48 protein-coding genes, 1 tRNA gene, 1 pseudogene and 1 CRISPR repeat array (1 of these 51 running past the window's edge) are annotated in these 57,671 nt (G+C 56.5%); of the genes and pseudogenes, 44 read left to right on the top strand and 6 right to left on the bottom strand.

What is annotated here, in order from left to right; translation table 11 throughout:
- The 20 genes and pseudogenes from rpsM to ACWGKN_RS18105 form a co-directional block, all read left to right on the top strand.
- A protein-coding gene (gene rpsM, locus ACWGKN_RS18200) for a 30S ribosomal protein S13 (protein ID WP_424256311.1) crosses the window boundary here: on the top strand, positions 1–364 show its 3' portion. It extends 5 nt beyond the left edge of the window; 364 of the gene's 369 nt are visible here — the last part of the coding sequence; the start codon falls outside the window, past its left edge; it ends in the stop codon at positions 362–364.
- 21 nt (positions 365–385) lie between these two features.
- A complete protein-coding gene (gene rpsK / locus ACWGKN_RS18195; protein WP_424256310.1) occupies positions 386–784 on the top strand; it encodes a 30S ribosomal protein S11 in 399 nt (132 codons plus the stop codon).
- Positions 785–833: 49 nt separating this feature from the next.
- The gene (gene rpsD, locus ACWGKN_RS18190) at positions 834–1,463 is read left to right on the top strand and encodes a 30S ribosomal protein S4 (RefSeq protein ID WP_424256309.1); all 630 of its coding nucleotides are present in this window, start codon (positions 834–836) and stop codon (positions 1,461–1,463) included.
- Between the two features lie 142 nt (positions 1,464–1,605).
- Complete coding sequence (locus ACWGKN_RS18185; protein ID WP_452095760.1) at positions 1,606–2,649, top strand: DNA-directed RNA polymerase subunit alpha; 1,044 nt, start codon at positions 1,606–1,608, stop codon at positions 2,647–2,649.
- Positions 2,650–2,726: 77 nt separating this feature from the next.
- Positions 2,727–3,113, top strand: a pseudogene (rplQ, locus tag ACWGKN_RS18180) (50S ribosomal protein L17); the annotation flags it as partial.
- 90 nt (positions 3,114–3,203) lie between these two features.
- Entirely contained in the window at positions 3,204–3,968 is a 765-nt protein-coding gene (locus tag ACWGKN_RS18175) for a YkgJ family cysteine cluster protein (protein WP_452095759.1), read from the top strand.
- Between the two features lie 219 nt (positions 3,969–4,187).
- Positions 4,188–4,964, top strand: a complete 777-nt coding sequence (rpsB, locus tag ACWGKN_RS18170) for a 30S ribosomal protein S2 (protein ID WP_035232206.1) — start codon at positions 4,188–4,190, stop codon at positions 4,962–4,964.
- 177 nt (positions 4,965–5,141) lie between these two features.
- Entirely contained in the window at positions 5,142–5,738 is a 597-nt protein-coding gene (gene tsf, locus ACWGKN_RS18165; RefSeq protein ID WP_035232204.1) for a translation elongation factor Ts, read from the top strand.
- Positions 5,739–5,822: 84 nt separating this feature from the next.
- Positions 5,823–6,560 (top strand): UMP kinase, encoded by a 738-nt coding sequence (gene pyrH / locus ACWGKN_RS18160; RefSeq protein WP_424253223.1) that lies wholly within the window; start codon positions 5,823–5,825, stop codon positions 6,558–6,560.
- A 12-nt stretch (positions 6,561–6,572) separates the two neighbouring features.
- Entirely contained in the window at positions 6,573–7,127 is a 555-nt protein-coding gene (gene frr, locus ACWGKN_RS18155; protein WP_035232202.1) for a ribosome recycling factor, read from the top strand.
- Between the two features lie 67 nt (positions 7,128–7,194).
- On the top strand, positions 7,195–7,944 hold the full coding sequence (locus tag ACWGKN_RS18150) for an isoprenyl transferase (RefSeq protein WP_035232200.1): 750 nt from the start codon (positions 7,195–7,197) through the stop codon (positions 7,942–7,944).
- Positions 7,944–8,744: a phosphatidate cytidylyltransferase gene (locus ACWGKN_RS18145; protein ID WP_452095758.1), complete on the top strand. Its 801-nt coding sequence runs from the start codon at positions 7,944–7,946 to the stop codon at positions 8,742–8,744. Before ACWGKN_RS18150 ends, ACWGKN_RS18145 begins: the two co-directional genes overlap by 1 nt.
- A complete protein-coding gene (locus tag ACWGKN_RS18140) occupies positions 8,744–9,910 on the top strand; it encodes a 1-deoxy-D-xylulose-5-phosphate reductoisomerase (protein WP_035232196.1) in 1,167 nt (388 codons plus the stop codon). Before ACWGKN_RS18145 ends, ACWGKN_RS18140 begins: the two co-directional genes overlap by 1 nt.
- Before the next feature lie 60 nt (positions 9,911–9,970).
- Positions 9,971–11,044, top strand: coding sequence for an RIP metalloprotease RseP (gene rseP, locus ACWGKN_RS18135; protein WP_035232193.1), 1,074 nt, complete (start codon positions 9,971–9,973; stop codon positions 11,042–11,044).
- The gene (gene tsaB, locus ACWGKN_RS18130; RefSeq protein WP_424253228.1) at positions 11,041–11,796 is read left to right on the top strand and encodes a tRNA (adenosine(37)-N6)-threonylcarbamoyltransferase complex dimerization subunit type 1 TsaB; all 756 of its coding nucleotides are present in this window, start codon (positions 11,041–11,043) and stop codon (positions 11,794–11,796) included. The genes rseP and tsaB overlap by 4 nt, the downstream gene beginning before the upstream one ends.
- Entirely contained in the window at positions 11,793–12,875 is a 1,083-nt protein-coding gene (gene ispG / locus ACWGKN_RS18125; protein WP_424253230.1) for a flavodoxin-dependent (E)-4-hydroxy-3-methylbut-2-enyl-diphosphate synthase, read from the top strand. Before tsaB ends, ispG begins: the two co-directional genes overlap by 4 nt.
- Before the next feature lie 91 nt (positions 12,876–12,966).
- Positions 12,967–14,679, top strand: coding sequence for a proline--tRNA ligase (locus ACWGKN_RS18120; RefSeq protein WP_035232186.1), 1,713 nt, complete (start codon positions 12,967–12,969; stop codon positions 14,677–14,679).
- Between the two features lie 32 nt (positions 14,680–14,711).
- Positions 14,712–16,880, top strand: coding sequence for a RelA/SpoT family protein (locus ACWGKN_RS18115; RefSeq protein WP_052160232.1), 2,169 nt, complete (start codon positions 14,712–14,714; stop codon positions 16,878–16,880).
- Positions 16,881–16,887: 7 nt separating this feature from the next.
- The gene (locus ACWGKN_RS18110; RefSeq protein ID WP_052160231.1) at positions 16,888–17,331 is read left to right on the top strand and encodes a Smr/MutS family protein; all 444 of its coding nucleotides are present in this window, start codon (positions 16,888–16,890) and stop codon (positions 17,329–17,331) included.
- 237 nt (positions 17,332–17,568) lie between these two features.
- Positions 17,569–18,294: an FKBP-type peptidyl-prolyl cis-trans isomerase gene (locus tag ACWGKN_RS18105; RefSeq protein ID WP_035232184.1), complete on the top strand. Its 726-nt coding sequence runs from the start codon at positions 17,569–17,571 to the stop codon at positions 18,292–18,294.
- Between the two features lie 124 nt (positions 18,295–18,418).
- Here ACWGKN_RS18105 and ACWGKN_RS18100 read toward each other — a convergent pair whose 3' ends face one another.
- From ACWGKN_RS18100 to ACWGKN_RS18090, 3 genes are read right to left on the bottom strand one after another with little or no spacing between them, the layout of a single operon-like run.
- Entirely contained in the window at positions 18,419–19,084 is a 666-nt protein-coding gene (locus ACWGKN_RS18100; RefSeq protein WP_035232182.1) for an ATPase, read from the bottom strand.
- On the bottom strand, positions 19,071–19,838 hold the full coding sequence (locus ACWGKN_RS18095; protein WP_035232181.1) for a hypothetical protein: 768 nt from the start codon (positions 19,836–19,838) through the stop codon (positions 19,071–19,073). Before ACWGKN_RS18095 ends, ACWGKN_RS18100 begins: the two co-directional genes overlap by 14 nt.
- Positions 19,838–20,926 carry an LptF/LptG family permease gene (locus tag ACWGKN_RS18090; RefSeq protein WP_035232179.1) on the bottom strand — a complete coding sequence of 363 codons (1,089 nt, stop codon included), beginning with the start codon at positions 20,924–20,926 and terminating at the stop codon, positions 19,838–19,840. Before ACWGKN_RS18090 ends, ACWGKN_RS18095 begins: the two co-directional genes overlap by 1 nt.
- Positions 20,927–21,632: 706 nt before the next feature.
- Between ACWGKN_RS18090 and ACWGKN_RS18085 the strand changes: the two genes are divergently transcribed.
- The 5 genes from ACWGKN_RS18085 (at position 21,633) to ACWGKN_RS18065 (ending at position 25,906) form a co-directional block, all read left to right on the top strand.
- The gene (locus tag ACWGKN_RS18085; protein WP_052160230.1) at positions 21,633–22,655 is read left to right on the top strand and encodes a DHH family phosphoesterase; all 1,023 of its coding nucleotides are present in this window, start codon (positions 21,633–21,635) and stop codon (positions 22,653–22,655) included.
- Between the two features lie 139 nt (positions 22,656–22,794).
- On the top strand, positions 22,795–24,024 hold the full coding sequence (locus tag ACWGKN_RS18080) for a glucose-1-phosphate adenylyltransferase family protein (RefSeq protein ID WP_452095757.1): 1,230 nt from the start codon (positions 22,795–22,797) through the stop codon (positions 24,022–24,024).
- Entirely contained in the window at positions 24,021–25,307 is a 1,287-nt protein-coding gene (locus ACWGKN_RS18075) for a glucose-1-phosphate adenylyltransferase family protein (RefSeq protein ID WP_035232174.1), read from the top strand. Before ACWGKN_RS18080 ends, ACWGKN_RS18075 begins: the two co-directional genes overlap by 4 nt.
- Positions 25,308–25,382: 75 nt before the next feature.
- A tRNA-Arg gene (locus ACWGKN_RS18070) sits at positions 25,383–25,458 on the top strand.
- A 241-nt stretch (positions 25,459–25,699) separates the two neighbouring features.
- Positions 25,700–25,906, top strand: a complete 207-nt coding sequence (locus tag ACWGKN_RS18065; protein WP_452095756.1) for a hypothetical protein — start codon at positions 25,700–25,702, stop codon at positions 25,904–25,906.
- Positions 25,907–26,144: 238 nt separating this feature from the next.
- Here the strand turns inward: ACWGKN_RS18065 and ACWGKN_RS18060 are convergent, their stop codons facing one another.
- Positions 26,145–27,374: an ISAzo13 family transposase gene (locus tag ACWGKN_RS18060; RefSeq protein ID WP_452095755.1), complete on the bottom strand. Its 1,230-nt coding sequence runs from the start codon at positions 27,372–27,374 to the stop codon at positions 26,145–26,147.
- 40 nt (positions 27,375–27,414) lie between these two features.
- Here ACWGKN_RS18060 and ACWGKN_RS18055 point away from each other — a divergent pair, with 40 nt between their 5' ends.
- The gene (locus ACWGKN_RS18055; protein ID WP_424253510.1) at positions 27,415–27,870 is read left to right on the top strand and encodes an amidohydrolase family protein; all 456 of its coding nucleotides are present in this window, start codon (positions 27,415–27,417) and stop codon (positions 27,868–27,870) included.
- A gap of 195 nt (positions 27,871–28,065) precedes the next feature.
- Positions 28,066–29,970 (top strand): GNAT family N-acetyltransferase, encoded by a 1,905-nt coding sequence (locus tag ACWGKN_RS18050; RefSeq protein ID WP_052159997.1) that lies wholly within the window; start codon positions 28,066–28,068, stop codon positions 29,968–29,970.
- A 319-nt stretch (positions 29,971–30,289) separates the two neighbouring features.
- On the opposite strand, the gene ACWGKN_RS18045 is transcribed toward ACWGKN_RS18050, so the two are convergent.
- Positions 30,290–30,532 (bottom strand): hypothetical protein, encoded by a 243-nt coding sequence (locus ACWGKN_RS18045; protein ID WP_452095754.1) that lies wholly within the window; start codon positions 30,530–30,532, stop codon positions 30,290–30,292.
- A 585-nt stretch (positions 30,533–31,117) separates the two neighbouring features.
- Positions 31,118–31,375 carry a hypothetical protein gene (locus tag ACWGKN_RS18040; RefSeq protein WP_452095753.1) on the bottom strand — a complete coding sequence of 86 codons (258 nt, stop codon included), beginning with the start codon at positions 31,373–31,375 and terminating at the stop codon, positions 31,118–31,120.
- Positions 31,376–31,593: 218 nt separating this feature from the next.
- Between ACWGKN_RS18040 and ACWGKN_RS18035 the strand changes: the two genes are divergently transcribed.
- From ACWGKN_RS18035 to cas2, 17 genes are all read left to right on the top strand, one after another.
- The gene (locus ACWGKN_RS18035) at positions 31,594–32,706 is read left to right on the top strand and encodes a hypothetical protein (protein ID WP_035230003.1); all 1,113 of its coding nucleotides are present in this window, start codon (positions 31,594–31,596) and stop codon (positions 32,704–32,706) included.
- A gap of 26 nt (positions 32,707–32,732) precedes the next feature.
- The gene (locus ACWGKN_RS18030) at positions 32,733–33,887 is read left to right on the top strand and encodes a hypothetical protein (RefSeq protein WP_452095752.1); all 1,155 of its coding nucleotides are present in this window, start codon (positions 32,733–32,735) and stop codon (positions 33,885–33,887) included.
- Between the two features lie 12 nt (positions 33,888–33,899).
- Entirely contained in the window at positions 33,900–35,972 is a 2,073-nt protein-coding gene (locus ACWGKN_RS18025; RefSeq protein WP_452095751.1) for a hypothetical protein, read from the top strand.
- Positions 35,973–36,068: 96 nt separating this feature from the next.
- Positions 36,069–36,458, top strand: a complete 390-nt coding sequence (gene csx20 / locus ACWGKN_RS18020; RefSeq protein WP_452095750.1) for a CRISPR-associated protein Csx20 — start codon at positions 36,069–36,071, stop codon at positions 36,456–36,458.
- Positions 36,459–36,896: 438 nt separating this feature from the next.
- Entirely contained in the window at positions 36,897–37,397 is a 501-nt protein-coding gene (gene cas6, locus ACWGKN_RS18015) for a CRISPR system precrRNA processing endoribonuclease RAMP protein Cas6 (protein ID WP_452095749.1), read from the top strand.
- A 46-nt stretch (positions 37,398–37,443) separates the two neighbouring features.
- Positions 37,444–38,775 carry a TIGR02221 family CRISPR-associated protein gene (csx2, locus tag ACWGKN_RS18010; protein WP_452095748.1) on the top strand — a complete coding sequence of 444 codons (1,332 nt, stop codon included), beginning with the start codon at positions 37,444–37,446 and terminating at the stop codon, positions 38,773–38,775.
- Between the two features lie 16 nt (positions 38,776–38,791).
- Positions 38,792–39,841, top strand: a complete 1,050-nt coding sequence (locus ACWGKN_RS18005; protein ID WP_424253079.1) for an RAMP superfamily CRISPR-associated protein — start codon at positions 38,792–38,794, stop codon at positions 39,839–39,841.
- Entirely contained in the window at positions 39,838–42,675 is a 2,838-nt protein-coding gene (gene cas10, locus ACWGKN_RS18000) for a type III-B CRISPR-associated protein Cas10/Cmr2 (protein ID WP_452095747.1), read from the top strand. The genes ACWGKN_RS18005 and cas10 overlap by 4 nt, the downstream gene beginning before the upstream one ends.
- On the top strand, positions 42,672–43,640 hold the full coding sequence (locus ACWGKN_RS17995; protein WP_452095746.1) for a type III-B CRISPR module-associated Cmr3 family protein: 969 nt from the start codon (positions 42,672–42,674) through the stop codon (positions 43,638–43,640). The genes cas10 and ACWGKN_RS17995 overlap by 4 nt, the downstream gene beginning before the upstream one ends.
- A gap of 11 nt (positions 43,641–43,651) precedes the next feature.
- Positions 43,652–44,515 carry a type III-B CRISPR module RAMP protein Cmr4 gene (gene cmr4, locus ACWGKN_RS17990; RefSeq protein ID WP_452095745.1) on the top strand — a complete coding sequence of 288 codons (864 nt, stop codon included), beginning with the start codon at positions 43,652–43,654 and terminating at the stop codon, positions 44,513–44,515.
- 14 nt (positions 44,516–44,529) lie between these two features.
- On the top strand, positions 44,530–44,913 hold the full coding sequence (gene cmr5 / locus ACWGKN_RS17985; protein WP_424253087.1) for a type III-B CRISPR module-associated protein Cmr5: 384 nt from the start codon (positions 44,530–44,532) through the stop codon (positions 44,911–44,913).
- Complete coding sequence (gene cmr6, locus ACWGKN_RS17980; RefSeq protein WP_452095744.1) at positions 44,910–46,436, top strand: type III-B CRISPR module RAMP protein Cmr6; 1,527 nt, start codon at positions 44,910–44,912, stop codon at positions 46,434–46,436. Before cmr5 ends, cmr6 begins: the two co-directional genes overlap by 4 nt.
- 90 nt (positions 46,437–46,526) lie before the next feature.
- The gene (locus ACWGKN_RS17975; RefSeq protein ID WP_424253091.1) at positions 46,527–46,685 is read left to right on the top strand and encodes a hypothetical protein; all 159 of its coding nucleotides are present in this window, start codon (positions 46,527–46,529) and stop codon (positions 46,683–46,685) included.
- Positions 46,686–46,990: 305 nt separating this feature from the next.
- Positions 46,991–48,454, top strand: coding sequence for a tetratricopeptide repeat protein (locus ACWGKN_RS17970; RefSeq protein ID WP_035230031.1), 1,464 nt, complete (start codon positions 46,991–46,993; stop codon positions 48,452–48,454).
- Positions 48,455–48,463: 9 nt separating this feature from the next.
- On the top strand, positions 48,464–50,089 hold the full coding sequence (locus ACWGKN_RS17965; RefSeq protein WP_052159996.1) for a CRISPR-associated primase-polymerase type A1: 1,626 nt from the start codon (positions 48,464–48,466) through the stop codon (positions 50,087–50,089).
- A gap of 11 nt (positions 50,090–50,100) precedes the next feature.
- Positions 50,101–51,123: a CRISPR-associated endonuclease Cas1 gene (gene cas1, locus ACWGKN_RS17960; protein ID WP_035230033.1), complete on the top strand. Its 1,023-nt coding sequence runs from the start codon at positions 50,101–50,103 to the stop codon at positions 51,121–51,123.
- Positions 51,124–51,140: 17 nt separating this feature from the next.
- The gene (cas2, locus tag ACWGKN_RS17955; protein WP_424253094.1) at positions 51,141–51,422 is read left to right on the top strand and encodes a CRISPR-associated endonuclease Cas2; all 282 of its coding nucleotides are present in this window, start codon (positions 51,141–51,143) and stop codon (positions 51,420–51,422) included.
- A gap of 174 nt (positions 51,423–51,596) precedes the next feature.
- A CRISPR array of direct repeats spans positions 51,597–57,658; the repeat unit is 36 nt; unit sequence CCCGGAACGAATGCCCCGATCAGAGGGGATTGAGAC.
- Positions 57,659–57,671: the final 13 nt, after the last annotated feature.

Raw genomic sequence — 57,671 nt, 5'->3', positions numbered from 1 at the left:
TCGGATAGCAGGAATTGACCTTCCAAAAAACAAACATATTGATCGTGCATTGACATACATTCACGGTATTGGTCTAGCCTCAGCGAGGACAATCCTCGATAAAGTCGACCTTCCCTACACGATGAACAGTGATGATCTGGATGCCGATGATGTCAATCGGATCCGCAAGGTCATCGAGAATGAGTTTGTTGTGGAAGGTGACCTTCGTCGAGAAGTCTCAATGGACATTAAGAGACTCACAGATATTGGCTGCTACAGAGGAAGAAGACATCGGGCAGGGTTGCCGTGCCGTGGGCAAAGAACCAAAACCAATGCCAGGACCAGAAAAGGTCCACGTCGCGGTGCTGCAGCTCGCCGAAAATAATAACAATCGGATGGTATAAAAATGGCAGGAGCAAAACGTGCTGAGGCACGAGTGAAAAAAAAGGTTAAGAAAAATATCCCAGAGGGCGTAGTATTTATATATTCTACGTTCAATAACACTATCGTAACAATAACAGATAAACTGGGTAACGTCATATCCTGGTGCAGCGCTGGAGTATTGGGTTTCAAGGGGTCAAGAAAGAGTACTCCTTTTGCAGCTCAGAACGCTGTTGCGGATGCAGCAAAAAAAGCATCCGACTTCGGGATGCGAAAAGTTGAAGTCAAAGTGAAAGGTCCTGGACCAGGAAGAGAAGCCGCGTTACGTGCGCTTGTGAATACCGGGTTTGAAGTGAGTCGTATATATGACGTAACCCCAGTGCCGCACAACGGTTGCAAACCTCCCAAACGCCGCCGTGTTTGATCGGGATCTGCTTTATATATAGCGAATTTTTAATTAATGGAGGCCAAAATTGGCTAGAAATATAGGCCCAGCATGCCGGATTTGCAGGCGTGAAAATTTGAAACTGTACCTTAAGGGTGATAGGTGCTACTCAGACAAATGCGCCTTTGAAAGGAGAGCGTTTGGTCCTGGTCAACATGGTCAGTCAAAATTCAAGAAACTTTCCGATTATGCTGTTCAGTTACGTGAAAAACAGAAAGTAAAGAGCATGTATGGCATGGTTGAAGGTCAGTTTCGCCTTACCTTTGAACGTGCTGAAAGGCAGAAAGGCGTTACTGGCGAGAACCTTCTGGTTCTGTTGGAAAGAAGACTTGATAGTGCGATTTTCAGGCTTGGCATGGCATCATCAAGAAATCAGGCCAGGCAGCTGGTAAGGCACAAACACGTTCTCGTCAACGGGAGGAAGGTCAACATTCCTTCGTTTATGGTTTCCGTTGGAGACGAAATAACTTTGAAGGAAAAAAGCAAAACCAACAGTCTGATTGTGGAAAATCTCGAGGCGGTAGCGAGGAGAGGTGTACCCAGTTGGCTCGAACTTGATAAAGACAATGTAAAGGCCAAAGTCAAAACTCTTCCGAACCGCGAAGAATTGACATTGCCTATTCAAGAACATCTGATCGTCGAGTTGTACTCTAAATAGCCAAGAAACAAGAAGCATTAATCCAAAATTTTAAATGCTTCTTGGACTTTTTATCTTCGACCACGAGAAGCCGGGAGATTGCCGGTTTCTCGTGATTTTTTACATTTAATTCTGCGTAACAACTACGCAAGAAGGGAAATATATGACCCAGGCCACCGACGAAAAACTCCCATTCTACCGGAATTGGCATGAGCTTATAAAGCCTGAAAAGCTTGAAGTAGACAAATCAAAACATACCGAAACATATGGGAAGTTTATTTGCCAACCACTCGAGCGAGGTTTTGCATCTACCATCGGCAACTCTTTGAGGAGAATTCTGCTTTCATCTATTCAGGGTGCTGCTATCACAACGGTAAAAATCGAAGGCGCGTTGCACGAATTTACTTCGATGAAGGACGTGATGGAAGATGTTAGTGAGATTATACTGAATATCAAACAGATACGAATCAAGCTCAATACACTTGACTCGCAGAAGGTATATATCGACAAGACCGGTCCGGGAAAAGTTGTAGCAGGGGATATAACTGGGTCCAGTGCTGTAGAAATAATGAATCCTGATCAGGTCATATGCACCGTAACTGGAGAATCCACCTTCCATGCTGAATTGACTGTTGAATGGGGGAAGGGATATCAACCCGCTGAAAAACAGGAAAAGGAGAATCTGGCAGTTGGGCAGATTCCCATTGACGCAATATTCACTCCTGTAAAGAAAATTCAGTATGTCGTTTCTCAGGCAAGGGTTGGACAGCAGACGGACTACGATAAACTCACCATTGAGATCGAAACTGACGGCAGTGTTCGTCCTGAAAACGCACTGGCCTACGCGGCAAAGATACTGAAGGATCAGTTAACCATTTTTATCAATTTCGATGAGGAGAAGGCGGAACCTGATATCAATGTCATTGTTGGCCCGCCAGTGCCGTTGAATCCTTATCTTGATAAGCCGGTCGAGGATCTTGAGCTTTCAGTAAGATCTGCGAATTGCTTGAAAAATGCAGAAATCAATTTCATTGGAGATCTGGCTCAGAAAACCGACCAGGAAATGCTCAAAACCAAAAATTTTGGCAGAAAATCCCTCAACGAAATCAAAGCATTGCTTGCAGAAATGGATCTAACTCTTGGTATGAAATTTGAGAACTGGACTCCACCTCCAGTACGCGAAAGGAAAGAGGATCAGGGGCAGTAAGCATTCAGTTTCGATATTTTTTTTAAATATTCAATTACTCCTGGTTAAATCCTGGAAAGAAGCGGAAGGAAAGGGATATGAGACATAATAACTCGGGTAGAAAACTTGGACGTACCAGTTCGCATCGAGAGGCTATGTTCAGGAACATGGTTACGTCGCTGTTTGAGCATGAGCGGATCACCACAACCAAAGAAAAAGCCAAGGAATTAAGGCCGATTGCTGAAAAGATGATCACACTTGCCAAGCGAGGGGATCAGCATGCACGGCGACAGGCACTTGGATTTATCCGGAGTAAAGGGGTTGTTGAAAAGCTTTTTACAACCATTCAATCGCAATTTGCCGATCGCGCCGGTGGATACACTCGTATACTTTTGACCGGAGTGCGACAAGGTGATGCCGCGCAAATGGCGATAATCGAACTTGTTGGATATCAGGAAAAAACAGAGAAAACTGAGAAAGAAAACTAGTTTTTTCAAGTCGTTTTGTGAGATAAGGCTGCCTGAAGACTCTTTCAGTCAGCCTTTTTTTATTGATTATTCCTGTTGTGGACTAAAATGGCCGATCAGAAATTGTTCCCTGAAGGAATGCAGCCACTTGGCGAAAGCCGTTTTACATTTTCCTGCTTTCCCGGAATACAGTGTTTTACCAACTGCTGCAAGAATGTCGATATGATACTCTATCCTTATGATATCATTCGCCTGAAAAACGTACTGGGTATTGAATCATCGGTCTTTCTGCAGAAATATGCCCGGGTAGTCCACGGGGATAATCCTCATTTTCCCACTGTCATGCTTCAGGTCAATGTCGATTCTGATAGAGCCTGTCCATTTCTGTCCTCAGGTGGTTGTGCCGTATATCACGATCGGCCCTCGGCATGCCGTATGTATCCACTCGAGCGCGCTGTGGACAGGAGACCTGACAAGCGTGGAGTCAAAGAATACTATTTTCTGGCCAAACATCCTTATTGCCTGGGGCATCAAGAGGAAAACAGCTATACAGTGCGGGAGTGGATTCGAGATCAGCGGCTGCATGAGTATAATGTCATGAATGAACTCTGGACGGAGATCGACACCATGTTTTCCGGAAATCCATGGCAGGGTGAAGGCCCCGCTGGATCGAGGCAGCAACTTGCATTCATGACCTGCTATGATATTGATCGTTTTCGCAAAATGGTTGAAGAAAAAAAGATGGTCGAGCAGTTCGTAATTCCCAAGGAGTCCAGGAAAAATATAGCTGTAAATGATGTCGAACTGATGAAATTCGGATTTGAGTGGTTGAAATTCTTCCTCACAGGAAGATCGTCACTCATGAAGAGATAGAATTCTGTAGAAATCAAACTGAATTTCAAGAGTTGTCATTTCAGACGGCGTGTGGTATAGAGTCGGGTTGTTTTCAAAGCGTTTTTTGACCGTCTACCTTTTTTAACACACACATCTTCGTGATACGTACTGGTGTCATTGTCGCAGGAGAAAAATCGATATGCTCTCCCGGCCGTGATCAAGAGAAGATGGAGGCCAAACCAGGAACATGGAGGAATTATGGCAAGTGCAACAGTAAGAGACATGCTGCAGGCAGGACTTCACTTCGGGCATCAGACCAGGCGCTGGAATCCAAAAATGAAGCCCTATATTTACGGGCCACGAAACGGAATCTATATCATCAACCTCGATCTGACAAAGAAACTCTTTGACCGGGCATGCAGTTTTGTAACCCAGGAAGTGAAGAGGGGAGGAACGATTCTTTTTGTCGGTACCAAGCGCCAAGCCCAGTCGATCGTCAGTGAAGAAGCGCAACGGTGCGGGATGTTTTATATCGATCACCGCTGGCTTGGTGGGATGTTGACAAATTTTCAGACAATCAAGCGCAGTATCGAGCGATTGAAGACAATCGAGGCGATGCAGGCAGATGGATCGATCAATAAATTCCCCAAAAAAGAAATTTTGCTCATGGAGAAAGAGCGGATCAAACTGGAACGTAACGTTGGCGGGATCAAGGATATGAGGAATCTGCCGAGCGTCATTTTCGTAATCGATCCACGAAAAGAATCAATTGCCATTACAGAGGCCAAAAAACTGAATATCCCGGTAGTTGCCGTCGCAGACACAAACTGCGATCCGGACGGTATTGATTATCTTATCCCCGGAAATGACGATGCAATACGTTCGATCAGGCTTGTCAGTTCGTATGTTGCTGAGGCGATACTTCGCGGCCAGGCCGAGCGGGAAGGGGACAATGCCTCAGAGGAGGCTATGGCGGCAGCCGTCAACGACAGTGGGGTCGATTTCATCGAAGACAACGCCTCGGATGAACAGTGATCAACACTTTCTCCTTGACGGGAGATCCGCTGAAGTTCTGATATAACTAAAAAGGGGCGTCCTGCGACAGCCCCTTTTTATTGTCTGATAGAGAGGAATGATGCGCTCACGCTCGTTTCTACTGCCAAGAATCGAAAAAAATAAGACGCGAAAGCGTTGCTATTGAGGAGGTTTGCCATGAATATAACAAGCCAGATGGTGAAGGATCTGCGCGATAAGACTGCCGCAGGTATGATGGATTGCAAGAAGGCGCTGACCGAGACGAATGGCGACATGGAGAAGGCAGTGGACCTGCTCCGCCAGAAAGGTCTTGCCGTGGCCGCGAAAAGAGCCGGACGGGCGACGAGCGAGGGCGTCATAGAGACGTATATCCACGCCGGAGGAAAGCTCGGGGTCATGATCGAGCTTGGCTGTGAGACCGATTTTGTCGCCAAGACCGATGCATTCCGTGAATTTGCCCGCGATGTGGCGATGCATATTGCCGCCACCAATCCGGTTTCGATTTCCCGCGATGAGGTGCCGGAATCCGTTTTGACCCGGGAAAAGGATATCTATATTCAGCAGGCTATCGATTCGGGTAAGCCGGCTAATATCGCCGAGAAAATGGTGGTCGGCAAAATCGAGAAATTCCTTGCCGAAGTCTGCCTCCTCGAGCAGCAGTATGTCAAGAATCCGGATCTCAGCATTCAGGATCTGCTCAACGAAGTTGTCGGTAAGATGGGGGAGAATATCTCGATCAAGCGCTTTGCCCGTTTTCAGGTAGGTGTCGAGTAATCCGCGCCTTCCGTCATTCGCTTATCATTTCTTGAAGCATGCTCTCATCTCCGGGAGACGATCACTACAGGCAAGGAGCCCCGCATGCCGTTACAGTATAAGAGAATCCTGCTCAAATTGAGCGGTGAAGCCTTGATGGGTGAAGATGCTTTCGGCATCAACACCACGGTTCTTGAGTTCGTGGCGGCTGAAGTTAAAGAGATTGTCAGGATGGGGGTCGAGCCCGGACTTGTCATCGGTGCCGGCAACATCTTTCGTGGTGTTGCCGGAGCCAGCAAAGGGATGGATAGAACCACCGCCGACAATATGGGGATGCTCGCCACCGTCATGAACAGTCTGGCGATGCAGGATGCGCTTGAACGCATGGATGTCATCACCCGCGTCATGTCGGCCATCCCCATGCAGTCCGTCTGTGAACCGTATATCCGGAGAAGGGCCACCCGGCATCTGGAAAAGGGCAGGGTCGTGATCTTTGCAGCCGGTACCGGAAACCCGTATTTTACAACCGATTCCGCCGGTGTGTTGCGAGCTCTCGAGATCGATGCCGATATCATCATCAAGGCGACGAAGGTCGATGGGGTCTATGACAAGGATCCGGTGCGCGAACCGGATGCGATCAAATTTGACCATCTTACCTATTCAGAGGTTCTCGGCAGAGGCCTCACGGTCATGGATGCCGCTGGAATCGCGCTGGCAATGGACGACGATAAACCCATCATGGTTCTGAACATGAATGTCCCAGGCAATATCCGGAAGGCCGTGTGCGGGGAAATGGTCGGGACCTTGATCAGTTCACGAAAATCTCCGAAAATCCTGGGGTAACGGGAGGGCGGTATGCACGAAGCAATTTTTGAAATGGCCGAGAAGATGGAAAAGAGCGTCGAGGCACTCAGGGCCGAGCTGTCCAAGGTCCGTACCGGACGTGCTTCTCTCGGCCTTCTCGATGGGATCACCGTAGCGGTCTATGGCAGTCAGATGCCGTTGAATCAGGTTGGCTCCCTGACGATCCCGGAAAGCAGAACCATCGCCATTCAGCCATGGGATCCGCAGACGCTTCCGGCGATTGAAAAGGCGATACTCAAATCGGATATCGGTCTGACCCCCGCAAGCGACGGCAAGGTTATCCGGTTGAACATTCCGCAACTGACCGAAGAGCGTCGCAGGGACATCGTCAAGCAAGTGAAGAAAGTCGCCGAGGAATATCGTGTGGCCGTGCGCAATATTCGCCGGGATACTCTGGATGTCCTGAAGAAGTTGAAGAAGGACAAGGAAATTTCAGAGGACGATCTTTTTAAACTGCAGGATGAGGCCCAGCACGAAACCGACAGTACCATCAAGAAGATAGACGAGGTTACCGCCTCGAAAGAAAAGGAAATTATGGAGGTCTGATCGTTCAGACGATTCCAGCCTCTGGAACCTATCCTGTACCACTACCTGGCGGGGTACGAACATATCTATGCCCAAGGATTCAGCCGTCGATCTCACGCGTCTGCCCCGGCATGTTGCGATCATCATGGATGGCAATGGCAGGTGGGCGGAGAAGAGGCACGAACCCCGCCTGTTCGGTCATAAGGCCGGTGCGAAGTCGGTCCGTGATATTGTCGAGGCAGCACGGGAACTCGGTATTCAGGTCCTGACCCTGTACGCTTTTTCGTCCGAAAACTGGAATCGACCTGTACAGGAGGTTTCCGGACTGATGACGATTCTCAAGAAATTTCTGGTTTCCGAGCTTTCCCGGATGCAGCAAAACGGCATCCGTCTCTCATGCATCGGTGAGATGGAAAAACTTCCACGAGGGGTCAGAGAGACTCTGCTGGACTCCATTTCCAAGACTTCCTCCAATACGGAGATGATACTCAACCTGGCCTTGAGTTATGGGTCCAGGGACGAGATCACCAGGGCTGTCCGGCTGCTGGCCGAGGAATGTGCCACAGGTCGGATGAAGACTTCGGAGATCACCATCGATCAGGTCAATTCCTCTCTGTATACCGCTGGCTTGCCCGACCCCGACTTGTTGATCCGGACCGGTGGAGAGGCCCGATTATCGAATTTTCTGCTGTGGCAGCTTTCCTACGCCGAGATATATTTTACCGATGTGATGTGGCCCGATTTTCGAAAGGAGATATTCCTGAAGGCGATCGCCAATTTCCAGAAACGAGAACGAAGGTACGGGCGCACAGGAGCCCAACTCCAAAAGAGTCATTGATGAAACGAGTCGTTCCCGGAATCCTGATTGCTCTCTGCTGGTTTTTTCTCCTCTTCAAAGGTTCATCAACCCTGTTTTCGGCGGTCATTGCCGTCGTGGCCATCTGGGCCACCGATGAATATGTGCGGATGGCCGGTGCCCAGAGGTTTCCTCCCCTGCAGCGAATCCTGCTTGATCTCATCCTCCCCTTGCCACTCTTTGCGACGATGATTACCGGGGATGTCGGCACCGGAGCGCTCTACGGGCTGCTCCTCGCCTTCGCCCTCCTGACCATTTTCATTTTCGTAATCTATTCAGATCCTACCGACAGTTATAATCTGTTCTGTCGACTGGCATTCGGCTCCATGTATCTCGGGGTGTTGAGTGCCTTTATCCTCGGTCTGCGCCTCCTCCCCGAAGGCGGCGGCTGGCTCCTCGTTCTGACTGCCATCACGGCGGGATCGGATACCGGCGCCTATTACATCGGCCGAGCCTATGGCAAGAGCAAGCTCTGTCCAGTCATCAGCCCCAACAAGACACGGGCGGGAGTTGCCGGGGGATTTGCCTTTGGTGTACCGGCAGCGCTGCTTTTCGCCGGGGTATTTCTCGCCGACCCTCCGTGGCTCTTCATAACCATCTCGGCCATCCTTCTCACCGGAGCCGGTATAGCCGGTGACCTCACCGAGTCGATCATCAAGCGGGGCACCGGGGTTAAAGATTCCGGCCATTGTCTGGGCGGACACGGCGGAATTCTCGATCGCATCGATTCACTGCTTTTTTGTGGTCCGGTCCTCTATTTCCTCCTGGTCATCGTCCGATAATGAGACGTATTTCCCTGCTCGGATCGACCGGTTCAATTGGTGTCAATGTCCTCGACATCGTTCGCCGTTTTCCCGATCGCTTCAAGATCGTAGGTCTCGCCGCCGGATGCAATGTCGATTCCCTCACGGCCCAGGTCGTAGAGTTTGCTCCTGATTGCATCTCCGTCTGTGATGAGCGGCACGCGAAACTTCTCCAGGATAGACTGCCATCTATCTGGCATAACCGGATTTTCCGGGGCGACGAGGGTAACCGGATAGTCGCTGCCCATGATACGGCAGATATAACCGTCTCGGCGATTGTCGGCGCGGCCGGATTGCAACCGACCCTAGCGGCGATCAGGGCCGGAAAGGATGTCGGCCTGGCCAACAAGGAGACCCTGGTCATGGCCGGCAGGATCGTCATGGATGCGGTCGCGGCACAGGGTGTGCGGATGCTGCCGGTGGATTCCGAACACAGCGCCATCTTTCAGGCCCTTCAGGCCGGACGGCGGGAGGATGTGAAAAAGATCATCCTGACCGCCTCGGGGGGGCCGTTCCGAGGCAAAAAGCCTGAGGAATTGCGGCAGGTAACGAGGGAGGATGCCCTCAACCATCCGAAATGGAAGATGGGGCGGAAGATCTCCATCGATTCGGCGACATTGATGAACAAAGGACTTGAGGTCATTGAAGCCAAATGGCTGTTTGGTGCCCCGGCCGACGGCATCGAGGTCCTGGTCCATCCGCAGTCGATCGTCCATTCCCTGGTGGAGTTCCAGGATGGATCGGTGATTGCCCAACTCGGCATACCCGACATGCGTATTCCGATAACCTACGCCCTGTCCTATCCCGAACGCCTGGCGTTGCCCCTGCCCTCACTGAATCTCGCCGAATGCGCCACGCTGGATTTTTACCAGCCTGACCATCGTTCCTTCCCGGCTCTGGAACTGGCCTTCGACGCCCTCCGGTCCGGAGGAGTTCAGCCCGCAGTGCTGAATGCCGCAAATGAGATTGCCGTCGAGGCATTTCTGCAGGGCCGTATTGATTTTACTTCCATCGTCGATATAGTATCTGCGACAATGGACCGGATACAGGGTGGCAGTGAAGAAAATCTTGATGATATCCTCGAGGCTGATGCCGAGGCACGCCGCAGGGCTTCCGCGCTATCCGGTCTGGCTGTACGCCGCTGATCTTCCTCATTCCTTGTTACTGCAGCCATCACATGATCCCCTTGAGGGGTAAAAATATATATGAATACAATAGCTTCCTTTGTCCTGGTCCTGGGTGTCCTGATCTTCGTTCATGAACTTGGCCACTTCATCTTTGCCAAGCTTTTCGGGGTCAGGGTCCTCAAATTTTCCCTCGGTTTCGGTCCCAAACTTCTCGGCAGGGTGGTCGGTGGAACGGAGTACGTCATTTCGGCGTTCCCCCTCGGCGGATTTGTCAAGATGTTTGGCGAAAACCCTGACGAGCAGCAGATTGACGAGGCTGACCGGAGGGTTTCCTTTTCGCACAAATCGGTAGCGGCGAGATTCTGCATCGTCCTCGCCGGGCCGCTGTTCAACCTGTTGTTTGCCGTTGTGCTGTTCTTCGGCCTGTTCGTCGCCATTGGCGTGCCACAGCCTGTCGACACTACCCTGGTCGGGAAGGTCAACGAGGATTCACCGGCTTTTGCCGCCGGTCTCAAGGCCGGTGACGAGATACTCGGTATCGACGGCAGCCCGACCATCCATTGGGAAGACGTTCTTAATGGAGTCAAGCGAAGCGAGGGGCGGTCGCTGACGATGGCCGTCCGGCGGGGCCAGGAGGAGCTCACGCTGTCGGTCGTGCCGCAGCGGGATAGCGTCAAGAACGTCTTCGGCGAGGAGGTCGAGCAGCGGTACATGATCGGCATCGTCAAGGACGACAAGGTCGAGTACCACCGGGTCGGCCCGGTGCAGGCCTTGGTCGATGCCTGCCGCCAGACCTGGATGTATGTTTCGCTGACGGCCCTGGGTTTCATCAAGATCATCCAACGAGTGGTGCCGGCGTCGGAACTCGGCGGGCCCATCCTCATCGCCCAGATCGCCGGTGAGCAGATGAAGGCCGGCTGGATCAATCTGGTCTATTTCATGGGGCTGCTCAGCGTCAACCTCGGCATCCTCAATCTCCTGCCGATCCCGGTGCTTGATGGCGGCCATCTGGTCTTCCTCTCCATCGAGGGGGTCATGCGCCGGCCGGTGCACGAGCGGGCCCAGATCATCGCCCAGCAGGTCGGCATCGCCCTCCTCGGCGCCCTGATGATCTTTGTCTTCTACAACGACATCATCAGGATCCTGCAGTGAGTCAGACGGATCGCCCGCTGATACTGGCCATCGATACGGCCACGCCGTGCTGCTCGGTGGCGATTACCGAAGGCGGTCAGGAAGGAGGCAGAGTCCTCGCCGGCATGACCCTGTGCGGGACCGTGACCCACTCGCGACGACTTCTGACCAGAATCGACCAGCTGCTCGAAGAGACGGCCGTCACCTGGATGGGGCTCGACGCGATTGCGGTGAGTATCGGACCCGGCAGTTTCACCGGGCTGCGGATCGGCATGGCGACGGCGAAAGGGCTGGCCTTCGCCGGCAACAGGCCGCTCCTCGGCGTCTCGACCCTCACGGGCCTGGCCTCCTCCTGCAGCACCGGCAAGGAGATCTGTGCGGTTCTCGATGCCCGCAAACAACAGGTGTATGCCGCCTTTTTTCGCCGCTCGCCCTTCGGGAAGCTTGAGCAGATGACGCAAACGGTCGTTGTCGCCCCGGAACAGCTGGCCGCCGGTATCCGCGAGCCAGTCTACATGGTGGGCGATGCGGTGGCCGTCTATGGAGAGTACTGGCGCGAGGTCCTCGGGGATCGCTATGAAGCGGCTCCCGCTCAGCTGCATCTGCCGTCGGCGGCATCGCTGGGCCTGATCGCCGCCGATCAACTGCAGCGTGGCGACCTGCTCGACCCTGGATCGGCCGTACCCCTGTATGTCCGGGCCTCCGAGGCGGAGCTCAACCTGGCGGCGACGGGATCCGGTCGTCTGCCGCAGCGCGAAACGATTCAGCCATGATCAGTCGACGTCAGACAAGAGAGATCGCCATCGGCGCGGTCGGAATCGGCAACGGGCACCCGGTGTCGGTCCAGTCGATGACCAATACCTTCACCACCGATGTCGAGGCCACGGTGGCCCAGATTCATCGGCTCGAGGCCGCCGGCTGCGACCTGATCCGGGTGGCGGTGCCGGATATGGAGGCGGCGGCGGCGCTGCAGTCGATCCGTGATGCCATTGCCATCCCGCTCATCGCCGACATCCATTTCGATTCCCGCCTGGCCGTGGCGGCAATGGAGCACGGTGCCCAGGGCATCCGCATAAATCCCGGCAACCTTGGCGGCAAGGACAAGATTGCCCGGGTCGTGGCGGCGGCGAAACAGCATCATGTGCCGATCCGGGTCGGGGTCAACAGCGGGTCGATCGAAAAGGATCTGCTCAAGGCCCACGGCTATCCGACGGCGGACAACCCGAAGGCCCTGATCGCCAGCGCCCTCCGCAATGTCCGGATGATCGAGGATCTCGGCTATGACGCGATGAAGATCTCGATCAAGTCCTCCGATGTGCTGACGACGATCAACGGCTACCGGCAGCTGTCGCAGGTGACCGATTATCCGCTTCATCTCGGGGTGACCGAGGCCGGCGGCCTGATCGCCGGCACCGTCAAATCGAGCGTGGCCCTCGGCATCCTGCTCAGCCAGGGGATCGGCGACACCTTCCGGGTATCGCTGACCCGCGACCCGGTCGAGGAGGTGCGGGTCGGCTTTGAGCTGCTCCGGTCCCTGAAAATCCGGGAGCGGGGGCCGGAACTGATCTCCTGCCCGACCTGCGGCAGGACCCGGATCGATCTTTTCGGTCTGGCGGAAAAGGTCGAGCAGTATGTCCGGACCATGACCGTCCCGCTCAAGGTCGCGGTGATGGGATGCGTGGTCAACGGTCCGGGGGAGGCGCGTGAGGCCGATATCGGCATCGCCGGCGGCCACGGGGTCGGCATTATCTTCAAGAAGGGGGAAATATTCAGGAAGGTTGCCGAGAACGATCTGCTCGATGTCTTCCTGGCCGAATTGAAAAAGATGGAGGATGAAGGGCAAAAAAGCTGAAAATATGCTACATTGCTATCGATTCTCCACTTGCTGCCGGGTAGCCGAATTGGGCCGCACAATACAACTTTCCAATTAATGTATCTAACCTATGCGCTATTCACAGCTGTTTTTGCCGACATTGAAGGAAACCCCGGCCGAGGCCGAAGTCGTCAGTCATCGTCTGATGCTGCGGGCAGGATTCATCCGCAAGCTCAGTGCCGGGGTCTATACCTATCTGCCCTATGGCCTCGCCGCGTTGCGCCGCGTCGAGCAGATCGTCCGCGAGGAGATGAACCGGGCCGGGGCCCAGGAGCTGCTGATGCCGATGGTGCAGCCGGCCGACCTGTGGAAGGAGACCGGCCGCTACGACAAATATGGTCCGGAGCTGCTGCGGTTTGTCGATCGGCACGAACGGGAATCCTGCCTGGGACCGACCCACGAGGAGGTCATCACCGATATCGTTCGCCGGGAACTCCATTCCTATCGTGACCTGCCGGTCAATTTCTACCAGATCCAGACCAAATTCCGGGACGAGATCCGGCCACGGTTCGGCCTGATGCGCGGCCGGGAGTTCGTCATGAAGGATGCCTACTCCTTCGATGTCAGCGACGAGCAGGCCGGGGTCAGCTATATGAAGATGTACGAGGCCTACCGGCGTATCTTCACCCGCTGCGGACTTACCTTCCGCGCCGTGCAGGCCGACTCGGGGGCGATAGGCGGAAATTTTTCCCACGAATTCATGGTGTTGGCCAAGACCGGCGAGGACACGATCGTTGTCTGCACCGCCTGCGAGTACGCCGCCAATATGGAAAAGGCCGAGGTCCGGATGCCGGCGACGATCGAGGTCGAGGCGATGCTCGACATCGAAAAGGTCGAGACCCCCGGCAAGCGCAAGGTCGAATCGGTCTGCGAGTTTCTCGGCGTCGAGCCGTCGCGGCTGATCAAGACGATGATCTACCTCGCCGACGGCCGACCGGTGGCGGTGCTGGTCCGCGGTGATCGCGAAGTCGAGGAGGTCAAGCTGAAGAACCTGCTTCAGGTTGCCGATGTCGAGCTGGCCGACGACAAGCAGGCCTTTGACGCCACCGGCGTGCCGACCGGCTATATCGGTCCGGTCGGCCTGGCCATCCGGGTCGTGGCCGACCAGGAAGTGGCCCTGATGCGCAATGCCGTGACCGGCGCCAACCAGAAGAACTATCACCTCAAAAACGTCAATCCCGGGCGGGATTTCCAGGCCGAGGCCTTCACCGATCTGCGCCAGATCACCACCGACGATCCCTGCCCCGTCTGCGGCGGCAGGCTGGAGTTGACCGAAGGCATCGAGGTCGGCCATATCTTCAAGCTGGGGACCTCCTATTCCGAGAAGATGCAGGCGATGTTTCAGGACAGTGACGGCACCGAGAAGCCGTTTGTCATGGGCTGTTACGGCATCGGCGTCAGCCGGGTCGTCGCCGCCGCGATCGAACAGAACCACGACGATGACGGCATCGTCTTCCCGGTGCCGCTGGCGCCATTCACGGCGATCATCCTCGACCTCGATCCGCGGGACGAAAAGATCGATGCTGCAGCCCAGGGACTGTACAGGGGACTGGTCGAGAAGGGGATCGACGTGCTGCTCGACGACCGGGATGAGCGGCCCGGCGCCAAGTTCAAGGATGCCGATCTCCTCGGCATCCCCTTCCGCATCACCGTCGGCAAGAAATATCTGCAGGACGGGATCGTCGAGTTGCGGGAGCGAAAGGGCGGAGAGGTCGAAGAACTGGCTCCGGCGCAACTGCTGACGGTGCTTCCGCCCAGGATTGCCGAAGCGATCAACCGATAACCCGGAAGGTGACCGTCTCTATGCCAGGGTCAATGATCAATCCTCAGGGTCTCAAGATCCTGACCGCCAACTATCTCCAGGACGCCGATCTGTCACTGATCGATCAGGCCTGGGATGAGGTGGTCAGGGTTCATGGCGGCAAGAAGCATTTCTCGGGCGAACCGTACCTGCTGCACGCCCTGGATGTCGCATCGATGCTGGCCTCGATGCACCTCGACCTCGACACGATCCTGGCCGGACTGCTGCACGGGGTGTTGAAGGAGGGGGTGACCGTCAAGGAACTGGAGGAAAAATTCGGTAATGATGTGGCGGCCATCGTCAATGGTTCGACCCGGATCACCGAGGTCCAGTATGATACCAAGCTGGCGAGCCAGGCCGAGAACGTCCGCAAGCTGCTGCTGGCCATTGCCGCCGACATCCGGGTCCTCCTGGTGAAACTGGTCGATCGTCTGCAGGATATGTTCCTGCTCGATGCCGTTGACCGGGAAACGCAGGTGGAGACGGCCCGGGAGACGATGGACCTGTACGCTCCCCTGGCCAGCCGCATCGGCATCGACTGGATGAAAAGGGAGCTGGAGGACCTCGCCTTCAAGTACCTGTATCCGCAGGAGCATGCCGACCTCGCAGGCCGACTCGAAAATTCCCTGGACGAGCGGCAGCGGTATGTCAACGAGGTCATCGGCATCCTCCACGACAAACTGGCCGAGAGCGATATCACGGCGATGAGGATCATCGGCAGACCGAAGCACCTCTATTCGATCTACAAGAAACTGATGGTCCAGAACATCCCGCTCGAAAGGGTCTATGACAAGGTGGCCTTCCGCATCATCGTTGAGACGGTCAGCCAATGCTACGAAGCCCTGGGGGTCATTCATGCCAACTGGGCCCCGGTCCCGGGGAGGATCAAGGATTTCATCTCCTCGCCCAAGGCCAACAACTACCAGTCGATGCACACCACGGTGGTCGGGCCGAGCGGCCATTTCATCGAGATCCAGATCCGTACCGAAGAGATGGACCGGGTGGCCCAGGAGGGCGTTGCCGCCCATTGGGCCTACAAGGAAGGACAGAAGGTCAGCTCGAGCGATGCCCGCCTCTTCCGTGAACTGAAGAAGCTGGTCAAGTCGCTGCACGAGGTCGAAGATCCGCGCGAATTCCTCGACAGCGTCAGGGGGGAACTCTACGAGCCGGATATTTTCGCCCTCACCCCCGGTGGACAGGTCAAGGAGCTGTCGATCGGCAGCTGCCCCATCGATTTCGCCTACGCCGTGCATACCGAGGTCGGCGATCACTGCGTCGGCGCCAAGGTCAACGGGCGCCTGGTCCCGCTCAAGCATCATCTGCAGACGGGAGATATCGTCGAGATCATCACCTCGCCGAACCAGCGCCCGCGCCGCGGCTGGCTCGACCTCGTCAAGACCAGCAGGGCCAGATCGCGGATCCGTAACTGGTTGCGCAAGGAAGAGAAGGAAAAGGCGCTGAAACTCGGCCGTGAGATCTGCGAGCGTGAGTTGCGGAACAACAATACGACCTTCCGCAAGATTATCAAAAGCGGGCATATCCGGCTTCTCCTGAAGACGCTGCACTGTAATACGCTCGATGACATGCTGATCAAGGTCGGCAGCGGCGTAATCACCGTGGGCACCCTGGTGAGGGCCCTGCAGCCACCGGAACTGCAGCAGGAGAAGGACATGGCGGCGGCCGAACTGCCGCCGGCGGTACTGGCGGCGCAGATGGTCAGCCAGCAGTCATCGGAGAAGGGGCCGGGTAAACCGGGGATCAGCATCGACGGTATCGACGGCATGCTGGTCAAGATCAGCCAGTGCTGCAGTCCGGTGCCGGGAGATCCCATCGTCGGCTTCATTACCACAGGGCGTGGCGTCTCGGTCCATAAGGCCGATTGCGGCAATCTCCTGAGCACCGATCCATTGCGGTGGATCAAGGTCTCCTGGGACGGCATCGAGGACAAGCATTACAAGGTCGGGATCCATATCAGCGCCGAGAACAGCCGTGGGATCTTCGCCGAGGTCAGCTCGGCGATCAGCGCCGACAACGCCAATATCCTGGAGGTGGCGGCCCATGTGACTCCGGCCGATATCGCCGATCTGACCATCTCCATCGAGGTCGCCAACCTCGATCACCTCCATTCGCTGATGCAGCATCTGCGGCAGATGGAGCATGTTATCACCGTGCGGAGGCTCTAGGCGGGAGGTGACGGTCTGTGAAGTCTGCGGCAACGAGATTGAAATTGGCAGTCTGTCCTGCAGATTCTGCGGCAGCCGGCAGGAAGAGGAATCAAAGCCGGGCAGGACGCCGTTTCTGAAAAAGGCAGTCAACCTCAAGCACGGCCATCCCACTGTCGAGACCGCCCTCCGCCGGTTGGCGGTGGAGATCGAGCAGGCCAGGAACGAGGGGGTCAGCGTGCTGATCCTGGTCCATGGATACGGGGCGAGCGGCAAGGGCGGAATCATCCGCGAGGAATGCCGGAAGTATTTAGAGCATCTGCGGCGGGAAAAGGAGATCAACGACTTCGTCCCCGGTGATGGCGGCGGCAAATCCGGACCGGTGAAGGCACTGTTCCGCCGCTATCCCCACCTTCGTCAAGATCGGGAACTTGCAGTCCCCAATCCTGGGATTACCACGGTGCTTCTGTAAGTGTTTTCCCTCCTGGCCGCTCTTCTTCCCCCATTCAGCTATCATATCCGGGAGAATAATTCGGCCGCAGGTATTGACAGATGTATTTTTGCTGCAAATACAGTATAGGGAGTGGGTCGGCTTTGCATGAGTGATTTTTCGGGCAGTATCCCGGAAAAACGTCATGGAAGGGGAAGAAAAAAGAGAGGTGCCGCGAGTGGTGCCTGCATATCTGTCCGAAGACAAAAGGAGTGAGGAATGAGAAAAATCATACTACTGATCGCGGTCAGTCTGCTGTGTGGGGGTCCGATGTCCGCCGTCGCCGCAGAGCAGGCCAAGGAAGCAGGGAAGCTCTCAACATTTCAGGAGAAATTGAGCTACAGCATGGGCTTGGACGTTGGCACTTATTTCAAGGGCATGGGTGACGATATCTCCATCGATATCCTGATGAAGGGAATCCAGGATGCCTATGGCGGCTCAAACAATCTGCTGACGCAAGAGGAGATTGCCGCGGTTCAGAAAGAGTATGCTGAAAAAATGCAGGCCCGTCAGGCCGAAAAAATGAAAGAACTGCAGGAGAAGAATAAGAAGGCCGGTCTTGCCTTTCTGGAAGAGAACAAGAAGAAAAAGGGAGTTACCGTCACCAAAAGCGGTCTGCAGTATGAGGTGCTGAAGCAGGGAGACGGACCCAAACCGAAGGCGACCGACACCGTCAAGGTCGATTATGTCGGCACCCTGGCAAACGGTGAGGAGTTCGACAATTCGATCAAGAAGGGAGAGCCGGCGGTGTTCTCTGTGGGCCAGGTCATCCCCGGCTGGAGCGAGGCCCTGCAACTGATGAACGTCGGGTCGAAGTATAAGATAGTCATCCCCGCCGACTTGGCGTATGGCGACAACGGTGCTCCTCCAGTCATCGAGCCTGGGGCGGTTCTGGTCTTTGAGGTCGATCTGCGCTCCATCGAAAAACCGGCGGCAAAGAAATAAGCCTCTGTTTCGCACGATAACAGCCAAAGGCCTGCGGGATATTCCTGCAGGCCTTTTTTGTTTGCACACCAGGCATGGCTGGCAATCCCAGCCTGCACACTCTCGATCGGCAATCACCCGGTTATTAATGAGGGTGTTCGCCGATGAGGGCAAGTGCTCCCTTGAGTCCTTCAAGAAGGACAAAACGGCCGAGCGGCACCAGGTTGCAGGGGAAGGAACGGATAAAGAGGGGGTTGGCGCAGAGACCGCCGGAAAGATAGAGCCGGTCGGGTTTGCCGGCAAAATTGTAGGCATTGAGGGCGATCCCTTTGACGAACCTGGCAACCGCCTCGGATTCGCTCTGGCCGTTGATCACCGCATCGAAGATGTGGCTCATGCCAAGGACGCCGCAGGTCACCGAGAACGACAAGGCCGGTACGGCGAGTGAGGCAAAGTCGAGGTCGTAGTATTTCTCCAGCAGTTCGATGGTAAAGCCCATCGAGGCCCCGCATTCGGCGTTCCACCCCATATCCTTGACCTGTCCGTGTTCATAGCGGACGAACTTGATGTCCCGGCTGCCGCAATCGAGCAGGGTATAACAGTCTTCGCGGATCAGCCGTTCGCCGCCGCGGGCCAGAGCGGTCAATTCGTTGACGTAGTAGTCGGCATACTTTCTGCCGTTATGGCCGGTGGCGATATCCACCCGCCAGTTGCGATCGAAATCCCGGGTGGGGATGATCCGAGGGCCGGCTCCTTCCTGCGCGGTGTCGAGGAGCTTGATGTAGGAAGTGCCGAAATCAGCGAGGAGCACAGCGGACCCCCGACAGTTCGAGAAACGCCTGGATCTTGGCCTTGGCGCTGTTGCCGACGGTCACGTCGCAGTCGAGGTACAGCCCGCGGGGATGCCGTCGCGCCAGGTGTTGGGCCAGCGCCGTCTTGGCACAGAAGGATTGGGCGAAGAACACGGTCGGCACCTCGGGGTTGTAATGCTCCTCCAGTTCCTTGTTGTCAGGGGTCTTGTTCTCCATGCAGCGGGCCCAGCCGTAGATATGGGTGGTGTCGGGGAAGAGGGTGAGCAGCGAAAAATCCCGTGGCGGCACCCCCCAGAAACCGGCGGTGGGAAGACAGGGAGGGGCCTCGACCGCCGGCTTCGTCTTCCGTACCGCCGCGGTGATGGCCGACATCCTGTCGATGAGCGGCATCTTCGTCCGGCACAGGGGCGTACCGAAATTGACGCTGTCCTGGTTCCTGGTCGGGATGATGGCGGTACCGGGCAGCAGATCGGCCAGGATCGTGGCGGTATGGAGAGCGCTGTCGCACTTGCCGGGACCGACATCGATGTAGATCCGGTCCAGGTCAAGGGCCATGGCATTGATCATCACGGTCCGCAGGATGGCGCAGTACACCTGGGGCAGATATGGCGACGCCGCGTCAATATCCTTCCTGATGATGGGTTCGTCGAGGTCGAAGACCTGGGCGCCGCTCTCCTCGAGCATGCCGATGATCGAAAGTGAAGGAATACCGACGATCCCGACTCGCATTGTGTCGTTGATGACCGTGTCCATTACTGGTCCTGCATCTTCAGGAGATATATGCCGATGCCGGCGAAGATCAGATGGATGATGGTGGCGGCGAACAACGGCGGGATATAGGCTGCCCTGGCCAGAGACTGAAGGGCGCCCCACGCCCCCCAGGCGAAGAAGGCGAGACCGCAGCTGGCGGGAATGGCGATGGAGAGATCGCGCCCCCATTTCTGGTAGGAAATGAGCAGAATCGGGAGCCCCAGCAGGAGCAGGGGAAAGCCGAGAAAGATGTACGAGATCCGGCTCAGAAACTCCGCCCAGGCACGATGTTTTTCATGGTCGGTTTCCTTTTTGAATATGTCGAGGAACAGTCCGGTCAGGGACAGCTCGGCCGCCTGGTACTCGGGGACGAGAAAGTTTTCGGGATGTTCCGGCAGACTGGTCTGCCAGTACTTGAAATTCCTGACCTTGTAGGTCGCATCTTTATTGGCCACCTGGATCTGGCCTTCCTTCAGTATCCACTCACCCCGTTGTTCACTCCAATCCGCCCAATCGGCGCTGATCAGGGTGCGGATATTGTAGTTTTCGTCCCAGCGGGAATAGGAAAAATTCTTGAACACATAATTGTCGGTGTGCGGCCATTCGAAGGAATAGAAGCCTTCCTTGCCCTTGTAATAGAACCGGCCGTTCCTGTGGATGCCGAGGGGCACCTTGCCCTTGACCTGTTCGTACCAGATGTTGTTGGTCGCCGAGATGGTCTTGGGCAGAAGGAACTGGGCCGCGGCCAGGAAGAGCAGGGTGAGGCAGAAACCGCCGATGAGCAGCGGCTTGACGATCAGTTTGAGCGGTATGCCGCCGGCTTTCATGGCGTTGAGTTCCCGGGTGTGATTGAGGATGCCGAGAGTGATGACGCCGGAGAGGAGAACGAGGATCGGCCCTATCTGGTCGATGATGAAGGGGATATTAAGGAGAAAGAATTTGATCGCCAGCACGAAGGATTTTCCGGCCCTGGAAAAGTTGTCGATCTTCTCGAAAAAATCGATCAACAGATAGATGGCAACGAACCCGACATTGACGGTGAAGAAATATTTAATGAATTGACCAAGAAGGTAGTGGTCCAGCAATTTCAAGGCGATATGGCTCCGTTATGGGTGATGGCATCGCGTTGTGCGGGGACTGGCTCCGGTGCAGGGAGTGTAGGAAAAAAGACCAGACAGCGTGACACCCTTTCGGCACGAATGTGCCCCCGGTGTAAGGTAGGAAACAATCAGGCGGTTGAATGATGTTGACATGCTGTGGCAGCGATTCTGAAAACGGCAAAGAGATCGTCCGCCCAGGAAGAGAACTGCCCGCCAATCCAGTCTAGGTACCATTATCGGCACCTTGCGTCAAGGGCCTTCCACGGCGGTCCGGAAAGACGCTCCAGGGGGTGCGGCGCTGTAAGGCGCAAGGGGAGGACAGCGGCTAAACCTTGCTTTTTCGAAAATCCGTGTGCTATATTGAACACCTGTGGCGATGCTTGCAAGCCGGCTGGAACCAGCGGCTGGAAAGCAAGGGTCAGGCTGTTCCGCTGCATCCATACCAGGTGTGAGGGCGGGGCTGAAACTTCAAGGAGGTGGCTGGCAATCCGGCTATTGCAGCATCGGCGCCACAATGCGAGCCTCGATGACAAGTCGGGGGGACCTGTCGCGTCGGTGGCGGGCTGTATCGGCGGTAATGATCCGGGCTGCTCCTTCATTTTCGCGTCCAGCCCTGTTTGTGCGCCTGTTTCCAGCGAATACATGGCGAGCAGGTTGCCGCGCGATCCTCCCTTACCGGATGCCAATGCTGTAACACATGGCAAAAATTCAAAAAAACGTTGTCTCTTCCCTCTGCACGATTGCTTCGAAGCAGACCGCGAAAGAACGTCTTCAGGCTTTCTGGAATGTCTTCGACAAGGACGATGATGTCCTTGTCGTAATCAACGCCGACCCGGATGCGCTGGCCGGCGCCATGGCCGTCAAGAGGCTGCTCCGTTACCGGGTCAAGAACGTCGTCATCGCCCACCCGAACGAGATTCGCCGCCTCAACAACGTCGCCATGGTCGAGCGGCTGAAGATCCCGATCGAACGGCTGAACAACGTCAAACTCAACGATTACCGCAAAAAGGTAATGGTCGACTCCCAACCCGATCATCTGCCCTGTTTCGAAAAAATCTATTTCGATGTTATTATCGATCACCATCCGCCGACCAGCAAATGGGAAGGCGTTCGCTTTGTCGACATCCGCGCCGATTACGGTTCGACGTCGACAATGATGGTCGAATATCTCCGGGCTGCCGAACTGAAACCCTCGGTCTCGCTGGCGACAGCGCTGTTTTACGGCATCAAGGTCGATACCGAGAATTTTGAGAAGAAATCATTGCTGGCCGACGGCATCGCCTTCCGCTACCTCTTCAATATCGCCAACCGGGACCTGGTCCGCAAATTCGAATTGACGGACCTGAGGCGTTCCGAACTGCGCTATTTCACTCTTGCCATGCAGGAATTGAGATACTCCAAGCGGCGCTATTATACCCATCTCGGCAAGGTTCGCAGTCCCGATGTGCTGGTGATCATCGCCGACTTTCTCAATCATGTTGGTGAGATCGACTGGGTGTTCGTTTCCGGAATCCATGGTGAGAGGCTGATTGTGATCTTCCGTTGCGATGGCTACCGCAAGAGTGCCGGTAAACTGGCCACGAGAATATTCAGTTCGGTCGGTTCCGCAGGGGGACACAAGGAGGCGGCTCGGGCGGAGGTGCCGTTGAAAAATCTGGCCCTGGGTGACCGGCCGTTCAATTCGGACAGCTTGAAACGACTGATCAGCAGTCATATCTGAGCTGGTCCGGCGGTGACGACGGTATCGACGCCGAGGGTAGTCTGAAGATGGTTTTGCACGGGGTTCATCCCTGCTCAACGACGTTACCTGTCTGCATTTCATAATGGGGGAATGAATGCTGAAGCCGACGACACTCGCAATGATACTGGCGGGAGGCCGGGTCGACGAGCTCAACGTATTGACGTATTACCGGCCGAAATCGGCCCTGCCCTTTGGCGGATTCGGCCGGGTCATCGATTTCGCCCTCAGCAACCTGATGAACTCCGGCATCGAACGGGTCGCGATCCTCAGCCAGTACCGCAGCTATTCACTGATCAACCATATCGGCACCGGGGCGGCCTGGGACATGCTTGGCCGCAACCGCGGCATCTCGATCCTCCCCCCCTATATCGGCTCGGACCAGACGAACTGGTACCGCGGTTCCGCCGATGCGGTCTACAGAAATATCGATTTCGTCCAGTATTATGAACCGGAGCAGATTCTCATCCTGTCCGGCGATCACATCTACAAGATGGATTACCAGCATATGATCGCCTATCATCGCGAAAAGGATGCCGACCTGACCGTGGGGGTCATCCGGGTGAAGCCGGATCAGGCCCACCGGTTCGGGATCGCCGCGCTCGATGATGAGGACGGGGCGCGGGGCGGCAGGGTCACAGCCTATTGGGAGAAGCCGCAGGAGCCCGAGTCGGATTGGGCCTCATTGACGGTGCTCTGTTTCAAGCCCGAGGTGATGTACCGGTTGCTCAACGAGAATCAGAACGATGTCTCATTCGAGTTCGGGCGGGATATCATCCCCAGGCTGATGAAGGCCGGTGGGCGGGTCTATGCCTATAAATTCTGCGGCTACTGGGGGTATACCAGGACCATCGAGGAATACTGGCAGTCCAACATGGATCTACTGGGCAAGGCGCCGCTCATCGACATGGAGAAATGGGGCTTCAGGACCAACCTCGATCATCGCGGCATCCGCGATTTCCAGCCGGTGGTGGTCGGCGATGACGCCACGGTGCATGACAGCCTGGTGTACAACGGCAGTGTGGTCGACGGCACGGTGCGGCGCTCGATCATCTTCCCCGGCGTCATCGTCGAAAAAGGGGCGGTCATCGAGGATTCGGTTCTGTTCTTCAACAACCACATCGGTCGCAATTGCCGGCTGAGCAAGGTCGTCGCCGACGTCAACAACACCTTCGGCGAAGGGGTGGTGGTGGGCGCCGAGGCCGGGCAGCAGGCGGAGGCGGTAACGGTAGTCGGATGGAACAACATCATTCCCAATCAGGTGGTCATCGGCGAAGGGGCCACAATCTATCCGCTCCTGGGGAGCGGACGGTGGAAGAAGGTGGTTGCAGCGGGGGAGGTGCTCAGATGATTGCAGCAAAGGAAGCCCTGGTTCTCCTGTTGGCAGGCGGTGTCGGCAGTCGGCTCAATATCCTGGTGCAGAATCGGGCCAAACCGGCCGTACCCTTCGGCGGCATCTACCGGATCATCGATTTCAGCATGAGCAACGTGGTCAACTCCGGTCTGAAAAAGGTCGGGGTCCTGACCCAGTACAAACCCCTGTCGCTGATGAGTCACCTCGGCGCCGGCGAGGCCTGGGACCTGACCGGCCGGACCCGCGGGGTCAAGATTCTGCCGCCCCGCACCGGTTCGAAGGACTCCGACTGGTACAAGGGGACGGCCGACGCCATCCGCCGCAATATCGACTTCATCGGCTCGAATCCGACCGACGAGGTGGTGATACTGTCCGGTGACCATATCTATCACATGGATTTCGACGCGATGATCGAATACCACCGGTCGAAGAAGGCCGACGTGACGGTGGCGATGATGGTGGTGCCGAAGAGCCAGATCCATCAGTTCGGGGCCGGGGTCACCGATAACCGCAACCGGATCATCGACTGGGAAGAGAAGCCGAAGGTGCCGCGGACCAACCTGGCGTCGATGGGAATTTATGTCTTCGATCGCCGCTATCTCCTCGACTCTCTGGCCCGGGACAAGAACGGTGTGGATTTCGGCATGCATATCCTGCCCCATGCCATTGCCCATGACAACACCTTTGCCTATCCCTTCTACGGGTACTGGCGTGATGTCGGCACGATCCAGGCCTACTGGGAAGCCAATATGGACATCATCAGGAAGGAGAGCGGCATCTCCCCGGAAAAATGGCGGATACGGACCAATGTCGAGGCCGAGGGGCGGGCCGCCGATCGTCCGCCGGTCCGCTTCGGGGCCGAGGCCCAGGTACAGACCTCGCTGATCTCTTCGGGGTGCACCATCCAGGGAACGGTCATCAACTCCGTGCTGTCGCCAGGCGTTGTCGTGGAAAAGGGGGCGGTCGTCCGGAATTCGATTCTCTTTTCCGACTGTATCGTCAAGAAGAAAGCGGTAGTCGACCTCGCGATCTTCGACAAACAGGTGGAGGTTGGGGAAGGGGTGCACATCGGGGTCGGTGAGGGCCACGATACCCCCAACCGGCAGCACCCGAAGCATCTCTACACCGGGATCACGCTGGTCGGCAAGGGAGTCGGTGTACCGGCCGGGGTCAAGGTCGGCCGCAACTGCGTCATCGATTCCTACTGTCGCCGGGAATCGTTCAGCCGGAAGACGATCGGCACCGGGGAAACCATGTCAAAGGATGGCGAGATCAGCTGAAACCAGGCGCCGGGATGGAAAAATATTGCGGTTTTGCGAAATGAAGGTAATATTCCGCACGTTCCGATCAACTACGCCCTCGTAGCTCAGTGGATAGAGCACAGGATTCCTAATCCTGGTGCCGCAGGTCCGATTCCTGCCGGGGGCACCAATAAAATAAGGGGTTGCAGGGTGTGTCTCTGCAGCTCTTTTCTGTTTTGCGGTCGATTTGTCCAACCATTGTCCAACCTTTTTTCCTTCATACCAGTTTCCCCTTCAGTCGTCCGACCATCCGCAATCCGATCGTCATCATGGTGGCTGGCCTTGAAGCGGTTCCGTCCCCGCCAGGAACCCATGTGTAATCGATCTGTCAGAATCGCCGGCCATCCTTCCTATTTCCCAGGGGGGAGGATATGAAGGACCAGCTTGAGGATTTGATCGATGCTGCCTGTGATCTCTATGGCAACTACAGTATCTATGAAGTGATCGACCTGGTCCGGTCATCCGCCATCGAACGAATGATGGAGATGTACGGGCAGGAAATAGATATGGAGAAGGTAGAGCGGTACTTCTCCATTCTCGATCAGATCTGCGAATGGCGAGACCCGGCGCCGCTGTAGCGCTGAATATATGGCAACGGGCGCCTTCCTGCCAGGAGTGGCGGCCCTGCCCCACAGGGTGACAACTTGGTTGAAAGACCGTGGCCGGTTTTGCCGCAGTGGCCGACTTTCGCCCACCAGAAACAGGAAAGGCCGGGTCCAGATCGCTCTGTCCCGGCCCTTCGGTGATGCGTTTGATAGATTGTATCAGAATTCAATCCATTCTATGGCCTCATCATCACTCAGGGTCCGTCAAAAATTAACCTGAACATTTTATGCCGATTGTATAGTTCCATTCGCCGTGGAACGAAGCTTTTGTCAGGTTGACCGTTTCCAGTTCCTCATCACTAATGCGAATGCCTTTTGGATAAAGGTTGGTGTCCAACTCGGCATTAATGGTCAACCCGCTTTGGGTCGTTGTGCTACCAATCAGATTGACGATGACTTCGTGGCTGATCAATGGTCTGCCCCGCCAGTTCATGCTGATGTGGCTGAACATGCGATGTTCGATCTTATTCCATTTGCTCGTGCCCGGAGGGAAGTGGCAGACCGAAATGCGTAACCCGGTCTCGTTTGCGAATCTTTGCAGTGCCACCTTCCACAGGCGAACCCGATAGCCGTTACTCCCTCCACCATCGGCGGTAATCAAGAGTTCGGCAGCGTCCGGATAGCGCAGCCGCCCCATCTTGTTCCACCAGCGACGGATGCTTTCCACTGCAAATTCGGAAGTGTCGTGATCCGTGCCGACACTGACCCAGCCGACATCGGCATGTTGATCGTACACCCCGTAAGGGTTCGCCTTGCCCAGTTTCGGATCAGGAAAATCATGCCCTTGTACCTGCTCCGGTTCACCCTTCGGTTGCCATTCCTGGCCCCCGTTCGTGAACTCGCCCACCAATTCCTTCTTCTTCGTATCCACCGAAATGACGGGTTGTTTTCGCTGTTGAAAGGCAACCGCCTGCTCATTGATGTAGGCGAACTGCTGGTCTCGATCAGGGTGATTTGCCGAGCCTTCTTTGGTCTTTCGTTTCGCTTGTAAGCTATAACCCAACTCCGCCAACAGGTCGGCAACTTTCTGCCTTCCCACCACATGACCTTGCTCAACAAGCGCAGCAGCGAGTTGTCGGGTGCTTTTACATGTCCAGCGAAGCGGGGACTCCGGGTCACCCCGTGTGACCGGGTCTACCAACAGCTCAAGATCCCGCCGCAACGTGGGGTCGTACTCGTCAATTGGCTTGCGCCCGCCACCCACCGCACGAATTCGTTTCTTCTTCTCCAAACCTTTCGTTTCGCGCAACTCGACAAGGTCTTTTAGCCCTTGATGAATTGTCGTGCGTGACAGCCCTGTCGCCCGTGCAACGAGTGAGATTCCGCTACGACCCAGTACTTGGGCTTCGGCTGCAGCCCAAAGCCGACGAGTTTGTTCGTCAAAGAGAGGCGCAAGTAAATCCAGCTTTTCGCGTACCGATGTTTCTGTGTGAATATCCATCTCCACAGCATAACCGTCAATCCGTGTTTGTTCAAGTTATGTGTGGACAGACACTTACGTTCAATCGCAGGGCCTGCCGGTCATGTTTCACACCGGTTCATCGATTTTCCCGGGGACGCGGATCAAATATGCCGATCCGCTGCTGCTGGATGACGTGGCGGATGAATTTCCGGAGTTGACCATCATCATGGAACACGGCGGACGGCCGTTCTGGTACGACCGGGCCGCCTGGATGATCTCCAGGCACCGCAATGTCCATATCGGTATTGCCGGGATCGCCACGCGGCACCTCCCCCGCTATTTCCCCAATCTCGAAAAGTACGCCGACCGTTTCCTGTTCGGCAGCGACTGGCCGGCGATCCCCCTGGATGAGGAGGGGCTTATCAGCAGGGTGCTGGCGCTGCCCTATTCAGACGACATCAAAGCGAGGATTCTTCACGGAAATGCCGAACGGTTGCTGGGTCGAGCGAAATTCGAAAAAGCAGGAGGAACTTGATTTCCAGGGAGTTTAGAGAGTATCCTGTTATTTCCTCAACAAACGATTAGAACTGCGCAGATGGCTACGCTGTGAAACGATGATCGTGTACGAGAAAATGAAAATTGATGGACTCGTGAAAAGCCTATTTTCGGAAACCTGCGGTAAACAGGCGATGTATCGGTTCAGCACAGCAGGTTCTTCATGGGGGAACGGATGGATCTCAAGGTGTATTGCCCGGAAAAAGTGGTCACTGCCGACGAGGCGCTCTCGAAGATCAAGAACGGCAGCCGTATCTTCATCGGCACTGCCTGCGGCGAACCCCAGCACCTGATTCACTCTATGGTGGGCAGTCCCATCCTCCAGGATGCGGTGATTTATCAGATGCTTTCCATCACCCTGTCGAAGTATGTCGACGATCCCAATTTTTCCCGTCGCTTCGCCCTGAAGTTGTTCTTCATCAGCGCCAGCATGCGTAAGGCGGCCTTCGAGGGCCGGATCGACTACCTGCCGGCCTACCTTTCCCAGATTCCCAACATGTTCGCCAGCCGTCGCATCGGCCTCGATGTGGCCCTGGTCCAGGTAAGCCCGCCCGACCGCTTCGGCTACTGCAGCCTCGGGGTCTCAGTCGATATCACCAAGGCCGGGCTGGACGCGGCGCGGCTGAAGATCGTCCAGGTCAATCCCCGCATGCCCCGCACCTGGGGCGACTGCATCGTTCACGTCGACGACATCGATTATCTCGTCCCCTTCGAGGAACCCCTGGTGGAATCGATTCCGAAGCTGAAGAACCAGGAGGTGATCACCCGCATCGCCTATTACGTCAATCAACTGGTGGAGGACGGGGCGACAATTCAGGTCGGCTTCGGCCACCTGGCCAACGCGATCCTGCCGTTTCTGAAGGACAAGAAGGACCTGGGGGTCCACACCCAGGTGATCACCGACTCGTTTCTGCCGTTGCTGCAAAACAACGTCATCACCAACAAGAAGAAGACCTTGCTGGACGGTCGGGTGGTGGCCTCGCTGTGCATGGGTTCGGAAGAGCTCTACAGGTACGTTCACGACAACCCCCAGTTCTATTTCCGGGCCTCGGATTTCGTCAGCGACCCGGTGGTCATCGCCCGCAACGACAACATGATCTCGATCTCCTCGGCCCTGGAGGTCGATCTCACCGGCCAGGTGTGCAGCGACTCCATGGGCTACCTGTTCTACAGCGGCATCGGCGACCAGGTCGATTTCTTGCGCGGCAGCGCCATGTCCAAAGGGGGCTTTACCATCATCGCCCTGCCGTCCACGGCCCAGGGGGGGAAGGTGTCGCGCATCGTGCCGAGTCTGAGCGAGGGGGCCGGGGTGGCCACCACCCGCGGTGACGTCAATTTCGTGGTCACCGAGTACGGCATAGCCGAACTCAAGGGCAAGAGCATCTACCAGCGGGTGATGGAACTGGCCCAGATCGCCCACCCCAAATTCAGGGAAGAGCTGATCGATGTGGCCAAGAAGCGCCACTACATTTTCGCCGACCAGATGCCGCCGGCCCAGGATGACCTGATCTTCCTCGAAGGTTATAAATCGAGCGTCACGCTGCGCAACGGCAAGGCCATCGATTTCCGGCCGTTGCTGCCGTCGGACGAATTTGCCTATCGCAATTTCTTCTACTCACTGAAAGAGGAAACCATCTTCAAGCGCTTCTTCTATAAACGCAAGCTTTTCTCCCACGAGCATGCCCAGCAGCAGTGGGCCAGCGTCGACTACCACAAGAACATGTCGATCATCGGCCTGGTCCAGAGCGGCGGTTTCCAGGAGATCGTGGCTATCGGCACCTATGCCGACGAAGGGGACACTGGTCGGGCGGAGGTGGCCTTTGTCGTCCGCGAGGATTTCCAGGGCCTGGGAGTCACCTCCCTGATGCTGCCGCTGCTGGAGTCCATTGCCAAGGAAAACAAATTCCGCGGCTTTGTGGCCACTGTGCTGAAGGGCAATCGAGCGATGATGCGGGTCTTCCTGAAGCGATATCCCGACGCCAAGGTCGATACGAGCAGCGGCCTTGACAACACTATCGTCATGGATTTCGACCAACAGCACACGGCACTCCCCACCGCGGCCGATAATACAGACGATTAATTCAGCCGAATATGGAGGCGGGGTCTGGAGCTTGGAGGGCCTTGTCAGTCAAGGGGTTCTGGAGATGGCCTGCAACATTCGACCCGGCCCATATTGATCACGCCTGGCCCGGCCGCCCAGGCATTTCTGGAATGGAGCCGTGTCATCAATCCGACCGACAATACCGATCCAGTGAATGATGCGGTCAAACACTTTCTGATCGCCATCTTTCCCGGCACTCATATCCCCCCCTTGAAGGCAAATTGCTCGGCATTTGCACCGGCGACGGATTTTCGGGTATACAGAGGTAGTATCTGAACTGAAGTTTCCCGTAAAAGTTTCATGCGGCGAGCCTCATAAACGCGACGGCGACGGAATTTTCGATTGGTTTACGCGGAAGTGGGCAAACTAATTGAAAATCCTTGTCCAACGCATCTTGGGCAATCAATCGCCGGACATCGGAAAAGGCGAAATGGTTGCGGCCTTTGACCGCATGCCGCCGAGAAGGCGTTTTGTCGAGGTGGCAGGCATACACCCGGGTGAGCGAGGTGGCCATCATGCAAAGGTTGAGATGGTTTTTCACCGCTATCGGGTTTAGTAACGGCAGGACGGGTGGATAGTTGTGCCTAAAAACATCAAATAAACGGAATGTTGTGACTGAATTCGCAGCTCAATAAAAACCATACGGCCTTTTCGTGGCGAAAATGATTAAAATTTTGATTCCAATGGCATGAAAACCAGTTTTTACTCAATTTTACTGCCCGACCGGGAGCAACTGTGATGGCAAGGATTGCTATTGCCGCATATCCTCTCGCCTCACCACCTCCCCTGTCTTCCGCTGATCGGACACGCTGTGCAAGCGTCTCGACAAATCCACGGGCAATACGGCCGACTACTTTTTCTCTCTTTCTCCCTCTCTTCCTAAAGCTCTCAGCGCATCAAGGTTGGAGCAGATATGCTCAGCAACCGGTTGCAGACCCAAAACCAACAATCATATCAAAAATAGATTTTAGAAAAATATTGTGTAAAATTAAATTGTTGTTGGCATAAAATAGAACATTCCCCGTTCATTTTGGGCATCTCTGCCTTGACTTTGTCGGTTGAATCCAGCAACAATGAATTCATTTGTTTTATCGCGTATGTGAACGACATATAGTCAGGGATCCGGTCAGGCATGACAAGAAAGAAAAAGAATAGACAATCCCCGGGAAAAAGCGAAGTTGTCGAGTTTATAAGGAGACCGGATCTTTCCATCCTCAGCGGCAGTATCCGTTCCATTCCGTTCGCCCTCTGGAAGGAAAATATGCTTTTTGCAGATGCTCCCGACACGGAGCTCAAGCAACTGACCGGTTCCTTCCCCGCCACTTTCCGACAAGAGCATATCACCCACCCCGTCTTTGTTCTGGTCGCTTCCCAGACCGGACATTTCCTCTGCCCCTGTTCGACCAAGGGAACCCCGGGCCAGAACCGTTATATCAGAGAAGGTTGCAGGCTGATCAATGGCAGAGATCATGAGACGGACAAGAGGTCGTATCTGGTCGAGACGTGCTCGTTCACTCTGCCGCTGGACAAGCGATTTTCTCGTAATCTGATCTATCTTGGAGAAGTTCCGGCGTCCTGTATCATCGACAACAGGAGGAAAAGTTGATTCTTCCGGAGCAGTTGATGCAACGCGTCAGAGCTTGGTTGTCCTCTTCTCAGGGCTATGGCGACATTGCGGCTTTTGTAGCGAAAAAAATTGCTGTTTCCTGGTCGGGATCCATGCCATGGCAAGAATATGGCCGGGAGACGCGGCAGTCAGAGCGTGGGAATGCAGCCGAGGAGGCGGTCCATGATTTCCTGGTCTTCCTCCTGGCCGGATTGGAGGACAGCCTGCGACGACAACCAAATCTCGTGCAGATTCTACTGAATGGCAATTTCCGATTGTTCCTCGACCTGCAGTGGAACAGATTCATCTGGGACATCCAGGAAAGGGCAAGGAGCAAACGGGACAACCCGATCGGCTACCTGTATCGCCGTTTTCGAGAAATAGTCAAAAGTGGAGATGAATTCCATAGTGCTACCGGAAATGACGGCTTGCTCTATTTCATGCCCCATGGTGTCGAAGATGAATTGGAGGTTTCATTGCCGAATGGCAATGTCCTGGCGAATGAAACATATACCGACTGGCCGCCGCCACCCGAGAGCCTGGACATCGGGGATGACGGCGACATCCGCGTTACCCGGCAGTGGCTGATCTCGACGGCACATTTTTTCAGGCAACATGCCAACCGGGTCGCCGTTGATGTACGCTGGTTTGCGGTCAAGGAAATTGTCAGGTACCTTGGGACCGTTCACGCCTGGTTGAATAAGCCGCAACTGTTATCCGCTTCCAGCGAAGATCAGGGGGAAAGGACTGTTGCGGATACGCTGACCTCCACCAGCGAAGACAGCGAGACCCGCCTGGCTCGGTTGCAACAGCTGCAGTCCATCGCTCCTCTTGCTGTCCAACTGGTGGATCTGCTGACTCGTGAAGAATGTTGCGTCTTTTATTGGCGATCCCTCGACACCCCCCGTTCCTACCAGGAAATCGCCACAATCCTGGCATTGAAAAGCCATAATCAGGCGTACAGCATTTTCACCAGAGTGATGAAAAAGATCCGGATGTTCTGCAGCACGTGGCCTGGGCCGCCTGTGGAGGATCTGGAGAAGGATGTCGCGGAAGTTTTTATCGAGAGCTTGGTCGGACTGGCCAAAAATAAATGTTCCGGTCCGTAAGAAGATGTAAGGAAATAATGTATGCCATGATCAATTCAAACGCACATCCCACCATCGACCGCGAATCCTGGCAAAGGGCATGGCGGAGCCGGTGCTGCCCTCCGGATCATGTCCTGCGTGCCGCCGGGAAGTCCGCGGATCTCGCTTCTCACCTCGATCTCTGCCCCTGGTGTCGACAGGCAGTTGAGGAACCACCCCTCGGATTTTCCCTCGAACCCAGTTCCCTGGTTCAGGATGCCGCAGTCCATCCGCAAGTCGGCGAGTTGTGGGGAGTGAAACCGAGTCTCGGTGGCTGGGGGGAGAAAGCGAGGTATTATTCGGCACCGGTGGTTCTGGTCGTCGAGGAGACCGGCGACGGTATTGTGTCAGTGATGCAGGTATGCGATGACGAGCATTTCTCGGGGCCGGGGGATGTGTCGCTTCAGCCCGATTGCCACGGGTTCGTTGAGACCTGGAACCGATATTCCCTCTGTGCCGACCATCTTGTCGCCCCTGTCGGCCGGGTTGCCGAAGAAGTGCTGACCGCATGTCGGGAAACAGCCACTGTCGTCGCAGGTGGTGTGATCGAGCAGGGGGCGCTGCTCTGGTTTTTCCGCAACATGGAGGTGGAAACGGGTTTTTTCTTCGCTCGTCAGGCGATGGGCAAAGTGCTGAAAATTGCCGACGGAAACGAGGCGAACGGTGGGACCACTGGTGCCAATTCGGCGCGGGAGTGGCTGCTGGGTCAGCCTCCGGCCGCCGTTCGCCAACAGCTGACGCGACTCGGTCTGCATTGCCGGACCAACGACACGGCGGAAATCACTCTTGCCGACATTCTGGCTTCCACCGTGATCCCCGATGACGCCCTGCCGCTTGCCGCCGCCGATGGGAAAGATACGTTATCGGCGATCATTTTCACCTGCCGATACGGGACGATCAGCGAGTTCGACATCAGTCACTTCGATATCAATCATCTTGATCTTCTCGATTCGACATTGCTGGTCGGCGGTGTCTTCGCCGAAGTCCAACCCGCTTTCGATGAGTTTTTCTGCTGGTTGAAGACTGCAACAGGATTGATGGACCCAATCCCCGGTTCCTGCGGTTCCACAGACTGTATATTCTGGGCGGCCTTCGATATCCGGGACCTGGAAAAACCGCCGGATAAATCCGATATCATTCTGCGTTACATCAGGTACGAGTAAGTGCCGGGTCTGATGTGTTCATGGCAACAGCTGCATAGACTGCTCCTGGATGCACCTCCCCATGCCGAGTCGATCCTCTGTCGCTCCTGTCGTTCACCATTGCCTGACGGGAAAACCTGGCAGCGACTGCTGGCCGCCACCCCCCTCGGGTTGCGAGGATTGTTGCAACGCCACCTGCTCAGTTCGTTGGCCGGGACGCCTGCTCAAGACGTTTGTGAAGCCGAATTCCTGAAATTATTCTCTGCCGTCGCTCCCGAAATAACCATTTCCTCCCTGAGCGGTTCCAATTGGCTGGTCATGCCGCTGCTGACCACCCGGGGTGGATCGGGAGGACGGGTCGTGCATGTCCTCGCCGGACTGGTACCGGGAGAAGATTCTCTGCAGGTGGCGGCCAATTTTTCCCCGACGAGCCTGGAGGCTTTGCAGATCGCCTATACCGCCTATTCCAGTTTGCATCTCCTCCCCGGGAGGACGCTTGTCCTGGTCCCGCTGATGCGGGAGGATTCTCCCCCCATCTCGGGTTGCTCTCTTGCCCTGCCGATAGCACTTGCCCTGTATCTGCTGGATCGGCGATTGTCCTGGCCGGATGGAGTCTTTGCCACCGGGGGCCTGCAGCCAGACGGCAAGGTCGTCGCCGTCGACGGTGTGCCGGAAAAGTGCCGGATCGCCAGGTTCGATGGTGGACATTCGATGTTCGTCGTTCCATCGAACTGGCCGGAGGTCACCGACCCTGTTGTTCCGATTCCCTGCACCAGCCTGGATCAGGCATTGAACGATCTGGAATACCTCCTGATCGACAACAATCCCGAGGTACTGGTGGAATTCCGGCCGTTCCTGGCCAGAGAACGACTGCTGCTTTCCCGGCTGCATGAACTCCCACTGCCCCTGCTGCACCATCCGGACTGCCGGTCGTCACTGCGAAATATCGGTGCTCATCCCGGCGACTTTCTGCACTACGCCGTCAAGGCGTTGCAGCATTGCAGCTTCGATCCTGCCCGGGCCGACTGGCTGGCCGACCTCTACTCGATCGAAACCCTTCAGGAACTCATCGATCATGAGGAGATCGATGCCGTCCAGACAGTGTACGAATGGTGCATCAATCGGATCGCCTTTGCCAACCACATCGGCGACACCTGCAGCGTTGGTCGGTGGAAGGAATTTCAGCAGACCCTCGAAACCCGGGTCACGGCCGATCAGCATCTTACGGCCTGGAACCATTTGTTCGTCGCGGAACGGTTCAATAGATATCATTTTTCCATGGCGATCCCGGATGATATCCAAAGGCTCCTGAGCGAAGAGGAGGCGAGGAACCGTATCGCTCACCGGCCCAACAAACGTCTGGGGGCGATGTACGGTACCCTCAGTCAGAACTGCGGCTTCTGTGGTCCTCAGTGGTTTGCCGGGCTGGAAGAGTATGCCGTGAAGGCTGAGACTTCGTTCGACCGGGAGTACGATTCCGAAAAGCGGCGCCTGTCGCTGTACCGGGTATATGGCCATCTCGATCGCGAGGATTATTCGCAGGCCGGACAGTGGTTGAACCATTATTTGGGGCTTCAACCTGGAGACGGACCGGAACGATGGCTCGAGCAGGCTGTCCATCTGGCTGGCGGCAAACAGGAAGTGCGGCTGTTCTCCCTGGCCTTGATCGTCCGGGCCCTGGCCGATATGAAGATCACCCCTGATACGAAGGATATCCTTGCCTTGACTGCGGAGTTGGGTCAGAGGATACCGCGTCATCTTCAGCATCCCTGGCAGCTCATTCTCCTCAATCTCGCCCGTCTGCTGGGTGAGGCGGGTTTGGTTGCAGAGTGCCGGACGGCCCTGCAGCGGGCGGCCGCGATTTGTCTGGCGGGAGGAGAAACGATGCAGGCGATGGCGCTGCAGGTCTATGCCGAACTGCAGTATCGCAGCCTTATCGACGAGCCGGATTTGCTGGCAGCCGAGGAAGTCCGGCAGCGGGTATTGACGAGTGGATACCTGCATTCTCAACATTTCTCGGGATTACGGGAGAATACTGAGACGGTACGAATGCTGGAACACCTCCACCGGAATCGTTCGACGTTTTTTCCTTTCAGTTATCGATAAAAAAAAAGCGCCCATGTCCAAAAATCGACCGGCCAGCCCGTATAGACAATCAGGACAAGATGAAAACACGATCTGCAAGAGGAGAATATAACAAACATGCCCAGAGTCTTTCTGTTTTTCAACCACACTCTCACGGAGGATCAACGCGAGGCCCTGTCTCGCGAATTGACGGTCACGAAGATCGTCCTGCCGCCGGAAGAACTGAGAAGTCTCTGGGCCGCTATCCCCCCGGACTCTCCGACGCTGAAGGATATTCTCGTCCCTGTTTGCTCGTGGCTGGAAAAACAATCTGCAGCGGGAGATTTTATCCTGATTCAGGGCGAGTTCGGGGCCTGCTACCTGCTGGTTCAGCATGCCTTGCAGCACGGACTGATTCCGATCTATTCCACTACCAGGAGGCAAGCCGAGGAGCGGCACCTGGATGATGGAAGCGTACGGCTCGAACATACATTCAAGCATGTTATTTTCAGGAGATACGGGCAATAATGGCCATTCAACTTCAACAATATGACTTTACGTGCACATGGCAGTCGGAGGTGTATTTGCCGGATTATCTTGGTTCGGCACTTCGTGGAGCTTTCGGATGGGCTTTGAAAAATAGCAGCTGCGCTTTGAAGAATCAGCAATGTTCTACCTGCATTCTTCGCAAAAATTGCGCCTACGCCTGGGTCTTCGAGACCGAACGGTACGCTGACGATGCCGGCCGCAAGGTCAATGCCAGGCCACATCCATTTGTTCTTCAGCCGGGGAAAAATACTAATGGCCTCCGACGCGTCGGTGAACCATGGAGCTTTTCTCTTCTGCTTATCGGACGGGGCATCGATTTCCTGCCCCACGTCGTTTATAGCGTCCAGCAGATGGGTGAGAATGGGAGTCGGTGCCGGAGGCAGGCACGGCCGTGGTCGTTTTTCCCTGGAAAAAATTATGGCCGGCGACGCAACAGTATACGATAGCCACCATGGCGGCATGCTTGACCGCCCGACCGACCCAGTTTCACTGCAGTTGGGTGAACAACCGCAACAACCTGTGAAGGAAATACGTATAACTCTGCAAACCCCTCTCAGGTTGAAGCAGGACAACACGCTGCAACGGGACCTTCCCTTCCATGTGCTCATCCGGGCGGCGCTGCGGCGCATCTCCTCTCTGGAAAAGGCCTACGGCCAAGGTGACCCAACGTTGGACTACAGTGGTCTGGTCCAGATGGCCGAGGAGATCGGAACGACCGAGTCCACGATCCACTGGAAGGAACTGCTCCGTTTCAGTAACCGTCAGGAGAAAAAGGTTTCCCTCGGCGGTATGGCCGGCTTCGTGGAATACCGGGGTGACCTGAACGAATTCGTGCCTCTGCTCGAATACGTTGGACGGGTCAATCTCGGTAAACAGACAGTGTTCGGGTTGGGCAAGATGACGATGGCGTGGCAGTGAAACACATGCTGCAGGTTTTTTCTTCACCACAGATCAGGAGCACTTCATGGCAAAGATTTTCGTGAGTTTTCTCGGCACGGGAGTGCAGCACAAAGATCCCGGTTACGATCGGGCCTCCTATAACTGGCCCGGAAAATCGGTCACAACGGTCACCGCCTGTTTCGCCCAGACTGCCATTCTCAAGTTGCTCGAGGAAAAGGCAGCTGACGAGGGGCCGGTGGACAAGGTTGTCTTTCTATGCACCGAAGAGTCGAAAGAAAAACATCTGGATCTCCTGCGGGAGGAGTTGCGGGAACACCTGGCACAGCCACCGGAACCGGTCGTCCCTGAACCGCTGGTGCCCACGGACATGTCCGCGGCCAACCAGTGGGGGTGGTTCGAGCAACTGCTCAACATAGTCAACGACAACGACACCCTGATCCTCGACTTCACCCACGGCATGCGGGCCGTGCCGATTGTCTTTTCCAGCGCTATCGGCTTTCTGCAGCGCGCAAAAGGAGTTGCCGTGGTTCACGCCCTGTATGCCTGGTACGACGTGGCGAACAGGGACAAGGTGCATCCCATCGTCGACATGCGCGATTTTTATGTGATCAACGATTGGGCCGAGGCCGTGTCCCGGTTGGCCGACGATGCCAATGCCAGAAAAATCGGTGAACTGGCCCGGACCACTCGGATCGAGGCCCTGCAGCCGCTGGCCGATGAAGCACTGATCGAAGCCTTCGAGGAGATGACGGACTGCATCCGCAACGTGGACGTGAACAACATCGGCAAAAAGGTAGGCTTAGCCCTGGACCGGGTCGAACAGGCCCGCAATCGGGTATCCGGCTCTGCTCGGGTGATGCTCGATCTGGTCTGGAACAAATTCAGAACACTGGCAACTGATTACCCTCCCAGCGGCCGTTATGATCGCGCCTATTTCGACAGCCAGTTGGTGATCATCCGTGTCCTGCTTGAACACCGCTTGTTCATGCAGGCCTTCACTGCCATGCGCGAGGTGGTGGGATCGATTGGCATGGCGGGGCTGAGTGGAAAGTACAGCAAGCAAATGAAATGTGGGGATGGCAGGAAATACCGGGGTCGTTTCGCCGAGGTGTTTGTCAACATGATGCAATATACCCCGGAAGATTGGCGATTCAACGGACAAGCCGCAATTGATAAGTTAACGCTTACGCCCTGGTTCGAAACGCTACAGCATGCCGAAGTGGAGCCTAAATTGAGGCAAATCGTAAAACCCCTGGTCGATACAAGGAACGGCTTTGACCACGCGTGGACTGCAAAAGCTGAAGCGCAAAAGGATGTGGCAGAAAAGGGGAACGTATATTTTGCCACATTGGAAACTATCATCACCCAATTAGCCGAGCGGCGGCTGATCTCATGAAACAGGAGGCAAATACGTGATTATCACCAGATACCACAAAACGGAAACGCTGCAACTCACAGTCGAGTTCCTGACGCCGACCTTTCTCGGCGGTGCGGACCAGAACGCCGAGTTGCGGGCGGCACCTTTCAAAAACCTGCTCCGCCAGTGGTGGCGGGTGGCGGTCGGCAGCCGGTTAGCCAACCATACGGCCTTGCTGCAGGCGGAAGGCGACCTGTTCGGCTCGGTGCTGGACGAGAACCAGGCCAGCGCCAGCAGGGTACGACTGGCCCTGACTCCTGTTGAGGGCGCCTTTCTTCTGAGTGAAAAAGGGATTTTTTTCGGAAAGACACCCCATCCCGAAGTGAAGGGCGGCATGGCTGTCGAAAACGCTTTGTACCTGGGCTTTGGCCCCATCACTCTGAAAAATAGCAAACGATACATCGCACCGGGGAGCAAGGCGAACCTCCTTCTTTCGTTTCCCTGCGAAGAAAAGGCACACATGGTCGACCTGCTCCACTACATCGATGCCTTTGGCACTATCGGCTCACGTTCCAGGAACGGCTGGGGGTCCCTCTCTTTGTCGGGGGAGGGTTTTGCAAAAAAGGACGTCCAGACCTTTGCAACGGCCCCTGTCTCCCATTTGGTGAGCGATAAACAGGGCAGACAGTATCCTTCCCTGCTCGGTGCTGACAGCAAGGGCGTTCTCTGCTGGGAGGTCGATGTGCAGAAGGGTGACTGGAAAGCAACCATGCAATCATTGGCCGAGACCTACATGACGCTACGCACGAAGATCAATATCAAGCCGCAGGGTTTAAAGGAAAGGCATCTGCTCGGCTACCCCGTGACAAATCATGCCCTCACTGAGTGGGGCGGCAACAATGGCCGCATGCCCTCGCAGCTGCGGCTCATGGTCAAGCGCAGCCCGGACGATCAGATGGTGGGACGAATCCTCCATCTGCCGCACTGCCTGCCGGAAGACAAACCTTGGAAGAACAATCTGGGGCCCCCATTGGATATCTGGAGGTCGGTCCACGCCCACCTCGACGCCAACAAACACTTCCACCGCTGCGGGGGTACACGATGACACACGACAACTACTGGCAGCACAAACTCTCGCTCTGGCTGCATGACCCGGTGCACAAGATGTTCGACATCCGCCGGCATGAATCCCTGGCCGCCGACCTGGCCAACCTTTTGAACGCGGTCACGCCGGCCAAGGATTCGTACCAGAACGGCGACCGGATCGCTTCGGGACTGACCCGGGCCGCGCTGCCCAAATACAGTGCCGACCCGGCCCAGAACGGCGCGATCGATTTCAGCGCCGACCCGATACTCACCCATCCACTCGTCAAGGGATGCACTCTGCGGCTTGGTATGCAGCAAAAGGAAGTGGGCGCTATCCACGAAGAACTGCGCGAATTGTTGATGAGCGACCTGGGTCTTGGCAAAACCTTTGAGGAACTGCAGGCTATCCCAGAGGAGGACCGGCCTCTGAGCGGCCACTACAACTGGCGGGACACCCCTGAAGAATGGGCGCGGGCGCTCTATCACTACCTTTTCTTCGCTCTGAAAAAACGCCTGCGCCAAAAAGACATCGGCGGTTTGCGCGGTGCATGGGATGTACTTCCAGCCGACTCCCGCATGCCCGACCACCCGCTCTGGCATCACCTGGGCCTGACCTCGGCCATCGGCTCCAGTCTGGCCGCCGATCCGGACAGGGATGTTTCTCTGGCGGTGTTCGCCATCACCCCGGTGCAGCCGTTCATCAGCAAGGCGCGGAAACTTCGCGACCACTGGGTGGGCTCGGTGATCCTCTCCTACCTGGCCTTCGCCGGGATCCGCCAGGTGGCCGAAACCCTCGGGCCGGACCACATCCTCTACCCTTCCCTGCACGATCAGATGCTGGTGGAATCGTGGATCGGCAAGGAGTTCCACTTGGAACGGTTTCTCGAGGAACAGGACGAGGCCCTGCGCCGGCACCGCGCCAACGGCAAGGCCATCGCCTCCTTCCCCAACAAGTTCGTGTTCCTCTGCCCGAACTCCCGGACCGGCGATCTCTGCCGCCGCATCGAGGAAACGGTGCAGCGGGAGTGGCTTCGCCTGGCCCGCCTGGTCAAAGACTACCTCGCCGACCGGTATGCCGGTGGGAGCGTGATGGCCGAGTTGTTCGAACACCAGGTCGGCGACTATTGGCAATTCAGCCACGCCGCCTGCCGTCTGGCCGGGCTGGACGACCGGGCCGCCCTCGACGCGCTGCTGCCTCGGAAAAAGTGGCAGGATGAACACGAGACCATCGCCGCCTTTGCCGGCGGGTACGGTCAGAGCGGCAGGGCGGTCGCCCGCCTGTACGGCGCCTCCCACACCCTGGTGCAATCGGTGCTGGCCGCGGCCAAGCTCAAACCCACACGGGTCCGCCGGCCGCAGCAGGGGGAGAAGTGCCCTCTCTGCGGCGAGCACGAGGTTCTGCACGATTTCAGCCGTGCGGGCAGCACCGGGGCCGCCGAGTACAAGGCCGCGGTGGGCAATTTTTGGCAATCCATCCGCGCGAAGGAGAACAGCGCTGGCAGTTTTGCCCAGGTCGGTGAAAACGAGCGTCTCTGCGCGGTCTGCGCGGTAAAGCGATTCTTGCCTGGGGTGATGAAAAAGAAAACCAACCGGGAGGAGTTGCTTGCCGAGGTGTTCAATAATGCGGACACCTTTCCGGCAACAACGGAGATGGCGGCGCATCGCTACCTGCAGGAACTGACGGGCAAGGTGACGATCAGCAGCAGCGACTACCCGCAGTTGATCGACGCCCTGCACACCTCTGAAATCGACTCGGGAGGTGACGACCAGTCGCGACCAATGCAGACGATCATCGCGGAAGGCAAAGCCAGGGGCGTGCGGTTCACCGATCGCGACAAGTACTATGCGCTCCTGCTCATGGATGGCGACAAGATGGGCGACCTGATCAACGGGGCCACTCTGACCGCCACCTGGTCCGATGTCCTTCATCCCGAATTGATGCATCGTTTCGAGCGTAGGGATTTTCAGCCCGCATCGCCGATTCGCGATCGGTTGGCGACTACCCGTCTGCTCAACCCGGCCCTGCACGCGGCCATCTCCGACGGGCTCAACAGTTTCGCCCGCTACGGTGTGGCCCCCGTGATTCACCGGCTCGGTGGCCGGCTGATCTACGCCGGCGGTGACGACGTCTGCGCAATTCTGCCTCTGGACGCTGTCCTTTCGGCGGCCGATGCCATCCGTCGGGCCTACACCATGGGCTTTGTCCGCTACACGGCCGACGGCGCCGAGGAACTGGATGGGCAAAGCCCGGTCGGCACCGGCAAACTGGGTATGCACCTGGGGGCGGCGCCAGGTATTTCCATATCAGGCGGTATTGTTATCGCTCACCACAAGGCCCCCCTGCGCGAGGTGCTGCGCGACGCCCATGCCGTTCTCGATGGCATTGCCAAGACCAAGGCGGGCCGCAACGCCTTGGCGATCCGTTTGAAAAAACGATCCGGCGGCGATCGCGACCTCTGGTTGAAGTGGGACGAACCGAACCTGTTTGCCCCCCTATCCGCCACGGAGGCACCACCGGAACCTCTGCTCGCCTCGTTCACCCTTCTGATGCAGGGGGTCAGCGATGACCTCATGGGCGGCAGCCTGCTGTACCGGTTGGCCGACTTGGAACAGGCCATTGCCCCGCTGGCCGCCGACGAAGCGAGACTGCTGGTGAACCGGGACAGGGTGGTTGACCTGATTGCCTACGAGGTCGGCCATTCCGGGAAAAAACCGCAGGATGAGAGATTGTTCGCCGGTCGTCTGGCCGGCCTGATGGTCCGCGGCGCGTCGAACCGGCCGGGCTGGTACAACCCCGAGGCCGCGATTGTCGCCCGTTTTCTGGCAGCGCCCGCAACAAGGAGGGAAGCATGAAAATTTGGTACCACCTTACCCCGGCCGATACCCTGTTCTTCCGCGGCGCGGAGCCGCTGGAAGCCGGACAACTGAGCCGGGCCGCCCTGTTTCCGCCTCCGGTCACCGTGCTCCAGGGGGCGATTCGTACCGCCGTGCTCAAGCAGCACGGTATCTCCTTCGCCGCATACAACACGGGGAACTGTCCGGAGGAGGTGACCGCGCTGATCGGCGCTAGCGGTCAACCGGCCCCTTTTCGGGTGACCGCCGTGCTGCTCGCCCGTAAAGAGGTACTCTACGCCCCTTGCCCGGCCAACTGGTTCCTCGAGTCAAATGGACACGCGGGCAGCGACGACGCCCCGGTTGGCTGCACCGTCCTGCGCGCGATGTCGCCTACCAATGCCGCGGACGCCCTGCGGCTGCATTCTTCCGCCGGTGGAGACTTGCCCATGGTGCGCGCCCTCGATCCCCAGTCGCTCGCCGGCTTTTGGCTGCGGCTGGACTGCCTGCGCACGCCGCCCACCACCATCGCTTCGGGTGACCTGCTCGACGGTGCCGACCTGTATGATGTGGAACCCCGCACCGGCATCGCCATGGATGGGAAACGCAAGGTCCTTCAGGGACGGTTGTACTCCGCCGGCCACGTCCGCCTGCGCGACGGTGTGCGCCTGGTCATCGCATTGGATCGCGATCCGGGACTGGCGGACAGCGGCCTGCTCACTCTGGGCGGCGAGAAGCGGGTCTGCGGGTACACCCGCATCGAGGCGCCGCCCCTGCCGGCCAGTGCGGCACCGCTGTACCTGACTCTCGCCCCCGTCGAACTGACCGCCGACCTGCTGCCCAGTGTCTTCGCGGCGGCCAAACCGGTCGCCCTCGCCGGCTGGGACCTGGCCACCGGCTTCCATAAACCCACCACCACCTGGCTGCCCGCCGGAACCGTTTTTAACCGGAACATCAACGATCACTGCCTCCCCCTGGCTCAATAAGGAGAACAACCATGAAGAACAATGCATCCATTCTCTGTCTCTACGCTGTCACCCCCTGTCACGCCGGTAGCGGCGCCTCGGTTGGTGTCGTCGACCTGCCCATCCAGCGTGAACGGCACACCAACTGGCCGGTCATCCAGGCCTCCGGCGTGAAAGGCGCCCTGCGCGCCCACTTCGACCGGTTCAAGGAAGGCATCAAAGAAAAGCCGGCACAACAGACCTTCGACAACCTTGCCGACCTGGTGTTCGGCTCCGAATCCTCCGACCACGCCGGTTCCCTGTCGGTGGGCGACATGAAAATCCTGGCCTTCCCCATGCGATCCAGCGCCGCGCCCTTTGTTTGGATTACCTGTCCGGCAGTACTCAAGCGTTTCAATAAGGACCTCGCCCTTGCCGGCCGCCCTGTCATCGACCTGAACGGTCTCGCCGCCCTCAAGGCCGACCAGGCCCTGTGGATCGAAGGTTCCTGCAAAGAGGGCGACCGCATCCTCCTCGAGGACATGGAGGTGACTGCGGCCGCCGAGATGTCCCTGGGCGACGGTTCATCGTGGTTCAGCGAAACCGAACGGCTGCTGATCGTCCACGACGAAGTCTTCGGCTATGGCGTGTCCCATTGCACCTCGGTCATGGCCCAGATCAAGATCGATCAGAAGACCGGCACCACAGCCAACGGTTCCCTCCGCTACCAGGAGGAATTGCCCGCCGACACCCTGATGTACTCCGTCATCTTCTGGGGTGATTCCCGCGACGCGAAGGAAAGCCTCAAGGCGGACACCATCCGCCGCTACATCCAGGAAGAGGTTGTTGCTGGTCACCTCCAGGTGGGTGGTGACGAGACCCTCGGCCGCGGCATTTTTTCCCTCACCTGGGCCTGAACAAGGAGGCAACCATGCAGACCAAAGAACAGAAACGCTCGGCTTTTGCACTCGTCCAGGTGGAGAAGGTTTTCGGTATCCCGGTGGACAAGGAAACCGCCAATTTCGTCGTCGGTGTGCCGACCATGGTGCTGGCCAACGGCCTGGGCCAGACCCTGGCCTTTTTGCTGTCCAAGCAGAAGGACCAGCACACGAAAACATTCAGCGTAGTGAGAAAATGGCTCGAACAGGAAGTGCCGGGCCTCAAGGGGGGAACTGACCTGGAATTCCTGCAGTCATTCGCCGCCCTCGACCAGGGAATATATCTGCAGGCCCAACAGGAGACCCTGGCACTGCTCCAGTGGCTGAAGCGCTATGTCCGGGCATTCGAGAAAGGTGAGAAGGGAGCGAAAGAATGAAGATTGTACCGATACCCACAGAACAAATGGAACTGCTGGCGCAGGGAAAAGAAGGCAACGCGGCCCTGTTCTTTTCCCGCATGACCAGTTGGAACGGGCTCGGTGCGGGGAAGGGGCTGGAGCCGAAATTCCAGGCAGGGACAGACCACAAAGGCAGGGCGATAATGGATGCCTCCATTGTGGAATTAGGTGATGGGCTCAACCTGCGCCTGCCGTTCAGCCAACCGGTGCTCGCCGCCATCCACGCCCGCCAGACCGCTGTCCTCGCGACTGCGGTGACCCGCGATGTCTTGGTCTGGGAATTCCGTGCCCGCTTGAAGAGTCCCTATGTGTCCGGTCTCGGCTCCGGCCATCCCACCGAAACCGGCATGATTCTCGACCGCAACAGCGGCCTGCCTTATATCCCGGCCAGCGCGGTCAAGGGAGTGCTGCGCCTGGCCTGTGCCCTGCACATCGCGGAAACTGAGCCAGGATCCGTTGTGCCAGACAGGAAAGATTCCGGCCAGGTGGAGATCCGCGACGACCATCCGGTGCTGTGTCGCTACTTTGGCGACACCGACACCGGCAAGCCGGACGGTGTCCGCGGTCAGCTCGTCTTTCTCGACGCTTTTCCGGCCAATGTGCCGACCATCAGGCCTGACATCATGAACCCCCATTTCGGCAGCTACTATGCGGGTAAGCAGGGGCCGCTGGAGACCGAGAACCCCATTCCGGTGAAATTCCTTACCGTCGCTGCCGGCACCGAGTTCATTTTCCGCTGTTTCGTGTCGCCCGTGCCGGGGAACGACCAGGCTGCCCCGGACTCGCTCCTGCGACCGTTCGACGTTACGGACATCCGGACAGTCGCCGCCCTGTTCACCCGCGCCTGTACGCAATTGGGATTTGGCGGTAAAACCTCCATCGGCTACGGACGGTTCGATCAACCCTCCGTTCGTGATACCGCCGCTTTTCTCGAGATGATAGAGAAAGATCTCGAAGCCGAAAAAGAGCGGGACCGATTGCGTCGGCTGGAAGAGGAAGATCGTAAGTTTCCATGGCGCAAGTCCTTGAGAGAGCTTGGAGAGATCGCGGACTGGGGAATGTTACGCCAGAAAGCTCTGGACAATAAGGTTATCGATACCCACAAATCCCAACCTGAAGTAGGGGCGGCGATCAAGGAAATCGCCCTGGAAGTCAGGAAGAAAAACGCGAAAAAATGGGACGCCGAGCGTGATCAATTTATCGCCGAATGGCTGACGGCATCGGGAACTGCTTGGGGCCCCTCTTCTAAGGAGGTGGGTCCCCGACCTCCAATTTCTCTGCCGCTCGACCAGCAGCTCACGGTAGATCGCATAAAAGGTCTCAAGGATTGGGGACAATGGAAAAGTGCGAGTTTGAAAATTTCCGCTTTGCCTCTCGCCGCAGCGGAAGAGCTGTCAAGGCTATTTAGTGCATGGAAGATAGATAAGGCCAACAACGGCGAGAAAAAAAGAGTGGCACGAGAACTTAAAAGTCACCTGAAGACACTTCGCGCCAATACATGAACCTGTCTGTAGGGAAGTGACTATATCCTTGATAGTCGCTTCCCGGACTATGGAAAGTTTGTGTCGAGCAATGATTTGCTGAGGTTGGCCATGGACGACGATCACATCTTCTCCGATGACGAGGCCGAGGAAGTCATCTTCCTCGAGGACGGCGATCCTCCTCGGCCCCCCTCTGCCGGCTGTCTTTCGATGCTCTGTCTGCTGTTCGGCCCCTGCGCCTGGTACGTTATCAGGATGGTCTGCGCCTGAGTCCGCCGGCAGCCCTGATTTTCTTTGTCATCGCAATCGAGCGAGAGCTTCTGTTGCCTGCAAAATACAGTGAGATTTCTCGCTATCGCTCGAAATGACAAAGGGGTAACTCGAAACGACAGATAACTTCATTATCTCCATACCGCCCTTCATCTCCATCCCACCTTTCTCCCCCGTTCTGCCCACCGACAGTTTCGTCGTTCTCCGATCTACGCCTTTGCCGGGAAAATTTTTCATCCTGCCCCAAAAAAGGGCCCTGCCGTCCGTAAAGAGAAATAAGACCACAACAATCAGAGGAGGCAGACATGGAAAACACCGCCCGTAAACTCGAACTCCACACCCCGGCCAAGGTCGTCGGTCACATCAATCTCGCCCCGCAGGCATCTCCGACACCGGAACCGGTGCCGGAACATCCGGAGGTTGACGATTTCCTTGATGGTCGGGTCTCCCCCGACTGGCAGGGGGACCTGGTCCGCAGGGAATACGACAGGACGCTCGCCGAAATCGCCGAACTCCAGGCCGAGAATCGCTGGGAGGACATCGTCGCCCTCTTCCATCCCTGTGAGGAAAAACTCCCTGAGCTGATCGACGCCGGCCTCGATGGGGATGTCCGGGTCAAGGTCTCCTTCGCCCTGTGCAAGACGAAGAGGCATGAGGAGGCTATCGCCAGTCTGCAGAAGGTGGTGGCCAGGGATTCCCGCAACAGCCTCGCCCATTATTCCATCGGCTACGCCGTGCTTGATTTCTTTTTCCAGGCCCGCACCCTTCGCACCATTGTCCCGGTGAAACGCAAAGAAGAGCTGATCGCTCTCGGCCATCGTCATTTCGACAAAGCCATCGCCCTGCGCCCGGAATCGGTGACCTACAACTACCGTCATGCGGTATTGTACAAGGATATCGAGGATAAGCCGAAACCGGCCGTGCCCCTGTTCCGGCAGGCCATCGCCAACTGGCGCGGCCTCAGCGTCGAGGACCAGCAGCGCTGCCACCAGCAGCGGCCGAAGTATATCAAGAGCCTCTACCATCTCGCCTCTTGTCTGCTGAAGCTCGACAAGGCCAGGGAAAGCCTGACGGTGCTCGGGCAGGTACTCGACGAGGACGGCGAGCGGCACCACATGCACCCGCTGTTCAAGCATTTCGCGATGGGCAAGGTTCTTCACGCCCTGGGGCGCTATGACGAGAGTCTCCAGCATCTCGAGACGGCGGCGCACCTCGCCGAACGCGGCCAGGCCACCGATTTCGTCTGGGAACTGGCGGCGCGGGGCGCCCTCTGCCTCGGCAAACTGGACAGGGCCACGGCCTGCATCAACAGGATCGAGCCATCCCGCCGCCGCGCCTACGTCCGCTGGACCGAAGCCGATATTCTTTTTGCCCTCGGCCGGCGCAAGGAGGCCCTGAAGGTTCTCGAACAGAGCGCCTCGGTCGACCGGAGAACCCGGCACAAGGCGCTGATGCGGATCTGCCGGATTCAGCTGTCGTTGGGGGAACTGACCCGGGCCCTGGAGGCCACCCGTGCCGCCGTCCGCTTTTGTGTCGATTCCTTCGGCAATCCGCCCAAGGAAGGGCGTTTCTGGGAGGCCGTCTGTCTCTACCGGTTGGGGCGCCACGGCGAGGCCCTGCCGATCGTCGAGGAACTCGAGAGGCAGCAGTACCACTGTCCCCAGTTCGCCCGTCTCGGCCACCTGGTCCGCAACCCGCAGGCCGTCGCCGGGCCGTCCGGGCAGACCGGCGGCAGTCGGCCGCCGGCGGCGATGCAGGCCCTGCTGTGAGGTGATGTCATGACTGTCCAGGCCGTTTCGCAGGAAAAACAAGGCCGCCCGGTCCAGGACTACCGTCTTCTGTTGAAGAGCCTGGACAATGCCGCCTTCGACGAGGAGGGGACCCGCTTTGTCGCCCGGTCCCTGTCGTCGGGGATCTTCTGGCAGACCTTCAGTGACGGGGAGATCCTCGGTCTGGCCTCGGTGGCGCAGCAGCACGGGCTGATCGACAAGGGGCTGGAGATCCTCGAGTGGCTGACTGATCAGCGGCCGGAATATGAGCAGGGCTGGCTGGCCCGCCTGGAACTGCTGCATCTTCTCGGCCGCCAGGCGGAAGTGGCGACGGTGTTCGCCCGCCTTCCCCGCCACTTTCCCGCCGAAAAGGTCGCGGAGTGGAAAGGTCGGTTCATGGCCGACGGCGGATTGGCTGATCCCGGCGACCGCAAGGAAGCGGTCCTCGACCCCTTCGTCAGGTTTCGTCGTGACCAGGATGATATCACCCTGTTCATGCGGCTCTTCCGCGGCCGGGAGGATGCCTTCGCCCGCCAGTGGGCCGACCGGGAGCAGGGGAAGCAGGGGTATGTCCCGGTGCCGCGGCCGATGCTTGCCGAGGATGTCCGGGAACACCTTCAGGGACGGAAAACCTACGGGATCTACCTGCTCACCGGCGACAGCATGGCCTGGACCGGAGTCATCGACGTTGACCTGATCCAGCGCCTCCGCGACCGGGAGGAGGCGAAAAAGGAGCGCGAGGCGATCCGCCGCGAGGCCATCTATGTCTTCCGCCGCATCAAGGAACTGGCGGCCAAGGCAGGCCTGACCTGCATTCCCGAGGTCAGTGGAGGCAAGGGCTACCATTACTGGTTCCCCGCCGAGGAACCGGTCGAGGCCGGGACGATGAAGACCGCGCTGCAGGCGCTGGCCCGCGAGATTGCCGGGGATATCAAATGCTTTGCCCTCGAGATCTTTCCGAAACAGGACGCACTGAAAGGCAAGGGCTACGGCAACCTCGTCAAACTGCCGCTCGGCGTCCACCGCCGGACGGGCGGGAAATCCGGTTTCATCCCGGTGCCGATGGATAAGCCGGACCAGCAGTTCGCGTTTCTTCGAACGATCAGCCCCGCACCGGCCGAGAACTTCCGTAAACTGGCCGCCGGTCAGGGTAAGGCCGAGGTCATCGTCCACCCCCGGCAATCGGAGTGGGCGGAGAAATACCCGGAACTGGCTGTCCTGTCCTCCCGCTGCGCCCCTCTCGGTCAGATCATTGCGGTGGTCCGGGCCAACAGGGAGCTTTCCCTGCGCGAGGAGAAGGTCCTGCTCGGGGTCCTCGCCCATCACCCTCGGGGTCGTCTGCTGCTGCATCATCTGTTTTCGCGATTGCCGGAATACAACCGGCCCCTTCTCGACTACAAGATCAGCCGCATCAGAGGAGCCGTTCTTGGTTGCAAGCGTATTCACAGCCTTCTCGAGGGGCAGGTCAACGATCTTCCCTGCGTCTTCGAGCAGGTCAGCGGTTACCCCCATCCCTTGCTGCATCTGCCTGATTTTCGTGAGCAGCCTGTGCCGGTTTCTGAGCGGGTGGTCAACCTGCAGGACGCCCTGCTCAACCTGAAGACGGCGATAGAGCAGATTCAGCGCTTCCTGTGAGCTGAATGCCCATGGATTCCCTCTATATCCTCGAGTCGGGAGCCTATCTGCGCAAGGACGGTGACACCTTGCGTATCGTTCGTGACGGCCGGGTCATCGACACCATTCCCGCCGCCGGTCTGACCCAGCTCGCCCTTGCCGGTCGTTCCTCGATCAGCGGCGCGGTCCTTGATTTTCTGATCCACAACCGGATCGATACCGTCTTCCTGTCGCTCGACGGTCGCTTCCGGGCCAGGTTGCTCCTGGATGAAGCCGGCCACGTGGCCCTGCGCCAGAAGCAGTACACGCGCCTGGCTGATCCGGCTTTCGCCCTCCGCACCGCCGCGGCCATAGTCATCGACAAGTTGGAGAACCAGGCCCGCCTGCTCTTTCGTCGGGCCGGGCAACTGCAGATTGCCGAATTGCGCACTGTCGCGGTCCAGATCAAGGCGCTCCGCGACCGGGCCGCGATCGTCAAAAATCTCGATGAACTGCGTGGAGTCGAGGGCTATGGCTCACGCCTGTTTTACAGCGTCTTCGGACTTCTCATCCGTAACGCCGATTTTGCGTTCACCGGCCGTAATCGACGGCCGCCGCGGGATCCGGTCAATGGCATGCTCTCCTTTGTCTATATGCTCTTCACCAACGAGGTCCTCAACGGCCTGAAATCCTGCGGACTCGATCCCTACCTGGGGACCCTCCATGAAATAGCCCCGGGGAGGCCCAGTCTTGCCTGCGATCTGGTCGAGGAGTGGCGGGTGTTCGCCGAACGACTGGTGCTGACCCTGATCAACCGCAAGGCGGTCAATTCTGGTGATTTCGTTTACCGCAACAAGCAGGAACAGCAGGATGGGGGACTGCCGGTCGAGATGAAGCCGGGGATCGCCCGCGCCCTGATCGCCGCCTATCGAACCCAACTCGATGCCCGGCTGCAGTACCAGCCGACAGGCCAGCAGACCTCTGTGCGCTGGATCATTCACAGCCAGTGCCGCCGGTTTGCCGATTCTCTGGAAAATGAAGGGGTGCTGTACAAACCGTTCAGCATCCCTCGCTAAGCTTGCTTCTCTGGTGCATGACCGTGTTGTATGTTATAACCTTCGATATAAGCGATGATCGAGATCGTTACCGGGCAGTCAAGGTTCTCAAAGGGGTCGGGATCAGGGTGCAGAAATCGGTCTTTGAGTGCGATCTCAGCGAGCATGGCCTGCTCAACGTTCAGTCAAAACTGGAAAAAATCATCGATCATGGCTCCGATTCGGTCCGTTATTATCGGTTGTGTCGGGCATGTGTCGGAGAGGTGGAGTGGCAGGGGCCCGGTTCCCCGCCAACTACTGAATCTTTTAAGGTTGTTTGAGGTTGTCATGGCGAATCGATGCCCGAATCGGAAAATATCATGGAAATACGGTAGGGTAGTCACTCGTGCCGCTTCAATTCCAGGAGAGGCTTATTTTCCGATAGGCGTTTTTGCCGTGATGCCCGAATGTGCATGGTACAGCAATCCGAAATTGCAGGGATTTCCAAGGTAGGACCCGGAACGAATGCCCCGATCAGAGGGGATTGAGACGGACAACCCTTGCGAGTTGTTCCGGCCTTGCGGTGGCCCCGGAACGAATGCCCCGATCAGAGGGGATTGAGACATGAGCTTGCCCCAGGTAGTCCAGCTGTGGCCGGACACCCGGAACGAATGCCCCGATCAGAGGGGATTGAGACACACCTAGACACTCACGCAAAGGGGGAGGGGTAAAAGCCCGGAACGAATGCCCCGATCAGAGGGGATTGAGACATCAACTCTTTTAATCTTTTTATCGTTACAATTTTTTCCCCGGAACGAATGCCCCGATCAGAGGGGATTGAGACTGAAGCCATTTTCATTTGTCCAGGCCAGCAACTTTTCCCGGAACGAATGCCCCGATCAGAGGGGATTGAGACTGACGACGCTTGGACACTCATGTAAAGGCGTGAGTGGTAAACGCCCGGAACGAATGCCCCGATCAGAGGGGATTGAGACATCAACTCTGTTGATCTATCTATCGTTACAATTTTATCCCGGAACGAATGCCCCGATCAGAGGGGATTGAGACTGAAGCCATTTTCATTTGTCCAGGCCAGCAACTTTTCCCGGAACGAATGCCCCGATCAGAGGGGATTGAGACTGAAGAGGATAGGACCTAATTTAGTCTTAAGTGGTCTCCCGGAACGAATGCCCCGATCAGAGGGGATTGAGACTCAAGAGATATTTTCTACCTTGTTTCATTTTCCTAACCCGGAACGAATGCCCCGATCAGAGGGGATTGAGACGTGTCCTCCGTTTGGTTTGATTTGTTCAAACTATATCCCGGAACGAATGCCCCGATCAGAGGGGATTGAGACCAAAGTGTGTTCAATCGTCTTTCCCGTTACTGGTACCCCGGAACGAATGCCCCGATCAGAGGGGATTGAGACTTCACAGTTACAATCTGTTCAAATCTATGAGCACAGCCCGGAACGAATGCCCCGATCAGAGGGGATTGAGACTTCAATTCAAAAATGCTACGGCCCCCGCAAGCTTTGCCCGGAACGAATGCCCCGATCAGAGGGGATTGAGACCTTCGAGCAGGTTATTTATTTACAGTGGGTTAAATCACCCGGAACGAATGCCCCGATCAGAGGGGATTGAGACTGATAAAACTCCTTTATGATGGTGGTTGTTCAGACTGCCCGGAACGAATGCCCCGATCAGAGGGGATTGAGACTTGATAACACTCCATTACTGACTGGTGGTTGTTCAGACTGCCCGGAACGAATGCCCCGATCAGAGGGGATTGAGACTTTTGAAGACAAGCATGCAGGCAGCCTTTTTCCCTTGCCCCGGAACGAATGCCCCGATCAGAGGGGATTGAGACATGACGTCATCAGCATTGCTGAACTCGCCATTGTCGTCCCGGAACGAATGCCCCGATCAGAGGGGATTGAGACTTTCCGTCTCAAGACTATCTAAAATCTCAAAAATACTCCCGGAACGAATGCCCCGATCAGAGGGGATTGAGACAGTAGGAGCCAATTAGGATGGCCTTATCCGTGTCACCCGGAACGAATGCCCCGATCAGAGGGGATTGAGACTTTAGCCATAATCTTACCTCTTTTCAGTCTTGTGGACCCGGAACGAATGCCCCGATCAGAGGGGATTGAGACTTCCATTCCTTCGGTGAAATGCCATGAAAAAACTGGCCCGGAACGAATGCCCCGATCAGAGGGGATTGAGACTTGTGGGAGAACTTCTGATCTTAACAGAGTATCTTCCCGGAACGAATGCCCCGATCAGAGGGGATTGAGACATACTTTGTGGAGGCATCCCCTGAATTAAACAGATTACCCGGAACGAATGCCCCGATCAGAGGGGATTGAGACCAACTGATGATCGTTGATTTCGTAATGGCCATGGTGCCCGGAACGAATGCCCCGATCAGAGGGGATTGAGACTTGAAGACAAAAACAAATCGATCTCGCTCTGACATCATCCCGGAACGAATGCCCCGATCAGAGGGGATTGAGACTCGGTGACCGTGACAGCCTTGTTCTGGATCAGGTGGCCCGGAACGAATGCCCCGATCAGAGGGGATTGAGACACCATCAGGATACGTACATCATCCTTGATGGAAGTCCCGGAACGAATGCCCCGATCAGAGGGGATTGAGACACTGTCTGTTTGCCCTTACCTATCTTGTAAAAGTTGACCCGGAACGAATGCCCCGATCAGAGGGGATTGAGACACCTTGAAATTGAAAAAAGCTTGTCAATCACTATCCCGGAACGAATGCCCCGATCAGAGGGGATTGAGACAGACATTGTCATTGTAATGATCCTCTTTAATAGTGACCCGGAACGAATGCCCCGATCAGAGGGGATTGAGACTTATTGACTTTGCAGAGATCATGAAACATGCAAGCACCCGGAACGAATGCCCCGATCAGAGGGGATTGAGACAACATCACGTGAAATCCTCCTAAAAAACTTATCTAACCCGGAACGAATGCCCCGATCAGAGGGGATTGAGACTTCCACAATTGAGCACATTGTTAGCATACGTAAACACCCGGAACGAATGCCCCGATCAGAGGGGATTGAGACCACATGAAAGCCTAGTCCACGGTCTGTTATATAGTGACTCCCGGAACGAATGCCCCGATCAGAGGGGATTGAGACGCGTTGATGGGTACGAATGCTGCTGCCTTGGTGACCCCGGAACGAATGCCCCGATCAGAGGGGATTGAGACACATACAGGCAACGTACAGATTCAAAACTCGATCTTGCCCGGAACGAATGCCCCGATCAGAGGGGATTGAGACCATCGTCAAAGTCCAGGGGGCAGACCTCAAAAAAATCCCGGAACGAATGCCCCGATCAGAGGGGATTGAGACTCAGCTCTCTTTCCTCATCTTCTGTTAATCTTATTGTCCCGGAACGAATGCCCCGATCAGAGGGGATTGAGACGTTTGAAGCCCCTCAAAGCACAGAACTTTTCGAGACGCCCGGAACGAATGCCCCGATCAGAGGGGATTGAGACAGATTGAACTTCTTCTATAATGACATTAATACCTTTCACCCGGAACGAATGCCCCGATCAGAGGGGATTGAGACATAAAAGTAATCTCGCGGTCGAACTTTTCCAGTCCATCCCGGAACGAATGCCCCGATCAGAGGGGATTGAGACCGCATCGGCGAAGTACTCAAGGAACTCTGCGTCGAGCCCGGAACGAATGCCCCGATCAGAGGGGATTGAGACCTAGAATGTTTAATCGTCTTTGGCATCATCGTGGTGCCCGGAACGAATGCCCCGATCAGAGGGGATTGAGACTCAAAAGGAGCTTCGAAAAAATTTGTTTTTTGAATTTCCCGGAACGAATGCCCCGATCAGAGGGGATTGAGACTTTAAGCGATCGCAACTCGCCCAGGGCGAATGTAACCCGGAACGAATGCCCCGATCAGAGGGGATTGAGACTTTTCAGACATGAACAGAAAAGACTTGCATATATTTCCCGGAACGAATGCCCCGATCAGAGGGGATTGAGACTTTTCCATACCTCTTATATAACAAAATTAGTTATAGCCCGGAACGAATGCCCCGATCAGAGGGGATTGAGACACCCTTGCTTACATATTCATTCATAGCCCAGACCGTACCCGGAACGAATGCCCCGATCAGAGGGGATTGAGACACTCTGCCATCTGGACAGCCGGGCGTTGGATATTGGCCCCGGAACGAATGCCCCGATCAGAGGGGATTGAGACAAACATAACTTTGAAAAAACGGGGTTTTTAACGCGGCCCCGGAACGAATGCCCCGATCAGAGGGGATTGAGACCTACCTTGAATAGGCTGTATTCATCGCTAGAGATGACCCGGAACGAATGCCCCGATCAGAGGGGATTGAGACAATAACTCGCGATCTTCGCATGGAATGCGGATCATCCCCGGAACGAATGCCCCGATCAGAGGGGATTGAGACCGTAATCGAGGAACATTTCCTCGAGATTGGCGATAACCCGGAACGAATGCCCCGATCAGAGGGGATTGAGACATATTCTAATATCGAGAGAGGAGAGCAAAGCATTTCACCCGGAACGAATGCCCCGATCAGAGGGGATTGAGACTCGATTGCATCTTTTCTTTCAAGATCAGCTAAAACTATCCCGGAACGAATGCCCCGATCAGAGGGGATTGAGACTTCCATGGTTTCTCCAATGTTTTTTTTTACGGTTAGCCCGGAACGAATGCCCCGATCAGAGGGGATTGAGACAGAGTTGACGTATTAGTTGCAAGGGATGCGACATCACCCGGAACGAATGCCCCGATCAGAGGGGATTGAGACATATACAGTCCGTTTTTCGGATTTTCCATGGTTTCTCCCGGAACGAATGCCCCGATCAGAGGGGATTGAGACTTCCGAACGCTACTACTTGCGAGGGGCATGATATATCCCGGAACGAATGCCCCGATCAGAGGGGATTGAGACGATTCCGAAAAGATAATATTTTTCAACGACTTATGGGCCCGGAACGAATGCCCCGATCAGAGGGGATTGAGACGCACGGGGTTGCCTTGTTTCGATTGCCGCTGCATGTGCCCGGAACGAATGCCCCGATCAGAGGGGATTGAGACCGTTTAGGAGATGCCGCTTGATATCTACAAACTTGACCCGGAACGAATGCCCCGATCAGAGGGGATTGAGACTGAAGACCATGGCTTTTTCCTTGTCAGACCACATACTCCCGGAACGAATGCCCCGATCAGAGGGGATTGAGACTGTAAGGGGGAAAGGTTTTAGCTATCTCATCAGAGCCCGGAACGAATGCCCCGATCAGAGGGGATTGAGACGGCTGGGAGTCACTGGGGGGTTACTTCCTTGATTGAGCCCGGAACGAATGCCCCGATCAGAGGGGATTGAGACTGACTGACAGGAGCGACTATTGATCCTGTACCTTTCCCGGAACGAATGCCCCGATCAGAGGGGATTGAGACTCTCTCATGGTCTGCTCCAATGTCTCCCGCTGACAAGGCCCGGAACGAATGCCCCGATCAGAGGGGATTGAGACACATTCTTCTTTGGTCATCTTGGCACCTCCAGTTTGTCCCGGAACGAATGCCCCGATCAGAGGGGATTGAGACTCTTTGGTGACACCCAGTGCATTCGCTGCATCAATCCCCGGAACGAATGCCCCGATCAGAGGGGATTGAGACCCCATCCGATGGACGGGGCGTACCCACGGACCCATACCCGGAACGAATGCCCCGATCAGAGGGGATTGAGACTTTCTATTTTCACTTCCGATCCTCCACCTTGAAGAACTCCCGGAACGAATGCCCCGATCAGAGGGGATTGAGACTGTGATGAACCTCAAACCCTTCTGGCACTGCACCGTTCCCGGAACGAATGCCCCGATCAGAGGGGATTGAGACGCCACTAATAGAACAAAAAGAACCATAATGTTTATCCCGGAACGAATGCCCCGATCAGAGGGGATTGAGACTTCTTTTTGATGTAACAGCCACTGAAGATATTATAGCCCGGAACGAATGCCCCGATCAGAGGGGATTGAGACTTAAGTTCCTCTTAGTTAGTGGTTTTTCTCTGTCATCCCGGAACGAATGCCCCGATCAGAGGGGATTGAGACGTAGGGTTTCAGACAGCACCATGTCTTTCCGTCACGCCCGGAACGAATGCCCCGATCAGAGGGGATTGAGACTTACATTTACTTTCCATGTGTTTATCTCCTTTTTAGTTCCCGGAACGAATGCCCCGATCAGAGGGGATTGAGACAGCCCGTAGCTCTCACAATGCCGCATGTCCCAGTTGCCCCGGAACGAATGCCCCGATCAGAGGGGATTGAGACCATAGGGTTCTTTGTCGAGACCGTACTGTCCTGATACCCGGAACGAATGCCCCGATCAGAGGGGATTGAGACATAAATGACACGGCCGACAATGGCTTTGAGCGTAACATCCCGGAACGAATGCCCCGATCAGAGGGGATTGAGACTGCTGCATGCAACCAGTAGTGGGATCTTAAGCAATGCCCCGGAACGAATGCCCCGATCAGAGGGGATTGAGACGGCTGGGAGTCAC

It is taken from the genome of Desulfoprunum sp. (assembly GCF_053613775.1).
This window is presented reverse-complemented; position numbering and strand designations above follow the sequence as displayed.

Coding starts and splice junctions, on each gene's coding strand:
- rpsK (WP_424256310.1), top strand. CDS start 386: ATGGCAGGAGCAAAACGTGCTGAGGCACGAGTGAAAAAAAAGGTTAAG.
- ACWGKN_RS18185 (WP_452095760.1), top strand. CDS start 1,606: ATGACCCAGGCCACCGACGAAAAACTCCCATTCTACCGGAATTGGCAT.
- ACWGKN_RS18175 (WP_452095759.1), top strand. CDS start 3,204: ATGGCCGATCAGAAATTGTTCCCTGAAGGAATGCAGCCACTTGGCGAA.
- rpsB (WP_035232206.1), top strand. CDS start 4,188: ATGGCAAGTGCAACAGTAAGAGACATGCTGCAGGCAGGACTTCACTTC.
- tsf (WP_035232204.1), top strand. CDS start 5,142: ATGAATATAACAAGCCAGATGGTGAAGGATCTGCGCGATAAGACTGCC.
- pyrH (WP_424253223.1), top strand. CDS start 5,823: ATGCCGTTACAGTATAAGAGAATCCTGCTCAAATTGAGCGGTGAAGCC.
- frr (WP_035232202.1), top strand. CDS start 6,573: ATGCACGAAGCAATTTTTGAAATGGCCGAGAAGATGGAAAAGAGCGTC.
- ACWGKN_RS18150 (WP_035232200.1), top strand. CDS start 7,195: ATGCCCAAGGATTCAGCCGTCGATCTCACGCGTCTGCCCCGGCATGTT.
- ACWGKN_RS18145 (WP_452095758.1), top strand. CDS start 7,944: ATGAAACGAGTCGTTCCCGGAATCCTGATTGCTCTCTGCTGGTTTTTT.
- ACWGKN_RS18140 (WP_035232196.1), top strand. CDS start 8,744: ATGAGACGTATTTCCCTGCTCGGATCGACCGGTTCAATTGGTGTCAAT.
- rseP (WP_035232193.1), top strand. CDS start 9,971: ATGAATACAATAGCTTCCTTTGTCCTGGTCCTGGGTGTCCTGATCTTC.
- ispG (WP_424253230.1), top strand. CDS start 11,793: ATGATCAGTCGACGTCAGACAAGAGAGATCGCCATCGGCGCGGTCGGA.
- ACWGKN_RS18120 (WP_035232186.1), top strand. CDS start 12,967: ATGCGCTATTCACAGCTGTTTTTGCCGACATTGAAGGAAACCCCGGCC.
- ACWGKN_RS18115 (WP_052160232.1), top strand. CDS start 14,712: ATGATCAATCCTCAGGGTCTCAAGATCCTGACCGCCAACTATCTCCAG.
- ACWGKN_RS18105 (WP_035232184.1), top strand. CDS start 17,569: ATGAGAAAAATCATACTACTGATCGCGGTCAGTCTGCTGTGTGGGGGT.
- ACWGKN_RS18095 (WP_035232181.1), bottom strand. CDS start 19,838: ATGGACACGGTCATCAACGACACAATGCGAGTCGGGATCGTCGGTATT.
- ACWGKN_RS18085 (WP_052160230.1), top strand. CDS start 21,633: ATGGCAAAAATTCAAAAAAACGTTGTCTCTTCCCTCTGCACGATTGCT.
- ACWGKN_RS18080 (WP_452095757.1), top strand. CDS start 22,795: ATGATACTGGCGGGAGGCCGGGTCGACGAGCTCAACGTATTGACGTAT.
- ACWGKN_RS18075 (WP_035232174.1), top strand. CDS start 24,021: ATGATTGCAGCAAAGGAAGCCCTGGTTCTCCTGTTGGCAGGCGGTGTC.
- ACWGKN_RS18065 (WP_452095756.1), top strand. CDS start 25,700: ATGAAGGACCAGCTTGAGGATTTGATCGATGCTGCCTGTGATCTCTAT.
- ACWGKN_RS18060 (WP_452095755.1), bottom strand. CDS start 27,374: ATGGATATTCACACAGAAACATCGGTACGCGAAAAGCTGGATTTACTT.
- ACWGKN_RS18050 (WP_052159997.1), top strand. CDS start 28,066: ATGGATCTCAAGGTGTATTGCCCGGAAAAAGTGGTCACTGCCGACGAG.
- ACWGKN_RS18040 (WP_452095753.1), bottom strand. CDS start 31,375: ATGTCCGGTCTGGGAAGCGACCAGAACAAAGACGGGGTGGGTGATATG.
- ACWGKN_RS18030 (WP_452095752.1), top strand. CDS start 32,733: ATGATCAATTCAAACGCACATCCCACCATCGACCGCGAATCCTGGCAA.
- ACWGKN_RS18025 (WP_452095751.1), top strand. CDS start 33,900: ATGTGTTCATGGCAACAGCTGCATAGACTGCTCCTGGATGCACCTCCC.
- csx20 (WP_452095750.1), top strand. CDS start 36,069: ATGCCCAGAGTCTTTCTGTTTTTCAACCACACTCTCACGGAGGATCAA.
- cas6 (WP_452095749.1), top strand. CDS start 36,897: ATGGCCGGCGACGCAACAGTATACGATAGCCACCATGGCGGCATGCTT.
- csx2 (WP_452095748.1), top strand. CDS start 37,444: ATGGCAAAGATTTTCGTGAGTTTTCTCGGCACGGGAGTGCAGCACAAA.
- cas10 (WP_452095747.1), top strand. CDS start 39,838: ATGACACACGACAACTACTGGCAGCACAAACTCTCGCTCTGGCTGCAT.
- ACWGKN_RS17995 (WP_452095746.1), top strand. CDS start 42,672: ATGAAAATTTGGTACCACCTTACCCCGGCCGATACCCTGTTCTTCCGC.
- cmr4 (WP_452095745.1), top strand. CDS start 43,652: ATGAAGAACAATGCATCCATTCTCTGTCTCTACGCTGTCACCCCCTGT.
- cmr5 (WP_424253087.1), top strand. CDS start 44,530: ATGCAGACCAAAGAACAGAAACGCTCGGCTTTTGCACTCGTCCAGGTG.
- cmr6 (WP_452095744.1), top strand. CDS start 44,910: ATGAAGATTGTACCGATACCCACAGAACAAATGGAACTGCTGGCGCAG.
- ACWGKN_RS17975 (WP_424253091.1), top strand. CDS start 46,527: ATGGACGACGATCACATCTTCTCCGATGACGAGGCCGAGGAAGTCATC.
- ACWGKN_RS17970 (WP_035230031.1), top strand. CDS start 46,991: ATGGAAAACACCGCCCGTAAACTCGAACTCCACACCCCGGCCAAGGTC.
- ACWGKN_RS17965 (WP_052159996.1), top strand. CDS start 48,464: ATGACTGTCCAGGCCGTTTCGCAGGAAAAACAAGGCCGCCCGGTCCAG.
- cas1 (WP_035230033.1), top strand. CDS start 50,101: ATGGATTCCCTCTATATCCTCGAGTCGGGAGCCTATCTGCGCAAGGAC.
- cas2 (WP_424253094.1), top strand. CDS start 51,141: ATGACCGTGTTGTATGTTATAACCTTCGATATAAGCGATGATCGAGAT.